39 protein-coding genes, 1 tRNA gene and 1 pseudogene (1 of these 41 running past the window's edge) are annotated in these 57,671 nt (G+C 61.0%); 15 read left to right on the plus strand and 26 right to left on the minus strand.

Translation table 11 applies throughout. The annotated features are described in order from the left end of the window. Nucleotides 1-106 precede the first annotated feature (106 nt). The 15 genes from VGG64_26820 to VGG64_26890 all read right to left on the minus strand — a co-directional run bounded on the left by VGG64_26820 (nt 107) and on the right by VGG64_26890 (nt 27,503). Nucleotides 107-2,188 carry a hypothetical protein gene (locus VGG64_26820; protein ID HEY1603246.1) on the minus strand — a complete coding sequence of 694 codons (2,082 nt, stop codon included), beginning with the start codon at nt 2,186-2,188 and terminating at the stop codon, nt 107-109. Nucleotides 2,189-2,540: 352 nt separating this feature from the next. Further along, nucleotides 2,541-2,858: a hypothetical protein gene (locus VGG64_26825; protein ID HEY1603247.1), complete on the minus strand. Its 318-nt coding sequence runs from the start codon at nt 2,856-2,858 to the stop codon at nt 2,541-2,543. A gap of 48 nt (nt 2,859-2,906) precedes the next feature. Then, nucleotides 2,907-4,979, minus strand: coding sequence for a PDZ domain-containing protein (locus VGG64_26830; protein ID HEY1603248.1), 2,073 nt, complete (start codon nt 4,977-4,979; stop codon nt 2,907-2,909). Nucleotides 4,980-5,071: 92 nt separating this feature from the next. Further along, complete coding sequence (locus tag VGG64_26835; protein HEY1603249.1) at nt 5,072-6,115, minus strand: trypsin-like peptidase domain-containing protein; 1,044 nt, start codon at nt 6,113-6,115, stop codon at nt 5,072-5,074. A 1-nt stretch (nt 6,116) separates the two neighbouring features. Next, nucleotides 6,117-7,976: a trypsin-like peptidase domain-containing protein gene (locus VGG64_26840; GenBank protein ID HEY1603250.1), complete on the minus strand. Its 1,860-nt coding sequence runs from the start codon at nt 7,974-7,976 to the stop codon at nt 6,117-6,119. After that, complete coding sequence (locus VGG64_26845; GenBank protein ID HEY1603251.1) at nt 7,973-9,175, minus strand: NPCBM/NEW2 domain-containing protein; 1,203 nt, start codon at nt 9,173-9,175, stop codon at nt 7,973-7,975. The genes VGG64_26840 and VGG64_26845 overlap by 4 nt, the downstream gene beginning before the upstream one ends. Before the next feature lie 113 nt (nt 9,176-9,288). Further along, a complete protein-coding gene (locus VGG64_26850) occupies nt 9,289-10,344 on the minus strand; it encodes a hypothetical protein (protein HEY1603252.1) in 1,056 nt (351 codons plus the stop codon). Beyond that, nucleotides 10,341-12,269: a hypothetical protein gene (locus tag VGG64_26855; GenBank protein ID HEY1603253.1), complete on the minus strand. Its 1,929-nt coding sequence runs from the start codon at nt 12,267-12,269 to the stop codon at nt 10,341-10,343. The genes VGG64_26850 and VGG64_26855 overlap by 4 nt, the downstream gene beginning before the upstream one ends. Continuing rightward, nucleotides 12,266-14,530, minus strand: coding sequence for a hypothetical protein (locus VGG64_26860; protein HEY1603254.1), 2,265 nt, complete (start codon nt 14,528-14,530; stop codon nt 12,266-12,268). The genes VGG64_26855 and VGG64_26860 overlap by 4 nt, the downstream gene beginning before the upstream one ends. Nucleotides 14,531-14,656: 126 nt before the next feature. After that, nucleotides 14,657-17,098 carry a vWA domain-containing protein gene (locus tag VGG64_26865; GenBank protein ID HEY1603255.1) on the minus strand — a complete coding sequence of 814 codons (2,442 nt, stop codon included), beginning with the start codon at nt 17,096-17,098 and terminating at the stop codon, nt 14,657-14,659. Beyond that, nucleotides 17,098-19,302, minus strand: coding sequence for a BatA domain-containing protein (locus VGG64_26870; protein ID HEY1603256.1), 2,205 nt, complete (start codon nt 19,300-19,302; stop codon nt 17,098-17,100). Before VGG64_26870 ends, VGG64_26865 begins: the two co-directional genes overlap by 1 nt. A gap of 56 nt (nt 19,303-19,358) precedes the next feature. Continuing rightward, nucleotides 19,359-20,264 (minus strand): DUF58 domain-containing protein, encoded by a 906-nt coding sequence (locus VGG64_26875; protein HEY1603257.1) that lies wholly within the window; start codon nt 20,262-20,264, stop codon nt 19,359-19,361. Beyond that, nucleotides 20,230-21,285 (minus strand): MoxR family ATPase, encoded by a 1,056-nt coding sequence (locus VGG64_26880; GenBank protein HEY1603258.1) that lies wholly within the window; start codon nt 21,283-21,285, stop codon nt 20,230-20,232. The genes VGG64_26875 and VGG64_26880 overlap by 35 nt, the downstream gene beginning before the upstream one ends. Before the next feature lie 181 nt (nt 21,286-21,466). Next, nucleotides 21,467-22,426 (minus strand): prenyltransferase/squalene oxidase repeat-containing protein, encoded by a 960-nt coding sequence (locus tag VGG64_26885; protein ID HEY1603259.1) that lies wholly within the window; start codon nt 22,424-22,426, stop codon nt 21,467-21,469. Between the two features lie 70 nt (nt 22,427-22,496). Then, complete coding sequence (locus tag VGG64_26890; GenBank protein HEY1603260.1) at nt 22,497-27,503, minus strand: PQQ-binding-like beta-propeller repeat protein; 5,007 nt, start codon at nt 27,501-27,503, stop codon at nt 22,497-22,499. 705 nt (nt 27,504-28,208) lie between these two features. On the opposite strand from VGG64_26890, the gene VGG64_26895 reads away from it, so the two are divergent. Beyond that, nucleotides 28,209-28,745: an HU family DNA-binding protein gene (locus VGG64_26895; GenBank protein ID HEY1603261.1), complete on the plus strand. Its 537-nt coding sequence runs from the start codon at nt 28,209-28,211 to the stop codon at nt 28,743-28,745. A 220-nt stretch (nt 28,746-28,965) separates the two neighbouring features. Here the strand turns inward: VGG64_26895 and VGG64_26900 are convergent, their stop codons facing one another. The 4 genes from VGG64_26900 to VGG64_26915 form a co-directional block, all read right to left on the minus strand. After that, nucleotides 28,966-29,748 carry an SDR family oxidoreductase gene (locus VGG64_26900; GenBank protein HEY1603262.1) on the minus strand — a complete coding sequence of 261 codons (783 nt, stop codon included), beginning with the start codon at nt 29,746-29,748 and terminating at the stop codon, nt 28,966-28,968. A 33-nt stretch (nt 29,749-29,781) separates the two neighbouring features. Continuing rightward, the gene (gnd, locus tag VGG64_26905; GenBank protein ID HEY1603263.1) at nt 29,782-31,224 is read right to left on the minus strand and encodes a decarboxylating NADP(+)-dependent phosphogluconate dehydrogenase; all 1,443 of its coding nucleotides are present in this window, start codon (nt 31,222-31,224) and stop codon (nt 29,782-29,784) included. Nucleotides 31,225-31,364: 140 nt separating this feature from the next. Continuing rightward, a complete protein-coding gene (locus VGG64_26910) occupies nt 31,365-32,231 on the minus strand; it encodes an HAD hydrolase-like protein (protein ID HEY1603264.1) in 867 nt (288 codons plus the stop codon). A 257-nt stretch (nt 32,232-32,488) separates the two neighbouring features. Further along, a complete protein-coding gene (locus tag VGG64_26915) occupies nt 32,489-33,778 on the minus strand; it encodes a diphosphate--fructose-6-phosphate 1-phosphotransferase (protein ID HEY1603265.1) in 1,290 nt (429 codons plus the stop codon). A gap of 407 nt (nt 33,779-34,185) precedes the next feature. On the opposite strand from VGG64_26915, the gene VGG64_26920 reads away from it, so the two are divergent. After that, nucleotides 34,186-34,722, plus strand: coding sequence for a GNAT family N-acetyltransferase (locus VGG64_26920; GenBank protein ID HEY1603266.1), 537 nt, complete (start codon nt 34,186-34,188; stop codon nt 34,720-34,722). Nucleotides 34,723-34,742: 20 nt separating this feature from the next. Here the strand turns inward: VGG64_26920 and VGG64_26925 are convergent, their stop codons facing one another. Continuing rightward, nucleotides 34,743-35,078, minus strand: coding sequence for a hypothetical protein (locus VGG64_26925; protein HEY1603267.1), 336 nt, complete (start codon nt 35,076-35,078; stop codon nt 34,743-34,745). 662 nt (nt 35,079-35,740) lie between these two features. On the opposite strand from VGG64_26925, the gene VGG64_26930 reads away from it, so the two are divergent. From VGG64_26930 to eno, 10 genes and pseudogenes are all read left to right on the plus strand, one after another. Then, a tRNA-Cys gene (locus VGG64_26930) sits at nt 35,741-35,812 on the plus strand. A 339-nt stretch (nt 35,813-36,151) separates the two neighbouring features. Then, on the plus strand, nt 36,152-36,388 hold the full coding sequence (locus VGG64_26935) for a hypothetical protein (GenBank protein ID HEY1603268.1): 237 nt from the start codon (nt 36,152-36,154) through the stop codon (nt 36,386-36,388). A gap of 80 nt (nt 36,389-36,468) precedes the next feature. Then, the gene (locus tag VGG64_26940) at nt 36,469-37,731 is read left to right on the plus strand and encodes a dockerin type I domain-containing protein (GenBank protein HEY1603269.1); all 1,263 of its coding nucleotides are present in this window, start codon (nt 36,469-36,471) and stop codon (nt 37,729-37,731) included. 5 nt (nt 37,732-37,736) lie between these two features. Then, nucleotides 37,737-37,895 (plus strand): annotated as a pseudogene (locus tag VGG64_26945) (IS3 family transposase). Nucleotides 37,896-37,978: 83 nt separating this feature from the next. Further along, nucleotides 37,979-38,764 (plus strand): alpha/beta fold hydrolase, encoded by a 786-nt coding sequence (locus VGG64_26950; GenBank protein ID HEY1603270.1) that lies wholly within the window; start codon nt 37,979-37,981, stop codon nt 38,762-38,764. Between the two features lie 422 nt (nt 38,765-39,186). Beyond that, nucleotides 39,187-42,303: a DUF1553 domain-containing protein gene (locus VGG64_26955; protein ID HEY1603271.1), complete on the plus strand. Its 3,117-nt coding sequence runs from the start codon at nt 39,187-39,189 to the stop codon at nt 42,301-42,303. A gap of 58 nt (nt 42,304-42,361) precedes the next feature. Beyond that, on the plus strand, nt 42,362-43,792 hold the full coding sequence (locus VGG64_26960) for a DUF1501 domain-containing protein (GenBank protein ID HEY1603272.1): 1,431 nt from the start codon (nt 42,362-42,364) through the stop codon (nt 43,790-43,792). 102 nt (nt 43,793-43,894) lie between these two features. Next, complete coding sequence (locus VGG64_26965) at nt 43,895-44,863, plus strand: D-2-hydroxyacid dehydrogenase (GenBank protein HEY1603273.1); 969 nt, start codon at nt 43,895-43,897, stop codon at nt 44,861-44,863. Beyond that, the gene (locus VGG64_26970; protein HEY1603274.1) at nt 44,863-45,897 is read left to right on the plus strand and encodes a phosphotransferase; all 1,035 of its coding nucleotides are present in this window, start codon (nt 44,863-44,865) and stop codon (nt 45,895-45,897) included. The genes VGG64_26965 and VGG64_26970 overlap by 1 nt, the downstream gene beginning before the upstream one ends. Before the next feature lie 6 nt (nt 45,898-45,903). Continuing rightward, a complete protein-coding gene (eno, locus tag VGG64_26975) occupies nt 45,904-47,163 on the plus strand; it encodes a phosphopyruvate hydratase (protein ID HEY1603275.1) in 1,260 nt (419 codons plus the stop codon). Nucleotides 47,164-47,188: 25 nt separating this feature from the next. Here eno and VGG64_26980 read toward each other — a convergent pair whose 3' ends face one another. The 3 genes from VGG64_26980 to VGG64_26990 form a co-directional block, all read right to left on the minus strand. Continuing rightward, nucleotides 47,189-47,596: a hypothetical protein gene (locus VGG64_26980; protein ID HEY1603276.1), complete on the minus strand. Its 408-nt coding sequence runs from the start codon at nt 47,594-47,596 to the stop codon at nt 47,189-47,191. Nucleotides 47,597-47,735: 139 nt separating this feature from the next. Then, a complete protein-coding gene (locus VGG64_26985) occupies nt 47,736-48,368 on the minus strand; it encodes a hypothetical protein (GenBank protein HEY1603277.1) in 633 nt (210 codons plus the stop codon). A 336-nt stretch (nt 48,369-48,704) separates the two neighbouring features. Then, the gene (locus tag VGG64_26990; GenBank protein HEY1603278.1) at nt 48,705-49,022 is read right to left on the minus strand and encodes a hypothetical protein; all 318 of its coding nucleotides are present in this window, start codon (nt 49,020-49,022) and stop codon (nt 48,705-48,707) included. A 703-nt stretch (nt 49,023-49,725) separates the two neighbouring features. Here VGG64_26990 and VGG64_26995 point away from each other — a divergent pair. Continuing rightward, nucleotides 49,726-50,901, plus strand: coding sequence for a dockerin type I domain-containing protein (locus VGG64_26995; GenBank protein HEY1603279.1), 1,176 nt, complete (start codon nt 49,726-49,728; stop codon nt 50,899-50,901). A gap of 230 nt (nt 50,902-51,131) precedes the next feature. On the opposite strand, the gene VGG64_27000 is transcribed toward VGG64_26995, so the two are convergent. Further along, nucleotides 51,132-53,267: a tetratricopeptide repeat protein gene (locus VGG64_27000; protein ID HEY1603280.1), complete on the minus strand. Its 2,136-nt coding sequence runs from the start codon at nt 53,265-53,267 to the stop codon at nt 51,132-51,134. 76 nt (nt 53,268-53,343) lie between these two features. Continuing rightward, nucleotides 53,344-55,281 (minus strand): tetratricopeptide repeat protein, encoded by a 1,938-nt coding sequence (locus VGG64_27005; protein ID HEY1603281.1) that lies wholly within the window; start codon nt 55,279-55,281, stop codon nt 53,344-53,346. Between the two features lie 251 nt (nt 55,282-55,532). On the opposite strand from VGG64_27005, the gene VGG64_27010 reads away from it, so the two are divergent. Further along, nucleotides 55,533-56,864, plus strand: coding sequence for a DUF1501 domain-containing protein (locus VGG64_27010; protein ID HEY1603282.1), 1,332 nt, complete (start codon nt 55,533-55,535; stop codon nt 56,862-56,864). 65 nt (nt 56,865-56,929) lie between these two features. Here the strand turns inward: VGG64_27010 and VGG64_27015 are convergent, their stop codons facing one another. Further along, nucleotides 56,930-57,196: a hypothetical protein gene (locus VGG64_27015; GenBank protein ID HEY1603283.1), complete on the minus strand. Its 267-nt coding sequence runs from the start codon at nt 57,194-57,196 to the stop codon at nt 56,930-56,932. A gap of 320 nt (nt 57,197-57,516) precedes the next feature. Between VGG64_27015 and VGG64_27020 the strand changes: the two genes are divergently transcribed. Continuing rightward, nucleotides 57,517-57,671, plus strand: partial view of a PhnD/SsuA/transferrin family substrate-binding protein gene (locus VGG64_27020; GenBank protein ID HEY1603284.1) — the beginning only. Its footprint extends 1,057 nt past the window's final position; only the first 155 of its 1,212 coding nucleotides appear in the window; its start codon is at nt 57,517-57,519; its stop codon lies off the right edge, out of view.

Genomic DNA, 57,671 nt, shown 5'->3' on the forward strand with positions numbered 1-57,671 from the left:
AAAAAAAGATCCGGGGATAGCCAAGTCGAACCTGGCCATCCCCGGATTTGAAGCACTCGTTGCCGACGCCTGGTATTCGGTGACGGTCGCTCTGAGAATCACAGAGCTATTTCTTTGCCCGACGACGCGACACGATCGGCAGCAGGAATAGACCTGCGGCCAGCAACAGCCACGTTGATGGTTCCGGCGTCACATACAGCGCTTGGCCGTTGGCCAGTGCTGCACCCGAAGCCGAAAACGTGCCACTGGGCAATGTCAATGCGATCGCCGAGCTGGTCGATGATCCCGTGGGGACCAGCGTCCCGTACACCGCGCCACCTGCCAATGAACCCAACGTCACCGGACCGCTGCCACCGAACGCAGGGTTGTTCGCGAATCCACGTTGCAACAACGACTGTAGAGCCTCGTTGATCGCCATTTGGGGATTTGCAAACGAGTTGGCCGTCAGGTTGAGATAGAGCAGGGCGTCGTAGCCGGCGAAGGCTGGCCCGAGCACCGCGGCGCTGGTATCGAACAGAGCGCCCGCCGCACTTGCCAACGGGACACCATTGATGTCGGTCGCCGGCAAGCTGCCGTAAAGGGCCGCTGACGTAAGGCTCGACAAGCCGTAGATTTCCGCACCCACCGTCGGCAGGTTGGGAATGAACGGCGTCAGCGGATTGCTACCCAAAAACGGGTTGGCATCCTGCGAACCGAGCGTGGTCGGGGTGTTCGCAGCGCCGATGGCCGACACGCTTCCCGAGTTCGAGCCCAGGATGAAGCGACCACCACCGCCGGCGTTGCCACCGGTGCCACCCGAGACGTCCACACTGGCCGATCCACCGATCGTGGTGCCAATCAGGGCGATGGTACCACCGGCACCACCACCACCAACGCCGCCCGTGCCGCCGTTGCCGCCCGTGCCGCCGTTGCCGCCCGTACCGCCGGCGCCGCCTGGTTGCCCAGCGCCGCCGCCATTAGACGCAGTGCCACCAGCGCCTCCCGTGCCGCCGGCTTGGGCCGAACCGCCGCCCGTGCCGGCTGCGCCCGACGCGCCCGCGGCAGCATTGCCGCCCACTGCGGAGATGGTGTTGTTAAGGTTAATCGAACCGAGGGCGTTAATCTCGATGGCGCCACCGCCATTTCCGCCGGCTCCGCCAGTTCCACCGATTCCACCGCTGCCACCAATGGCGCCTTGGCCGCCGCCACCGCCGCCACCACCACCGCCACCGGTACCGAGGAAGCTCTGGCCACCGCCGCCGCCGCCGCCAGCACTACCGCTGGCGCCACCGCCGCCGCCGCCGCCACCACCACCGCCACCGCCGGAGCCACCGCCACCACCGCCTGTCAGGGCAATCGCGTTACCTCCGGTGTTGCTTCCGCCGCCACCGCCTGAACCACCACCAGCAGTCGCGGCGCTGCCGCCGCCGTTTCCTGTCGTGCCGACGTGGCCAGCGCTCGCGCTGCCGCCAACGGCCTGACCACCGCCGCCGGCGCCCCCTACGGTGCCGCCGGTCCCTATGCCACCTGATCCTGTTCCGGTGCCTGCGCCGCCGGCCGCACCCGCACCACCGCCACCAAGGACCGCCGCACCACCGGCCGATCCGACTGCGCCGTTGCCACCACCGCTCCCGACACTGCCGGCCACGCTCGACGAGCCTGTCGCGCCCGCAGAGCCCGCTGTTACAACGCTGCCACTCTTACCGCCGGCGCCCCCCTTCGGGCTAGTGCCACCGCCGTTGTTCGGTGTGCTCGTACTCGAATTTGGACCAGCAGTGCCATTGATCGAGCCGCCGGCGCCACCACCGGCGCCACCGCTGCCGGCTGATCCGCCGGATGCACCGCCGCCAGCGCCCGAACCGCCACCGAGCGTACCGGGCGTAATGCTGATCGTCGCGCCGGTCGCGATGTTGACGTTGTTTCCAACGTTGAACTGCGTGCCGTTTGACCCAATCGCTGTGAGCGTGTCGGTCGACAGCAAATCGAGATCACCGTATACGGTGTAGTTGGCAATGCCGCCAACCGTACCTGAATAGGTAACGGTGACACCGTTGATCGTGGAACTGGCCGATCCATTGATCAGCCCGTTTGTGGTGTCGAGTGTGATGGTCGCAGCGCGCGACCCTTGCGGCAAACTGAATGTGAGCATGCTCGCGCACGCTGCCGCAGTGCCCAAGCGGGCAAAGTATCTACGTATGTTCCGACTCATTAGCGGCTCCCTTTCTGCTGATGCCGATTGTTACCCGTCAGCAAACTCTGGATGCGGAATCTCGATTTTTTGGAGCAACCCAACGCGAAATATCGCGCGTCATCCGACACTAACGGTGTTTCTAACCGTTTGTCGGTAGGGGGTACCCCCCATTTGCTTTATAAACATGCCCGAGTCTAGGGACCGGCAAAATCTTCGTCAACGAATAAATCGGCCTAACTGGGAATTCTCGGAAACGACCCAGTCGTCATCGTGAGACTGGGAAATCTAGGATTTCTGGCCAGACTCTGGGCCTGAGTTTCGGATGGGTCTTGCACGATACGGCTCTCAGAGCTTGAGCCGGTCGGCAAGCCTACCGCGGCGGCCCGACGACGCCCTTCAATCGGGGTCGAAGGATGGCCACGCCCGCCAGGAATACTAACGCCAGCACGATCAGCTGAGGTCGGCGGGCAACCAGAAAGATACCCACCACGACCGCGACCAGGATCCAGCGGCTGAGCGGCCGCGAAACCTCGGGCAGGGCCAGCCACAATACGGCCAAAATAGCCCCCACCCTCAGGCACCCGGCAGCTGCATTCTGCCACGAACTATCGTTGGCGGATTTGCTGAGGAATACTCCTCCCGCGATGAGCAGAACCAGTGCCAGGATGCCGACGGTAGGACGATGCATGGGGTGAAGGGCGACGGTTGTAGCGTTCCAGTATCGACACGTCGCAGCCTAGATCTTATCCAGTGAATCGATCCACCGCAGCAGCTGGGCGAACTCGTCGGGGTTCAGATAGCGGGCCGTTTCTCCTTCGTCAACGACCGTGACGGCGTATTTCATCTTGCGCAATTGCTCGATGCCGGCCGTGATCTGTTCGGCGAAGTTCGCTTTCTTGGCCGTGGTCGTGAAGATCGTCAAACGATAGGGAGGATCGTTCTCGGGAAAGCGCCCCAGGATCGGCGCATCGACCGCGGCTACGCCGCGCGCCAGGTCGCGATCCGCCGCCGCGACGATAAACGCCAGCGAGCCACCGGCCTGATGACCGTGCAAGACAACCCGAGTGGGGTCGATGTTGTAATGGCCGCGCGTCTGGCCGATCGCCTTGGTGATGAATGCAACCTCGGGCGGAGTCCAGCGCGCGGGATCGGCCGACCGCGGCGCCAGCAAGATCAGGTTCAGCTTGTCGCAGGGCTCCTTCCAACGTGCCAGCAACTCGTCGTCCTTTGTCCCGCCGGGCGGGTGAAGCCAAACGACCAGGCCATACGGAATCCGCGGGTCGTAACCATCTGGGACATAAGACAGCGCGTCGTTTTTGAACTCGGGCACCTTGATGACGAACTGTCCCGTCTGCGGACGATCGCCAGCCGCCGCAGGGGGCGCGGCCGGTGGGGCGGCAGCCGCGGCATCGGCCGCGCGATCCGGGGGCAAGGCGGCCGGCACCGCGTCCGGCTCGGTCGAGGGCTTCAACTCGAGGGCAAGAGTTTCTGCACCGCGGCGCGCCTCGAGCTTGGCCGGTACGCCGATTTCCAGTCCGCTGACGCGCTCGATTAATTCGTCGCGCTGGGCCACGGCGTGCCCATCGATCGACAGAACGACGTCGCCGGCCTGCAATCCCGCCTGCGCCGCGGCGCTATCGGGATAAACGTAACGCACGCCGACGCCGGGCACGGACGTGCCATCGCGCAAGGGAAGTAGACCCAGGAAGGGGCGCCGATAAGGTTCCAGCGTGTCTACGAGCGCGACATCGCGCTCGATGCGCTCCTCGCCCCGCAACACCACGATGTGCAAGGTGTCGCCCGCATAGTGCCGGTTGGTATGCTCGCGCAGTTGTGCCAGCCGCTCGATCGGTCGACCGTTGATTTCGATGATCTTGTCGCCCGCCTTGAGACCAGCCTTGTAGGCAGGCGAATTGGGACGGCAGGCGACAATTACCGGGGGCTTGGTGTAAATATCGCGACCGTTGAGGCTCACGCCCATGATGCCGGCCTTCAGATCCGCTCCCTGCATCAGCTTTGGCAGGACGCTGTTTACATGCGCCAGCGGTACGGCGAACCCGATGCCCGAGTCGTACCATTCGACGCCGGCCGTGTTTTCGTTGCTGTCTGGCGACAGTGGAACCAGCACGCCCAACACGCGTCCCTGAATATCGACCAACGGGCCGCCATAGTTATTGGGCGAAATCTTGGCGTCGGTTTGGATGGCCTTACCCCAGATCCGGTTCAGACCGCTGACGATGCCCACCGAAATGTTCGGTTGCGGGGCGTCGAACGTGCGACCCAGGGCGATGGCCCATTGCCCCACGCGCATCTCGCTCTCTGACGCCGCCTCGGGCACCGGAAGCTTCTCCTCGACATTGATTTTCAGCAGCACCAACATCCGCTGATGATCAGTAGCAACAAGCCGCGCGGGCGTGCGCGTACCGTCGGCCAACCCAACGAGGATCGAACTCGGCCGCGAGGCGAAATTGAACTCGCTCGAAATGATGAAGCCGTCGGGCGATACGATCAAGCCGGTGGTAGGACCGGAGCCGACCAATACTTTGCCGATTCGTTCCAGACCGCCAACAGTTTCGATCTTTACGATCGACGGAGCGACGCGTTCGACTGCCGCTTGAATGGCTTGCTGCTCGAGCTGGGCCAAATCCTCCTGACCGTAAACCGGAGCCGAAAATACGGCCAGGCCAACTGACAATGCCATCAACCAAGCGGCGCGAACGATCGACGGCCGGTTGGCAATTGCCAAAACGCAGACATCGGAATAGCCACAGAGGGCGCTGAGATCCCCGAGTGATTCGTTGATACTCATCCTCTCGCAGTTCCTTGTCCTCATATTCGCGCGTTCTTGGTGTTGTCTGTGTGCTCGGTGGCAACTCGAGTGCTTATTATCGGATATGCACGCTAGTCGGTCGGGGCAGAGAGCGTGACTTCGACCAGTTCCTGGCCACGAATGATTGTCAGTTTTACCTTGTCGATGCGATCGATGTACGACAGCTCCGTGGCCAGCGCCTTACACGATTGGACCAGCCGGCCGTTGACGAACAACACCATGTCATCGGGCCGTAGGTCGGCGCTGGCGGCGGGCGACGACGCACGGATCGCGTCAACGAACGGCGGCGTGCGCTCTAAGACATCGGGAATCAACACCAGCCCGAGCAATTCGGCCGAGAGCGACTTCTCAGGCTTGCGGTTCAAATCGTCGGCCGGCTTGCGGACGAATTTGCCGAGTCGAATTTCGTCGATGGTCGAGGACATTTGATCCACGGGGATCGCGTAGTTCAGCCAGGTGTTGGAGAGGGCATTGCGCAGCTCTTTGCCCAACATGCCGAGCAGCCGCCCCTGATAGTCTGTCAACGCGCCGCCGGCCGCGCCGGGATTATTGGTCATGGCGTCCAGAATGTAGACCGGCCCCTTGTACGGCGTATCAAACACTCCGCGACGGGCTTCGAGCTGGGTTTTCGCCGCGACATGGCCGTGCTGCACGCTGACGGGCTCGTTGCCCGTAGCCACGCCGAACAGATTGCTGAAGGCCAGCACTCGGGTGCCCGTCGCTGCGGCTGCGGCGGCCGGCAGGTCGAAGTGAGCAAGTTCGATCGCGTCGATCTTCAGCACCGCCAATTCCAGGCGTGGATCAGCTCCCAACAATTCGGCTTTGAATTTCCTGCCATCATCCAAGGTGACGCCGATCTGATCCGTGTCGAGCACATAGCTCCAGACGGTCAGAATATGTCCCTCGGCTGAGATCAGTATGCCGCTCTGATAGGCTTCGAGACCTTGGAAGCCTCCGGCGCCGTAGATCTTGACGATCTTGGGCTGGGTCTGGGTAATCGCCTCGGTGAGGCCGGCCGCCACCGTGTCGCGCGCGGCGAGACCCATGGCCAGACAGCTTGTCAGAGCCAACAGCCGCAGCGCCGTGGCTGTGTTAGACCGTACACGAGGGGGCATATTATTTGGCCTCCCCGTGGTCGAGTCTTACCTCAGATAATTTGAACGCTGCGAATACCGCGTCGCCGTAGCGGCACTCGATCTGCCGCGGAAAGACACGTCCCTCGATCTCGGCGTAGTCGCTGAAGTGCAACTCGCAGGGGTCGTCCCCGGCGACGCGATACATCTCCAGTGCGGAAAGATTGCCTGTTTTGGGATCAAAAACAAAGCGGCAGTCTACTCCTCCGTAGGTTCCCTCCAAGGCATCGCACAGCCCCTGGCTGGGCGACGAAGCCTGGTCATGATCTTGACCCAGTAGCATGATGGCGCGGCGATCAACGAGGTCCTGCGTTCCCAACGCGGGGACGGTACCCAGATACGAAATCTCGCCGAATCGCTCCGGCCCCAGGATGAGCAAGCGCCGCCACAAGCTGAGCGCGGCCAACATGCCGCCGCTGCCGGGAGGTTCGGCGAGCATGGTCAAATCTTCGCCAATCGCGACCTGCAATCCGGTGGCGACCGTGCCAGGCATGATGCAAACGGCTGCATTGTCGGTTAGCCGCAATTCCGCATCACCGCCGCCTGGCAGTTCCCCTTTCAAAACCCAAGCGCCGTTCATTTCGTGAAAGTCGCCACGCGACACGCAACGATTCCAGGTGCGCGCCCGTTCAACCTTGTTGAAGAAATAGTTGGCATAACCGCGGCGCGCCTCGAAGACGGCCTTGACCTCGGGCGGCATCGGCGCCGAGTGCGCCACATGCGGCGCCGATTGATCAGGCTGATCGTCGGGCTGGTCGCCGTCGGGCATGGGCTGCCGTTCGCGCCGTTCGGGCTTCTCCTGATCCGGGCGGCGCGGACCCGGCTCTGACGGCACACGGCCCTGGACTTTCGATAGTAACTCCTCGGGGTTGTGCAGCCCGGCCAATCTTACGGCAACGTCGAACGTTTTTCCCTCGTGCCGATAGGTGAGCGCGACGCGCCAATCTTTGGGAAAGATTCCCAGCACATTCTTGAAGGCGTTCACCGTGCTGACGGCGCGCCCGCCAAAGCGCACAACTTCGTCCCCTTGCCGCAAACCACGGCGGAAAGCGTCGCTGTCGTCCAGTATGTCGGAAACCGCGATGCGCGCGTCCTGACGCGTGGTGACGCGGGCCCCCAGCGTCGCATGATCGACGACGCGACCGGCCTTCAAATGACCGAGAAAGTTTTTAATCTGGTTGATCGAGATCGCATACCCCACGCCTACATTCACGCGCCCCCGCTTCTCGAAGCTGCCGCGTCCGTTGATGCCGATCAAGCGGCCCTGGCTATCGAAAAGCGGACCGCCCGAATTGCCAGGGTTGATCGAGGCATCCGTTTGCAGGCAATCGGTATACTCGAGCAGCGTACCGGCCGGATATTGATAGCGGTGGACTCCCGAGATGATGCCATAGCTGACCGACGGAGTGAAATCGGTGGCGAGCAAGAACGGGTTGCCGATCGCAAAAGCCCAGTCCCCGACCTGCACCTGATCGCTATCTCCTAATTCGGCGTGCGGAAAATCGTCGCGCCCCAGCAGCTTCAGCAGTGCCACATCACCGACGGGATCGATGCCGACGATGACCGCGTCGTACATGCGTCCGTCGGCCATGCCGCACTTCATGGCATCCCCGGACCCTTTGGTGACGTGGAAATTCGAGAGGGCGTAACCATCGTGCGAAATCACGACCCCCGACCCGCCCCCTTGGCCTCCGGCGGCAAAGATCGCCAGCGCGGCCTCAGAAGCGCGGGCCACGATCAACACGCGGTCGGCCTCGGCCTTGAGCACGGCCTCGTCGGCGGCGGCGCGCACTACGCCCGGCAAGGCAAGCAAGAGCAAACACAAGCTGCTGGCGGTTTTCATTTCAACATCCTGGCTTCGCACAGATCCAGCCAATCGCCTACGTCCATGTCGTCGCCAAAGTCCACGAGGAACTTTAAGCGGTTGATTCCTGTAATATCAAGCTCCACAGGCCGCGGAGCGTCCTTGCCTGAGAGCGTCTGCTCAAACAGTGTGCGCTCGTCGCCAAGAATCACCAATCGCAAGTTGCCGCCCGGACGCAGCCGATCATCGATGCCCAGCACCGCCCGAAAAAGATGAAACTTTTCGGGCAGCCGGTACGAGATCTCGGTGCGGCTGTGCAGGGTCAACCCCTTGGCGTAGTCCTTGCCGCCAACCCGCAACGGCCCGCCGTCGGGCGAGCGGTCGGCCCGCGCGCGAAAGAACTCGGCAGCGGCCAGTGACACGTTGGCGTCGCCCAGGTAAGGAGTCCAATGGGACGACTCGGGCTCCAGGTCGCCAAGATACTTCACGTTGCTCGGCGAAAAGTCGATACGTGCGAGACCTGCCAGCGGCCGCGCGAGAGTTACTCCCCCGGTGGTACGCAGGCGCAACATATCGCCGTCCAGTTCCAGCGACTCGGCCCGCAAGCGCGAGCCGGCCGCGTCCGTGACGACGCCGTGCGAAATCCCAGCCGCGGGTCGGCCGGAATCGTTGTAAAGCAATCCATCGACTTTGGATCGTTTGACGCGCAACGTATCACCGTCGAGTTCAAATTTCACGATGTCGTCGGCAACGTCGCGCAGCATGCCACTGAGAAAATCGAGCGCGTCGTTTTTGCGGACCACGAGCGAATCGGTGCTGCGATCCGATTTGACGATTTCGGCCCATTGATCGGCCAGTGGTCCGGCATGCTCGCGGAAGCGCACGTTGTCGATCGCGCGCGTGGGAATCTCGATGTTGCCTCCGCCGACGAGCGCCAGTCGCGCCTGGGAATCGCTGGCGGTATACGTTTTGGCAAGCAGCAGCGACCCATCGGCCAGGGTCACCCAGGCCGCGGGCTGTTCTGCCGCCGGGGCGCCTGGCGCCGCGGGAGCCGACATGGAGAAACTCATTCCGGCCAACTGCTTCGTCGCGAACTCGCGCGGACCTTCGGCCGTTTCCAATACCACGCTCTCGTTGGCCAGCCGGACCAATTGACCGGCGACCGAGTCTCCGTCGAGCGTTTGCACCTGGGCCGAGGGCGTCGCCGCCAGCAGCGCGGTGAGTATCAGTAGTCCCATGCAAACTACCTCTTCTGTGCCATCCTTGGTCTCAGGCAATCGGCGGTCGAACCGTGTGGATTACGGGGGGCCGACCGAGCCGTTCCATCCCCGAACAATGCGCTTTAGCTATTCTACCGGTCAGCTTCGTCCTCGGTCGCCAACTTTCGGAAATACTGCTCAATAATGTCTCGATAATGCGACGGAAAATCCTTGCCAATCTGCTGTAGGGCCTCCTCGCGCTCCTTGGCAGGCAGGTCACCCCAGCCGGCCGTCTTGCCGAGGTTGCGACGGTCGACCTCGCCTGGCCCATGAGCCCCCGCGATCCGACTGTCGGGCATGGGCTGCGACGGCGGAGGGGCGCCGCCGGCGCCGCTTTGTTGTTGCTGCTGTTGCTGTTGCTGCTCCATCTTTTCGATCATCTTATCGAGCGAGGCGATGACGTCGTCCTCTTCCTTGCGCACCTTTTCGCCGGCGCGTCCCAGGTCAAGCCGACGGCGGATATCGTCCATTCGTCGCGCGATGTGATCGAGCGAATCGTCTTCCAACGACTTCAGATCCTCCTTCATCAAGCCGGCCACCGTGACATAGCGCGGCGGACCCTCCACGACTTCGCTGAGCAGGCGGTCGATCGTTTTCAGTCCGTCCGCCTTGTTGAGCAGCTGATGATGGGCCACGCTTTGAAAGAACAGCAGCGTCGCGGGGTCGACCACGTCGGCCGGTTCGAGCCCGGCTAATTGCTCCAGCGATTCGTCGTATAACCGCTGCTGCGACAACCAGCGTCCGTAGTACAACCGCAAGTTATTGCGGACGAACGCTGGCGTTTCTTTGTCAGCGAGCCATTCCTGTGCCGCCAGCGGCTTCGGATCGCGCGGCTTACCGCACAGGTTGCACAGCGACTTGGCGCGTGGGTCGACCAGGCAGAAAGTCGCCGCCAGGCGATCCAAGCTGGTGGCGGTCGCGTAGGGGCCCGCGTCCGCTTGCCAAATCTCGGCCGCCGCGGATTTGACGTCCGTATCGGTCTGCCGCTGGTCGAGCCAGGCCAGGACGCGCTCGCGCACTTCGGTGAGCGGCGGCGCCTTGAGCACTGGAACGTTGGCCAATGCGTCGGGCTGCGAGCCACGCGCCGGCGAGGATGCAGATAGCGCCAGCACGAGGGCACACAACGTAATGACGATGGGAGCGTTCATCGGTTTTTCCCCGTGACGATGTCGCGCGTTACGCGGAACACGCTTTCCTCACGCTCGGCCAGGCGTTGCAATTGGTCCAACAGCTCGGGCTTGTCGGCCTGCCCAACGTCTCCTTCAACCAGACGCGCCAATCGTTTGGTGCGCATGTTGATGCGCATTTGCAGAGAACGGATCATCTTCAACTCGGCCAATTGATCGATCAGCGGCGGATCAGGCTGCTCCCCTTCGGCAGGGGGTTGCTGTTGCTGCTGCTTCTGTTTCTCCATGTCTTGTTGCGCTTTTTGAAGCGCCTCGATCATCTCTTCCAACGCCGCGATCACGTCCTCTTCGATCCCTTGGGTGATGTCGCCCACGTCCGACTGGCCCAATCGCGCGACGATCTGGTCCATGTCCTCGCGCATCTGTTCGACCGCTTCGGGAAAGGCCACGGCGGACCCCTCTTCGCGAAGCACCGTCAGGGCACTTTCGGCTTCGAGCACGATTTGCGACTCTCTGCGGCTCAGGCGGCCGGCCTCGATCTCGTCATCGCGATCGCGCTCGGCCGACGGCGTGCGATCGACCCGCTTGGTTCCTTCGTAAACCTCGATCTGGGCTTGCAGCATCTTGCGGAAGCGGGCTTCGAGCATGGCCAGCATGCGCTCGAGCTCTTCCTCGCGCAATTGACGCAGGATCTCTTCCAACTCGGCCTTCGCCTGCTCTAGCTCGCGGATGGCGGCCTCTTGCTCTTCGGCGGCTCCCTCGCGCTGGGCCTTTTCCAGTTTTTGTCGGGCGGTATCCATCTTCTCTTGCGCGGCCTGCACGCGCTTGCGCGCCGAGTCGGCCGATTTCTGCTGCGGACTCTGATCCTGTTGGTCCTCGTCCGACTGTTCCCCTTGATTCTGCCCCTGCTGTTGTTCGCCCTGTTGTTTTTGGTCGTTTGGCTTGCCCGACTTGCCTTGCGCTTCGGATGGTTTTTGTTCGTCCGCGCCTTTCTTCTTTTCGTCATTCGCGGACTTGTCATCCGCTTGTTTATCGTCTGGCTTCTTGCCGGACTTGTCTTCGTTGGATTTGTCGCGGTCCGATTTCTTGTCGTCGGGATTGCCCTGTTTCGCGGGTTTCTGGTCGTCGCCTTTGCCAGGAGAGGATTGGCCCTCGCCCTCGGGTTTACTTGACTGGGAATCGTCTTGTTTGTCGGACTGTTTATCCGATGGTTTGTCGGTACCGTTTTGGTCGTTCTTTTTTTGCTGTTTTTGATTTTCGCTGCCGGCATCGCCCTCGGAGTCCGCGGGCTTATTGCCTTCTTGCGGTTTCATGTCCTCGGCCAGCTTGGCCGTGTCCTCGGCGACTTTGCCCTGGCCGCGGGCGAGGTCCTGTAGATCGCCGTTGCCCGAGGTCTGTCCCTGCAATTGCCGCTCTTTATTGATCAGCTCGGTGACGCGGCGGATCTGTTCTTTGACGCGCGCGCGTTCGTCTTTCAAACCCTTGTCGCGTTCCTCGGACATGAGCAGTTCGAGCAACTCGGCCAGGTCCTTGTTGACATCGTTCTGGCCGCTCAGTGCGACCGAGAGCCGATCCTGCGTGAGCAATTCGACCAGCTTGTCCAGCTGCAGGCCGATCAACTGGTGCTTGCTTTCGGCCACGGCCTTGCGCAATAGCGCGGCCCGCTTCGGATCCGAGGGTGCGGTAAGCTCCGCCATGCGCAGCAGCACTTCCTCGAAGCGCTTGTACTTTTCCGAAAGCTCACCCTGCTGGCGGGCTAGATCCGCCGCCGAACCGGCGTCCGGGGCCGTGGACTCTGCCGCATCCCCCGTTGCCGCGGGCGCGTCCGCGGCCCGTGCCGCTGGCATGCTGGCGGCCGGCGACCAGAAGACAATGGCGAGCAGCGCGGGAACGATGCTCAGGACCCAAGAGGTCCGGGCGGTTTTTGCCGAAATTCGGGCCCTCATGGCGAGTCCTCCAACAAGTCGCGCACCTTGCGCTTCTGCCGCTCGCGAATTTGATCCTGCAACGTCTTTTCCGACGTGATGATCGATCGCAACATTTCGATCGCTTCGTTAAAGCTCTCTAGCTCGAGCATTTTATCCCGCACGCGCACCATTTCGACCAGGATCGCATCGGCCTGTTCCACGGCCGCACGGCGGGCCGCCGGCGCGGACTGCGGATCGTGCAATTGGCCCAGTAGGGCCTTCAGGCGGCGATCCCACTCGGGGAACATCTTTTCGGTGATCCCCTTCAGCGGCTCGGCGATATGATCTTTCAGGCGGATTTTCAACTCTTCGGTATCGACCCGATTGTTGATCAACTCCTCGCGGATCTCGTCGAATGCCACGGCGACGCCGAGCGTTTCCTGGGCATTCTTCTCGGCGTTTTGTCGAGCCCGTTCGACGCGCAAATGAGCCAGCGAGGGGGCATCCGCGTCGGCCGAGTCCGAGCTTTTTGTAGCGTCGTTGCCCTTGGCTTGATCGTCGGCCGACGGCGACGCGGGAGATGTCTCGGCCTGATCCGCCGGCAACTCGGCCAGCGAATTGCGGGTCTCCGTCACCTCGTCGATGATTGTTTCGTAGCGCTGACGCAGGTTCAGCTCACGCGACTCCAACATGGCACGCAACGTCTCGGGCGTGACGACATCAAGCTGGAAGCGCTCGCCGAGGGCCGTATGCGGATGATCCCCGTCGACAAGATGGTAGCCGTCGGTGGCCTGGGCTCCGAACAAAACCTTCTGGCCGGCCTTTAGCGCCAGCTCGCGCACTTCGAACGCTTCATCGACGTCAACTTCGTTTTGACCCGCCGGCGCCGTGGCAAAGGCAGGGTGCTGGGCCTCTTGCTCGTCGATCGTGACATTGAACGCGGCCGCCGCCACTCCATAATCGTCGACGATCTGCCCCACCAGGGGTAGCCGCGCTTGGGGCGTGATGGCCGTGCCGATGCCGCGTAATTGCAGCGATATCTGCGGGGACTCGTCCGCCACGGCCGAGAGCGATACCACGAACGGTTTGCGGTTGTGAATGCCGTCCGTGTCGAACAGCGTGAAAGCCAACGTCGCATCCCCCGCGAGTTCCGGCATGGTAAAGCGAATCGTGCGCAGGTCGTCACCGGCGCTGGGCAGCAGCACCGTCTCTGTGTGCAACGTTTTGTCGTCGATCGGATAATCGATCTGCGCGCGAATCAAATCCTTGTTGGCCCTGGCCCGCACGGTGATCCGCGTTCCCAAGGGAATTTGCATCGATCCGGTCACCGGAATTTCGTGCGGGCTGCGATTCATATACGCCGGGTACTCGCAGAGCAGCGTCGTTTCATCCACCGTGGGGCTGTCGACGACGCGAATGCGCAAATCGCGCACGCGGGCGTCGCCGCCGAAGACGTCGAACGAAAGCGAGGAGAGCACACTGCTGAAAGTATGACGAAAATCCTGGTATTCGTCTTGGTCAATCGTCGCATTGCCGACGCGGGTCAGCGTGTCGCGTCCGCGGACACCTTCTTCGGTCGCATAGCGGATTTGCACGATCTCCGGCACATGAGGCATCGACAGGTCGGCGCGCACCAGTACGTCGACGTCGTCCCCTTTGGCCACCACCTTCTCGCCATTCTCGAAGCCGACTATGACCAAGCGCGACGTGCGCGGCCAGGGGTCGTCGGTCGCTCCGGTCAAACGATCGACCCCGAAGCGCATCGTGGCCGGCACCGCCAATGCACCGACGGCCAACGTCGCGACGAGCACGGCCGCCGCCACAACCGAGCGAACCAGCGGGGTACGCCGGAAAATATCGTCCAGCCGCACGCCATGAGCGCGGTGGGCGGCCTGCTCGAGCGTATGGGATAGCATCTCGCGTCCGAATTCCCCCAGGTCGCGATCGGACTGTGTCAGGTCGACCGACGTCAGCAGGCTGTCGTCGAAGGCGCGAAACCGGCGTTCGAGAAGCAACGCCAGGCGGGTGTCAGAAAGGGACGTCGCCAGCCGCAAGATCACCAATCGATAGAAAACCACCACGGTCGCGATTGCGCCCAGGCCCAGCAGGCCGCGCCGCCAGGCGACCGGCGGCTCGAAGAACCAGTCCACTGCCAGGCTGAGCCAGAACGTGGCGCAGAGAGTAGCGATTGTCGCGGCCAAACCTTCGACCACGATATAGCGACGAATTCGCTGTCGCAGCTGCGCCAGAAGCGAGCTGACATGCGGTTCGAGCCGTGGTCGTTCTTCTGCGATGGCCATCGATCTGGTTCTTGCCCGTGCCTGAAGCAGCGTGCGCTTATGGTGCTAAATGCTAGTGGATCGTGCGTTTAACTAAGGCGTTCACGGCGGACTTGCCGTCGTGCGTGACCCGTGTGTGACAATCGCTCATGCCAACTTTACCAACCTGCGAATCAACCATTCGCTGCAAAACAGTGAACATACCGTGCCCATTACCCACCAGTTGTCCCACAGGCGAACGGGTGTATCGAGGACAATCGTCGAGCGGCTTTGATCGCGCAGCTGTTTGACCAAGGGCCCTTCGTCCGTGCCGTTGCCGAATGCGGCGTCCAAGCCGACAAAATAGCTCCCGCCGGTTTTGTTGGCGATTTCGTTCAAAAGCGTGTCGTTGCGTTGCGGTTTCTCCCTTTCCAGGTCGGGCACTTTGACCTGAATACGGCGCGAGAGACGCTCGTCGGCCGATGCCGGTACTGCCAGCTCCAGCCGATAAACCCCTTCCTTTCGGACGGTGAATTGCCCGGCAAAGTTCCCTGGTCGCGCCGGATCGGCCAACAGCGTGACGTTTTGCTGCGTAGTATCTGGCAGATAGACCTGCAGAGTCGCTTGCGGCGCCACCAGCGGTTCGAACTGCGCGCCGTTGAGTTGCGCACGAACGGCCACGGTATTACCCAGCACGTAGCGATCACGTTCTACCAGCAGCACGCCGCGGTTGGATCCGCGCAGTAGTCGGCCTTGCGAGACGAAGCGGATGAGCTTCGTATAAAATCGCTCGAAGTACGCCTCATTCTGGCTACGCAGGCGCCACATCTCGCCGCTGCCCAGATAAAACACGCGGCCGGCTCCAAAAAACTGGCCCGCCAGATAAACAGGCTGCTGGTCTCCCTCGCGCGCGCGGGGATCGGAAAAGCGGCCATATACCGTGGCGGCCGGCTTGGGCCCCTTTACCGAGTAGTAGCCGTACACTCCTTTGAATTCGGACCAGGCCCTGGCACTGGCGGCTGCTGACTCGTCGATCCACAGGAACTCGGCGTCGGTGCCATCGCGGGTAAACTCGATCGGCCAGGGCTCTTTCGAGCCGTAGCGCCCATCGTCGAGGATCGAAAAGCGGCGATTGAACTCGACGGGATACAACGCCCGTATCTTGGCCAGCGATGCATCCTGCGCGAGAGAATCGCTGTAGATCGGGCCGGCCACGACAACCAGGCCCCCCGCCTGATCGGCGATCCAGCGCTCGAGCGCATCGATTTGATCCGACGACAGTGTTCGCCAGTTGGGGTCGAAGGCGATGATGCAGTCGTATTCGTACAGTTTTTCGCGCGTGGCGGGGAACTCGTCGAGAATTTCATGCGCATCCTGCGACATGCCTTCCTCGCCGGTTTCCAGCAGGACGTCGACGATCATGTCCTTGTCCCGGCGGAGTTGATTGCGCAGGAACTGGTATTCGCGTGTGGGGCCACCGGCGAAAAGCAGAATCTTGGTTTTGCGGTCGACGATTTCGATGTCGACTTCTTGTTGATTGTCCCCCGCATAGGCATCCTTGGGCGGAGGTACGACACGCAATAGAAGCGTCTTGCGCCCCATGCTGTCGGGCACCAACTCGAACGGCACCGGCACGACTTCGCCGTCTCCGCCGAGGGTCACCTGCGTTGCCTCGATCTTGCCCCCTTTCTCTCCGCCGGGTCGGGAGCCCGCCGCGGCCTCGTTCGACAGCAGTTCGACGGTGACGCTCTGCCCGGCCATACCCTGCGATTGCAGATAGCCGGTGGCGGTGTACTTGTCGCCCGGATAGGCACGCGCCGGCACCACGAAGTCGCTGACGCGAACGTTGACATTCTGCCGGTCCGATCCGATGCCCACTGTGAAGACAGGAATTCCCGCTTCACGCGCAGTAGCCAACACCGACTGGGGCTCGATACCCGCGTTCTGCTGACCATCGGAAAACAAGATGACGCCCGAGACAGGCTCGCTGCGCTCTTCATTCAGGATTTGCCTCAGCGCCTGACCGAGCCGGGTTTCCACGCCGCGGGGAGCCAGTGATGCGTCCCACGATAATTCGGTGGCGCGCCGGGGTGCGGTCGTCCCCTCGTCCGTCGTGGGCTCTTTCGGCGGCAGCTTTTCCAGCGTCGTTACCCGCACCAGGTCCTGGTCGAAATGTGTGACCACGACATCATGTTTGCGTCGCAAGTCATCCAGAAAGCGCGACTGGGCCAGTGCCGACTGTACCTGTTGCGCCCGGCTCGGTTCGGCCGGTATTGGCGAGGCATCGGCATCGTGCAAACCCATGCTCAGGCTGGTGTCGATCATCAGCACGGCGCGGGAATTGGCCACGACTTCACGTTCGTTCCGCCATTGCGGTTGCAGGTATACGACCAGCAACACGGCCAAGGCGGCCACGCGGAGCGCCGTCAGCAAAGTGGCGACCGCCCGGCTCAGTTCGACGCTGTCCCGGCGATACATGTAAACGGTGAAGGCAACAATTGCGGCGAAGCCCACAAGCGGCAGCAGCCAGCCCGACTCGGACTCGACGCGACCCCATTCAAATGTGGTGCGCATTCCGCCCGCGGCAATTAGCCAAGGAGTATTCGACATCAAGTCGTCCTCCCCTTGGCTTTGGGGTGGTAGCTGGCCGAATAGGCCAGCATCTGCTCGCCCACCAGGATGCCCACCAGCACGTACAACAGCCAATCGCTCAGGTTCGAACCGGCCAACTCGTGGGCCGTTACCTGGAAGTCGTCGGCCGCGCGATACTCGTAGCGCACCCCGGGCAGCCGGGCCGCCAGATGGTCGCGGTCGACGACGGCCAAATCTCCTTCGTCCGGCTCGATGTTGAAGGCAAAGCGCCGACTTTCCTCTTGGTTGTCCGTCGTCGAGAGCTGTACTTCGTAGACGCCGCTGGTCGAGGTATCCGGCAGCGAAGCGCTCAGGCCCGCGCCGGTCATAGCCGCGTCGACAGTCACGGGTGTTGCGTCGCCGTTGCTGGGAGGTAAAAAGCGCACCTGCGGTTGATAGCGGGCCGCATCCAGATTGAGTGCGATCGGCGTCCCCACCAGACGCGATTCTTGTCGCGCTTCGCCGGCGGCCAAATACGATTGCAGTTCCAACAACGCCACGACATAGCTCGGGTTGCGGCCCCAGTTATTCCACACTGGCGCCGCGGTGGTCAGCATCGCTACCACCCGTCCTTTGCCGAGTTTATGCTCGATCGCGAGCGGGTCACCATTGCGCAACCGCGCGATCACTTGTGTACCCGAGTCGGCTGCCGGAGCCCATCCCTTGGGAACTGAAAAATAGCGCTCGACCGTTACGCCGGCCAGATAGCTGTTTCGCTCTCCGGCGAAGATTCGCAGTGCGCCGTGATCGAGCGGTTCGATGTCCGCCCCTTTCTCCAGCCGATCGAGCAACAGTTGCGTTTCGCGCAGCAGGGGCGCCGGAAACAGCCCCTGGCCCTCGCGGTACAGCCGATCGTTGTAAAACTTCGGCTGCGCGTGCTCGCCGAGGAAGAACATCACGCCGCCGCCCGCCTTGACATAATTCTCGAGCGCCGTGACAGCTGGAGGATCCAGCCGATCGACGTCGGTCAGATAGATCGCCTGGAACTTGTCCAGCGAGTGCTTGTTCAAAAAGTCGGGCCGCTCGACCTGCGGCTGCAAGCCGGTCCGCACCGTTCCGCCGGGATAGAAAACCGTATTGAGGAAGCGGGCATTTTTGGCAGTCTGGTCGCCGTCGACGATCAGAATAGGAACGGCTACTGGCAAATCGACGAGGCAATAGCGAACGTTGTCCGCCACCACCGCGTCGCTCGGTAGCTTGGCCGTTACCTGGTGTACTCCGGCGGTAGCGAAGAACACCTCGAAGCGGCGGGTCTCACTTTGACCGGCCCCGATCTGGTCGATCGTAATAGCCGGACGTTCGTGGCCGTCTTCGGCCAGCAGCACGGGTACGTTCTCGACCGGCTCGCTACCAAAATTACGGAGCGTGACTTCGACGGCCACCGGCACGCCCGCGGCTTGCGTGCCGCCCAAAGGAGCAAGCGATGTAATCGCCAAATTGGGTCGCGCCGTGTCGACGCAGTTGATCATGTACAACTGGGCGATCGACGGTGAAAGCCGCGCGAGGCTAGCGGCCACGGCATCGGGCTCTTGCCAATCGCGGGCGCGGAAATCCGAAACGACGTACATCACCGTCTCTTCGCCGCCGGTTTCCGCCAAGGTCTGCTCGACGGCCGCGAGCGCGGGCTCCAATCCCACGGCCTGCTGCGAGGCCTCGATAGGACGCAACTTGCTATCGAGTTGCTCTTCGAAGCTGGTATCGACGCGCTCTTGCAAGAAATCAAACTGCGTGCCGCCGTTGATGCCGGCCTTGCTCAAGCGCAAGACGGTGAACGTCTGCGGCGTGGCCTGCCGCGCGGCCTGCGCCGCCAACCGCCCGACCAGGCGCTTGGCCTCTTCGAAGGCGCTGGTGCTGGCCCAACGGTCGGACATCGAGAAGCTGTCGTCGAGCAATACGACGTGATGGGTTTTCACCTCGCCGAACATCCGTCCCCATTGGTTCTTCAACAGCGGCTGCGCCAAGATCAGCACGACGGCCGCCACGATCGCCAATCGCAATAACAGCAGCAGCAGCTCTTTGAGCTTGATCCAAGTGCTGCTTTTCTTGCGGCTGGCGAGCAGGAATTCCATCGCCGCCCACTGCACGCGGCGCTGCCGCACGAGATTGATCATGTGGATCAATATCGGTACGGCGAGGATCAGCAATCCCCACAGTAGACCTTGATTTACGAATGAGGACGCCATGCTTCGGTCAATCGCGAGGGGGGAGACTTTTTCCGCAGGTTCCGCAGTGCAGGGGGTTAGTTACGATGGTGCATGCCCAGCCGGCTGCTCAGGTACGTTGCCAGAGCCACGTCCAGAGGATGGCTGGTGCGGATCAACGCATAGTCGACGACGTGCTGCGCGCAGCCGCGTCGCAATTCGTCGAGATAGGTGTGCAGCGCCGCCAGGTAGCCTTCGCGCAAGGCCCGCGGATTGCACGTCAGGTGTTCGGGCAGCTCCAAGCCGTCGAAGCGGGTGGGGCCATTGAAATCGAAATCCAGCTCGTCGTCGTCCATCACGTGAAATACCAGCACGTCGTGTCCGCGCTGCTTGAGCAGTCGCAAGCCCTTGAAGAGGCCCGGCCGGTCGACCAGTAGATCCGAGATCAGCACGATCATGCCGCGACGCGGAGACCTTTCGACCACGTCGCGAAGAATCCGGTACAAATCGGTCTTTTCCTCCGGCGCGCTGACGTCCAGTGCCTGAATGATCGATTGCAGGTGCGTGCGCTTGCTGCGCGGCGGCACAGCCACGCGCGTGGTCTGATCGAACGACACGCAACCGACCGAGTCCTGTTGGCGCAACAGCAGATAAGCCAGGCTGGCCGCGATTGTGCAGCCGTAGGCGTACTTGTTCAAGGGGCCTGTGCCGTACTGCATGCTGCCCGATACGTCGACCAGCAGCGTGCAGCGAAGGTTGGTCTCTTCTTCATACTGCTTGACGTAATAGCGGTCCTGCTTGGCCCACACCTTCCAGTCGATATGCCGCGGATCATCTCCGCGCGTGTACTCGCGGTGCTGCAGGAACTCGATCGATTGACCGAAGTAGGGGCTGCGGTGAATGCCGGACAAGAATCCTTCGACGATGTGCCGGGCGCGCATCTCGAGGTGCGCAATCCGTCCGACCGTCTCAGGATGCAAAAATCTTTTGGAATCGGACGTCATTGGTCAACTCGTCTTCTTTCGTGGGGGTCGCTTCGAGCAGTCGGTCGATCACGTCATCGGTGGTTATGCCCTCGCTCTCGGCGGCAAAATTCACCACCAGCCGGTGTCGCAGCACAGGCTTGGCGAGCGCTTGGATATCGTCCGTCGTGACATACGTGCGGCCACGCAACAGGGCGCGGGCCTTGCCCCCCAGCACCAAGAATTGCACAGCCCGGGGTCCAGCGCCCCAGTTCAACTGGTCCTGGATGAACTCCGGCGACCCCACCTCGTGGACGCGCGTCTGACGCACCAGCGACAAGCAATAGCGGATGACGTGGTCCGAAACGGGCACCTCGCGCACCAACCGTTGCAGGGCCAGGATTTCGTCGGCCGTGAGCACCGGGATCACGTGGTCGACCATCGTGGCCGTGGTCCGGCGGGCGATCTCGAATTCCTCGTCGAACGAGGGATACTTTACGAACACCTTGAACATGAAGCGGTCCTGCTGCGCTTCGGGCAGCGGATACGTCCCTTCTTGCTCGATCGGATTTTGCGTGGCCAGCACGAAGAACGGGTCGGGCAGCCGATGGCGCACCCGGCCGGCCGTGATCTGGCGTTCCTGCATCGCTTCGAGCAATGCCGCCTGCGTTTTGGGCGGCGTGCGATTGATTTCGTCGGCCAGGATGATGTTGCCGAACAGCGGGCCCTGCAAGAAACGGAATTCGCGCGCGCCCGTCGAGCGGTTCTCTTCCAGGATCTCGGTGCCGGTGATGTCGGCCGGCATCAAGTCCGGTGTGAATTGGATGCGGCTGAACGACAGGTTGAGCGTGCGGCTAAGCGTGCTGATCAGCAACGTCTTGGCGAGCCCCGGCACACCTTCCAGCAGACAATGCCCGCGGCTGAAGAGCGAGATCAGGAGTTCCTCAATGACCTCGTGCTGACCGACGATCACTTCGGATAGCTGCTGGAGGATCTTTTCTCGCGCCAGGCCGAGCTGGCGAATCGCCGACGACTCGTTCAGGCTGTTGTTCTCCGCGGTCATGCACGACTCCCGGTGTTCTAGTTGCAGCTCGACCATGATCGGCCGGGCCATGATGTCAAAAAGGGCGGCGGTCGTTGCGCGACGTCTTGCCGGCGGTCCGCTGTGGTGCTGGTTCTGGGTGTTGATGGTCAGGGGGCGAAGTGATTTTCGACTTGTCGAATCCGTCGCGCACGGAGCGGATCTAACGCTGGTAGATCGGCAGCATGGCGTCTTCCAATTGCAGGATGGTCAGGTTGATCGCGGTCGTGTAAATCGCGCCGATGTAGCCCTGTCCCCACGACCCGTTGGGACTCGCCTCGGAAACGATGCGGTTGTAAATCTTGTCACGGTATTCAGACCAGGTTTGCTCTCCCTCGCGGTATTTGACCTGGGCGTAGTAGTAGTGCGCGTAGTGCCAGTGGCCGAATCCCTCGTTGCCGATATTGGCCAGGTTCCGGTTGGCGTATTCCAGCAGCTTGGGGACGTAGTCGCTGTCGTAGTCCCCCGCATTGAAGAGACACGCGATCGCCGCCGCGGTAATCGCCGGGCGTCCCCCGCCGCCCTTGGAACTGTACTGCACTCCCCCGTCCGGCAGGGTGCACTGGCTGATGTATTTAATGGCTTTGTCGATTATCTCTTTGGGAACAGGAATGCCGGCGTTGCGGCAGCCGCGCAACCCTTGCACCTGGGTAATCGTGGTCGAGCCCTCGTCGAAATCGTGTCCGTCCTTAGCACTGACATAGCCCCAGCCGCCGGCCTGCGTTTGGGCCTCGCCGGTAAATTGCACGGCCTTGGTTAGGACCTCGATGAGGGTCTCGCGGCGGTCGAGGTCTTCTTCTTCGCCCAACACCTGAGACAAAAACAGCATCGAATAGCCATGGCCGTAGGTGTATCGATCGTCCCGTGCCTCGCCGATCAGGCCATTGGCGCGCGAGCGGCTGACCAGGTAATCGACCGCGCGGCGGATATTTGCCGCGTAACGGCCCTGTGTCGTCGTCGACCCTTCGGCCAACAGCGACATGCCAGCCAATGCCGTCATGGCCGTCGCATAGCGCCCGTCGGTCGCTGTCCAATGGCCAAGGCGCGATTGCGAATTGGCCACCCACTCCAGCCCACGATGCACAGCAGCGCGAACCTTCGGATCTTGGATCGACTTGGCCATCGCCCTCTCGGGCAGGGCCAATGCGATGACCGCAGCGATCAACACGAAAAGTTGTTGGCGTTTGTTCATATCACTCATCCCTCGGATTGAGCGGTGTCTGCAGAGGCGTGACAGATTCAAACCAATTCTGCAGCCCGCGCAATACGGCCCTGCCGGCTTTTCGTGCGTCGGAGTCCGTGCTCGTATTTTCGGGATTTGGTTCCTCGGGGACAGGCTTGCCGGTAAACGTGAGCCGGATCGTCGCGCCCTGGGTTTTCAGGAAGACCTGGTGATGTTCCGGATCCCCTTCAATGTCGAGTCCTTGCTGTATCGGCTGGGGGAGAACCTCTTGATGGACGACCTTGCCGGTTCGTTTGTCGAGGAACACCAACTCGGCCTCGGTGGGTTGCTGACGATTCTTGCGCGCGTTGTCGGTAACGAGTGTCGCGAACGTCAGCACCGGCAGCGCCGACGGCTGGCTGAGGAGCAGACCACGCCTGTCGACGGCGAGCGAGCCGATCTTTTTGCCAGACTGACGATCGAATACATAGACATGTCCGGAGATGAGCGGGTTACCGATACCCGCGGTCAGCGATTGCCGATTGATATTCGCGCGGCCAGGCAAAATCGGATGGCTGGCGGCTACGATGTACCGGTCGGGCGATCTTAGGACGTAAATCTCGCTTAAATTCGGCTCGGGCGACAGCTTCTCCTCGATCAATGGTTTGCCGTCGGCGAGCGACAAGAGCACGAAACTTCCATTGGGCGTCATCACACCAATCGCCTCGGTGCCGACGACCCAGGCCCGCGCATTAGTGGTGAACTCGCGTCGCCAGATTTCTTTCTCTTCCCAGGGGTCGGAGAATCTTACGATGGACTTGCCGTTTTCGATTGCCCAACTAGCGATCCGGCGTCCGAGCGTGACCATTCGGCCGCTCGACGCGGGGACTTTGCGCCGGCCGAGTTCTTTGCCGTCGAGCGGTCGGACGACGAGTGCGTCCTCGCTGTTGGGCGGCACGATGAACAACATCTCGTCGTCGCCAAAGAGGTCGCTGCCAGGTTCCGTGTCGCTACGCACCCAGAGGGATTCGCCGGTCAGTGGGCGCACGGCGATTACGGACCGCATCCGCTGGTAACAGGCCATGTCCGAAGTTACCGGTCCGATACCTCCTAGCGGTCGCCCCAAATGATCGGCGACGACCAGCCGGGGTACGGCCCACGGCACTTGCACGATGAGCGGTTGCGCCTGGAAAGCCATCGTCGGACTGCGATCGATCAGATCGTGACGCCACAGCACCCGAGCGCCGTCGTTGTTACCAGACCCCAGCGAGTCGATGGCCAGAATCTGATTTCCCATCGAAACCAGCACCACGTGGCCGTTGACCCGGGCCGGGTTCATCTGACCATTGCCGAAAAACGTGGCGTTCATGCCGGCCTGGTTGGGGTCGCGCAATGGCACCCGCCAACGCTCGTGCCCCAATCCGTCCACGCCCACCAGGGACTGTTGCTGCTGGTCGATACACAGGTTCGAAAACTCGTAGAAGGGCCCCAACGGCCCGCTGAGCTCCAGCGCAAAATGTCGCGTCAGGACTCCTGGCGCTGCCTTGCCGTCTTCGCGCTCGACAACGCCGATGGGCCAGGGATCGCCCGGTTCGAGGAAGCGGCAGACGTCGGCCGTCTCGGCAATTTCACTCACCAGTTGGCGGCCGGTCTTGCCGTCCAGGCATTCGACATCTGCAAATCGATCGGCGAGCCGACGATAGTACAACGCGGCATCGTCCGGACGTTTGACCGTGGTCAGCAGGGCGGCATAGCGGGCCGTAGCGGCCGCCGCGCGCGGGATATCGGTCGACAATTCCAGTTGACGCAACAATTGCTCGGCTTCGGCATACGCTTCCTCTTCGATCAGCCGATTGGCCAGTTTCTCGCGGGCGATGTCAGCATTCGGCAAGGCGCCGTAGAAAGCCAGGAAGTTACGCAAAGGCGCCGATCCGGCGGCCTGCACGGCCCGTTCGAGCCGCGCGGCGACCTCGCGGTCCATCTCGTTACGTTCGCTCGCCGTGGCCGTCTCGCTCAATTCTCTCAGCCGTGCCTGAACCCAGCGATCGCGGCGGACAGACAATGCATGGTCGACCCGTTCCAGGTCGTCAGCGCCTCCTTCGAGTTGCGCCATCCGGGAGTAGGCGGCAAACGCTTCGGGCACGTTTCCGCAGGCCTGCCAACCGAGGGCCGCCAGGCGGAGAAACGCGTTACGCTGAGCGGTTTGATCGATCAGTCTTTCGATATCGGCCAGTTGCTGGCGATCTTGCGGGAAATCAACACGCATACCCTCGAGCAAGGCATCGACCAATAAATCCCGTGTGCGCGGATCGGGGTTCACGGCAAATGACAGCCGCAAGCTGTCGGTCGCACCGCGAAAATCTCCGTCGTCCAGCAGCAACTCGCCGCGCCGTGCCAGCGCGCTGGCATCATTCGGGTTGGCGGCCACGGCGGCCGTGATCTGCTGCCACAAATCATCACGCTGATCGAACCGCTCGATCACGTCGATGTTTTGCGAAATCACGGCCCCGCGGTGGCAGATCAAGTTGCCCGGTATGGTGCCGCTCCGCGATTTGGCGCGGGCCACGATCCGGCCCGCATCGACATCGATCGCGGCGACCTCGGCCGTGGTCAGCGGCAAATGGTAGCGACGGCCATTGAAGAACCCTCGCCCACTCGGCACGCTCCCCGTGGGCAGCGGCAAGTTCTGCTCGGGCCAGGCGGACAACCCATCGCTGAGCGACAGATCGCGCACGCTGTTGCGACCAATCACCAGCACCCGATCGTCGTGTACGCAGCCGATGTACAAGCCGTCCTCGCGAGGTTTCTGCCAGATGGGCTTGCCGTCTAGCAGGTTCAAGCAATGCAGTTGGTTCGACTCCGGCGGCGTGAGCAGCACTTTGCCGCCGGCGATCGTGACGCTGGCGTCCATCCAACGACCGTTGCCGTTGGGATTGTGCGGACCGATCGCCGGATTGCGAATCATTCCCAGTCGCGCGACGTCGGGCGAGTTCATGTCGGTACGCGTGTACTGGTATCCCCACAACAACGAGCGTGTCGTCAGGTCCAGTGCCACGACTGCTCCCGATGAAGTCGGGCAGACCAGCACGCCATCCGAATACGACGGCGAAAGGCCTGTCGTGCGGCGCAGTTGTTCGGCGCCCCAATTCTCGATGACCGCCAACTGTTGCGACCACTCGAGCTTGCCTGTTTTGGCGTCGATGGCAGCCAGGCGAATTTCGCCTTTCAGCTCGGTCAGGGCGAATACCTTGTCCCCGAGCGGCAAGGGAGCGCCGAGAAAGAACGCGCCGGCCAGTTCCGATTGCGCCTCGCCCTGGGGGCCGCCAGCCTCCCAGGTCAGCTTGCCTTCGGTGGCGATGTCGTAGGCCGCCAGGCGGTTGAAGGATCGCGGACCCATCGGCTGGGGAACTTTGCGACCATTGGGCAGCACGACTAACCGCTGCTCGGGCAGGTTCATGCCGGCGTCGAGATCTTCGACACAAAACACGCGCTGGCCATCGCTGCTGATGGCTCCAAACGTCGAGTCTTCCCACAGCCGATGTCCCAGCCAGCGTGGGCCGACCGAGATCGCGGCGTTGACGATCATGCGGCCATTTCCCAAACGGCCGATCTGGTTCATGTTGGTATTCGTAGCTGCCCCGGGGTCAAGTAGCTGGCGGATCGAAGGATCGACCGGGCCGCGCCAAACACGTTTACCCGTGGCAAAGTTGATCGCTACCAGCCCGCCAATCGAGCGCATGAAGACATAATCCTTCACGGCGATGGGCTGCAGGCTGCACAGCAGCGTTCCCCCCTGATCCTGGGACGACTCGCGCACCTGGCTGACCATGCCTTCGATGGCGCCGCCATTTTCGTCGGCAGTGGGTACTCCCCAACGACGGCTGAGCAGCGGGCTGCTGCCATTGCTGATCGTGTTACGGCTGGCACTGCCGCGGAACATGGCCCACTGTTCGCCGTCGTCGACCTGCGTCGACAACCGCGCGCCGGCCACTTGCGCAAGCCAGGACAGCGCCTCGTCGTCGCGATGAAACAATGGGATCGCCTTACCGCCGACCATGACCTTAGCTGTGCGGACTTGTGCGGGTAGGTTTCGTAACGTTTCCTGGGCCTTGTCGTTCATACCGGCCTGCAGCCAACAGGCCGCCAACTGGATCGACAGTGTGGGCTCGAACTGGGCGGCGCCCGGCGTTCCGTACAGTCGTTTCAACGATAGCGCCGCGGTCATGGGGTGCCCGCGATCGAGCTGTTGCAGCGCCAGCACGTACGTTGCCTCGTAGCCGGCCTTGGTATGGAAGAACCTTCTCGATACTTCGGCCAGCGCGGCGGGATCTCCTTTGGCGACTGCGGCGTCGAGTTGTTGGCGCGCCGTGGCCCCGTAGAGTAGCTCGTAACTGGTGCGACCCTCACTGGGTAATTCGCCAATCAGCCGTTGCGCTTCGGCCTTCAGACTGCGATGGATCGGTTCGTCGCGCTTCGGCTGAAAGAAAAAGTCTTCCGGTCCTTCCAGGATGTCTCCCAACAAGCGGGCGGCTTCGCCGAAGCGCTTTTCCTCGAGCAGCTCTTGCGCCTTGGAAAGGCGTTGCAAGGTGGCGCGATCAGCGGGAAAGAAAACTGGCTCGTCCTCGCCGGCTTCGGCGGTGCGATTGATTCCCACCCGCACGCGTCCGTTGAATTGCAGGCCGCGCATCTGAAGTTGACCCGGCAGCGGGCGCGCCTGGGGCGGTGGGGCGGCCTTTTGTTGGGCCTCTTCCTGCTGTCTTTTGCGTAGCGCTTCGCGCGCTTTTTCGAGCGCCCCGGCGCCATTATCTTCTGCCTCGGGATCGGCCGCGGGAGTTGGCGCCGCGGGCTTGGTGGGCGCAGGCTTCGAATCGGCAGGCTTAGCATCGCCTGGCTTGGGTGTTTCGGCCGCGGGTTTTTCAGCGGCAGGCTGAGGAGCGTCCTCGCCCCAGGCACTCGCAAGGTTGCCGGCCCATAGTGCCGAGGCAGCCAGCAGCGCCGCGCAGGCCGTCCGCAAGCTCATGCATCCACCCTGATCCATGGCGTCTTTCCTTTATTGCCGATCTACTAGCCGAAACCTTCTGCCGGTTAGCGCACCGCCAAACGACCCATCAGATTTCGGAAACTCCGTTCGACCGCGGCGGTTTCGATCAGCAAAGCCAATGCCAAGGGAAGCAATCTGCGATTGCCAAGATTCCCGCGCGGGCAAAAACACGTTCCCCAATTGATTCAATGCCAGCAAAGTCTGCCCCGATTAACAAGTTCAACCGTTCGACCCACCGGCTACCGGTTCAGACCAAAGTTAGGTGATTTGACCTAATGCCTGACAACCATACCTCCCGCCGTACATCCCTTTACGCAGGTCACTGGCCGCGCGGAGGACTTGGCCACAAGTTTGCTCTAAGTGGCCGCTGCGACGTAAGATAAGCCTTAGCAATATCTTACATGACGGTCCGCGGAGCGGCAAGTTTCTGGCGGCCGTACGACGCCCCGGCGACGGGTCGGCAAAGTGATAATCGGCCCGTCGAAGCAGACAATACGGGTGGGATGTTACCCGAGTGGTTCGCGGCAGATGGCCAACAATCGCTCGGTCGCTGCGGGCCCGGTTTGCATCGTGGCCGTGATCGCACATGAATGGCGAAACGTCGTCCAAATGTCATGGAACGTCCATCTCTGAAACGCCCCGCGGCGGCCGACTGTGCCCAATTTGCGCGCTTCCGAAAGTGCATGTTGCATGGGTTGCGCCATGCTCCGACCATGTCTGCGGGGGCCGGGTTGGGGCAGTTTTGCATGGCAAAACGTGGTATTTCCCGGGAATATTGCCACCTTTCTGAAAATTTCCCGGGTTTTTTGGGTTGCTTTTTTGTTTTGGTCTATTTTTAATCATCCGATCGCCACCGCGGCGGTCAAAGTTCCAGTCACCATTTGCAAGGAGGTTCACCCCGTCATGGCGAAAGCCACTGCAACCGCTGCCAAGAAAGCGCCCAGCAAGAGCGAGACCCTGAACAACATTTCCGCCGCCACCGGTGTCAGCCGGAAGGACGTGTCGGCCGTTCTGGAGACCCTCGCCGGCGAAGTGCGCAAGGCTCTCGGAAACCGTGGACCGGGCGTGTTCGCCGTTCCCGGACTGGTCAAGATCACCAAGAAGAAGGTGCCGGCTCGCTCGGCCAAGAAGAACGTCCCGAACCCGTTCAAGCCGGGAGAGACGATGGACGTCAAGGCGCGTCCGGCCTACAACAAGGTCGCCATTCGCGCTCTGAAAAACCTCAAGGACATGGTCTAAGTCGACCCGATCTCAACCGATCGGTCCGCAACGATCACGCCCTAGGCGGAATCGCACTTGCGACCGCTCGTCCGTGGGCTCGCCGTTGGTGTTCTCCTTAATCGGAGCTCGCTAGGCAGCATACGGTCGAGCGGTCGCTTTTTTTTCGCGCTGCCCGTGCGACGCAGGTCGAGGTAGGGGTGGGCGTCGCCTTCGATTTTCGGCACGAGTCGATAGCTCGTCAAAAACGCATGGCCGTGAAGCCGCCGTCCACGTAATAGGCCGCACCGGTAATGAAGCTACCTGCGGTGCGCGAGAGCAGCAAAAGCGCTGTACCGACCAACTCTTCCGGCTTGCCGAAACGGGCCATCGGAGTCTGCTGCATGATACTCGTCGTGCGCTCGGCGTCGAGGATCTTGCGGTTCTGCTCAGCGGGAAAAAAACCGGGGCAGAGAGCGTTCACCCGCACGCCATGTGGCGCAAACTCGCGGGCCACATTGCGGGTAAGGTTCACCACAGCCGCCTTCGAGGCCGAGTAGGCGAACACCTTCGATAACGGACGGTCGGCCGTTACGCTGGCGATATTCAGAATCGCTCCGCCTCCGGTTGCGGTCATATGGCCGCCAAAAATTTGGCAGCCGAGGTGAACCGCGGTGAGATTGTTCGCCAACACGAAGTTCCAATCCTCGTCGCGGACGTCAGCATAACTGCTGGCCGAGTTGACGCCGGCGCCATTGATCAGCATGTCGACGCGGCCCTGTTGTGAGAGGGCCGCGTCCAATAACGCCTCGACAGAGGACCGCTCGCTCACTTCCACCGGCAGGAATGAAGCCTTGCCCCCCGCCTCATGAATCAGCCGCACGCGCTCTTCACCACGCTCGCGATTACGGCCGGCCACAACGATCGTGGCCCCCGCCTGGGCAAGCCCTTGGCACAACGCGCCCCCCAACACGCCCGTACCGCCGGTGACGACGGCCACCTGGCCTGCGAGACTGAACAGCTCTTCCAGAAACGGATTGGCCATGGTCGTAGTCGATGCCGGGTAAGAAATGTTCAATCAATCTTTCGGAGGTCGGCGCAGGCTGAGCCAATCCGTGTGGAACATGCCTGGCTTATCGACGCGGGCGTAGGTATGCGCGCCGAAGTAGTCACGCTGCGCTTGCAATAGGTTGGCCGGCAATCGTTCGCTGCGGTAACCATCGTAATAGGTCAACGCGGTCGTCAGTGCAGGGACCGGCACGCCCAACTCCATCGACGTGGCCGCCACGTGCCGCCAGGCTTCCTGCGCGTGACCGACGACTTCAGTGAAATAGGGTGCCAACAGCAGGTTTTCGAGATGAGCGTTCGCGTCGAAGGCTTCCTTGATACGGTCCAAAAACCGTGCCCTGATGATGCACCCCCCCCGCCATAGCAAGGCGATGTTGCCGCAGTTGAGCGACCAATCGTGCTCTTTGGCCGCCGCTTGCATCTGCACAAAGCCTTGTGCGTAGCTGCAAATCTTCGACGCGTACAAGGCCCGACGCACTTGCTCGACGAACTTCTCACGGTCGCCAGTGTACTTCGTCTTCGGTGCGGGCAAGACCTTGCTGGCCCGCACACGCTGCTCCCTGAGGGCCGACAGACTGCGGGCGTAGACGGCCTCGGTAACCAAAGTACTTGGCACGCCCAGGTCGAGCGCCAGCTGGCTCATCCACTTGCCGGTTCCTTTGGCCCCGGCGGTATCCAGAATCATGTCGACCAGGAATTTGCCGGTGAGTTCGTCTTTGACGCTGAAGATGTCGCGGCTGATCTCGATCAAATAGCTGTCGAGATCGCCGCGGTTCCACTCGGCAAAGACGTCGTAGAGCTTGTCGTTCGACAAACCCAACACGTTGGCCAACAGCGAATAGGCCTCGCAAATCAACTGCATGTCGCCATATTCGATGCCGTTATGGACCATCTTCACATAGTGACCTGCGCCGCGCGGGCCGACCCACTCGCAGCAGGGAATGTCGTGGTTCGGACCCACCTTGGCGGCAATAGCCTGGAAGATCGGCTTCACCAGCGGCCACGCGGCCGGACTACCACCGGGCATCATGCTGGGGCCCTTGAGCGCACCTTCCTCACCGCCCGAGACGCCGGTGCCGATGAACAGCAGGCCCTTGGACTCGACGTACTTAGTGCGCCGCTCGGTGTCGGCATAGTGCGTGTTGCCGCCGTCGATGATGACATCGCCGGGCGAGAGTAATGGAATCAATTGCTCGATCACGGTGTCGACGGCCGGACCGGCCTTGATCATCAGCATCACTTTGCGCGGCTGCGCGAGGCTGGACACCAACTCTTCCACCGTATGGCAACCGACGACCTGCTTGCCTACGGCACGCTTGGCGACAAAGTCATCGACAACGCTGGTCGTACGGTTGAAGACGGCAATTCGGTAGCCCCGGCTTTCGATGTTCAGCGCCAGGTTCTCGCCCATCACGGCCAAGCCGATCAGGCCAATATCACACGGTTTGCTCATGGCAGTAGTCGATATTCAGTATTTGGTATTTAGGAGCGGACGCTGATCGCTGATTGTTGCGCGAAAAAGGAAACACAAGAAACTCGCGCAACGCAGGATGTGATACATACCCTCTCGTTGCATGAATAGCGCTCGTCATTTCAGTTGTTCACAGGCCACGGCGGCTTTTCCGGCAGGCATTTGTCGAACGCGGCCAGCAGTTTGGCTTGATACGCGCCAGCAAAGGTCTTGGCGAAGAAACGATCGATTCCTTCTTCGAAGAGCTGCCGCCAACTGGCTTCCTCGGCCCCCGGATTGATCGGAAAGAAAAGGGCGTGATTGGCGACCGCGGCTTTGTAGTCGCCCGGCGCGTCACCGACCATTAGTGTGTGATGTGCCGCGTACTTGGCCGCTGCGCCCAGGGTTTCTTTTTTGGTGCCGATTTCCTGCCCACAGATGGCGGCCACGTAAGAGTCGAGTCCGTGTTCTTCCCATTCGCGGTGCAATGCTTCGTTGGGTGTGGCCGAGATCACCAGCACATCGGCCTTGCCGCGCAACTTTTCCAGACACTCGCGTACAAAAGGAAAAGGCGGCACACCGCGCACCATGCCGGCGATCGTCTCATTGACGGCTTTCGACCAAGCCAACGCTTGCCGTAGATCGGCATCGCCCGTCTTTTCCACGGCCGCGGCCAGCGCCGGGTTGGCTTGCTTGGTCTCGACTTTCAGCCACTCGACCAGCCCGGCGGGAATGCGAATGCCGATTCCGCGCGCGGCCACCTCGGGCCGTTTGGCCAACCATTCGAGCGCCTCGATCAAAGCCGGAAAGCGATTGATGCCACGGCTCTTGGAATACAAGTTGACGAACTCGGCCGCCTCGCGCGCGTACTTGCTGACACCCTGCAGCTCATAACTGTTGATGATGTTCGGAATGAAGCACTCCTTGTGCTTCAGCTCCATTGTGTCGAACGCGCAGCCGTCGGAGTCGATGCCGACCAGAAACTCGTGCTTCTTGGTGATTTCAAACATGGAATATCTGCAAATCGTGTTTAAGCGTCACGTGATTAAAAAAATTGCTAGGGTCGAAATCACGCGCTCTGGTCCGACGAACAATCACGAGACAGGCCGCATATTTTCAAAAACAATTTAAACTGCGAATAACAGGAATAGAGGACAGAAGAACGGAAGGAATGACCGCGTCTTAGTGCTTTCACCGGTCTTTTGTTTTTATTCGTGTGATCCGTGGATCTCAATATTTGTCTTTGTGCGTTCCAGCACGCAGGCAATTATTTTCGATCCGCCTCGGGCACGTATTTCGGTAGCTTTTGTTCGGCGTAAATCGGCTCGAAACGGGTCAGCCGCTGACGACCAGCGATCATCGGCAGCGAGACCATGTCTTCGCCCACCAGCGGCCGCGCGTAACGCACGAAGTCGTCGGTAACGTCGCAGCCGTCGGCCGTGATCCATTGCTGTGGGAAGGTTCGCTCGCTGTTGGCCACCTCGGCGAGCGACACTTTGTCGTAGCGGGCCGAATAGATAGGCCCCGGCTCGCGCAGGATCGTCGCCATGAAGCCACTCTCGCCGCGCGCCGCCAGCAGGGCCGCCATCTGGCCGCTGCGATAGGCTTCTTCGAGGTCGACGGTCGAGGCATAAGCCATCGAGTGACGTTGGTCCGTGCCCGAGACGTTGCCGCGCGCCGCCCCCTTGGCTGCCAACCCGACGCGATTGAGATGATTGACGACCGTCTGCGCGACCGTCGTCTGGCTCGAGCTGAACATCACGTGGCCGAACGAGTCTTTGACTTCGCCCAGCTTTCCGACGTCGAAGCCTTCGCTTACGACAACCAGGCACCGCGCGGTTGCGCGCAATTGATCGTTCACCTGGTCGGTCAATTTCTCGAGCGTGCAAGAGCTTTCAGCCAGGTAGATTTTCAGCGGCATCTGCCGATCGGGGTCAGCCAATCGCGCCGCCGCCGGGATGAAACCGATCTTTCGGCCCATCGCTTGCATCACCAGGACGGGATCGGCCGGGCAGGAGCCGGCGTTTTCCTCGTTGGCGTTCTGGATCGAGTGCATCCAATATTTTGCTACCGAGCCGAAGCCCGGCGTGTGGTCGATCAGTTTGAATTCGCTGTCTCCCACGTCGTTGTCGATGGTCTTGGGCACCCCGACCGCGACCAGGTCGAGGCCGCGCTCATGGGCGAGCGCCGCGATCTTGTTGGCGGTGTCCATCGAATCGTTGCCGCCGATGTACAGGAAATAGCCCACGTGATGGGCGCGGAGCACATCGATGACGCGCTCGAAATCTTCCTTTTGACTGGCACGCAGCTTGTAACGACAGGTGCCGATCGAACCTGCCGCCGGCGTGCAACGCAACAGGGCCACTTCGTCGGCGGGCTGCGCCGAGAGATCCAGCAGTTCTTCCTTGAGGACCCCTTCGATCCCGTGCCTGCCGCCATAGACGGTGGCAATCTCGTTCAACTCGCGGGCCGTCTCGATGATGCCGCGCAGACTGTTGTTGATCACCGGGCTTGGCCCGCCGCTCTGCGCGACGACCATATTGCGGGGGCGACTCATGGTGTCGTATTACGATCCGTGGGTTTCGTGGATGAGCAGGGCAGCGGGGGGCGCGCCGGTTGCGGAGCCCGCATCGCCGCTGGCGGGCCGCTGAGGCCCGTATCAAAGCCCGCGATTGTAACGCGGGGCGCATCGGCAGACAACGATGGCAGGCTGTTTTACGCGACTACTGCCACCGCAGGCCCACAATAAGTATTGGTCCATCGGGCCACACGATTCGTGACCGTGTCGCGGTAAGAAAATGAACAGGCGAACCGCAGCGGGGACTTTGCCACAGCCTCGGGCTGCTTTGTCGGCTGGGGCGCGTATACTAACCGCTTGCGTGCCGCACTGGTGCATGTCCGCTGTCGACGGGCAGGAGTACCGTGCGTGCGACGGTCCCTAGTTCCTACGAGGCGAAATCGACAATGCTCACTGAAGTCACCACCTACTACCTGGAGCTTTCCGAACCTGCGGGTTTGCGTCCGGCGCGTGCGCCGGACGTGCCGCTGGAAATTCATCAGGTGCAGATTCCCCTGCCCGAGTTGAATCGATTCTTTTACGTTGCAGTCGGCCGCGACTGGCACTGGCGGGCAAGATTGAAATGGTCTCGCGAGCGTTGGTTGGAATACATGGGGCGCCCCGAACTGGAAACCTGGCTCGTCTTGGTTGCCGGCACGCCGGCCGGCTATTACGAACAGGAATTGCAGCCCGACGGCAATGCCGAAATCGTTAATTTCGGCATGCTGCCGGCCTTCGTCGGTCGCGGGCTTGGGGGCCATCTGCTCACGCATGCCGTCGAGCGCGGATGGGAGCGCGGCGCGAAACGCGTGTGGTTGCACACCTGCACGCTCGATCATCCTCGCGCGCTCGAGCATTACCTGGCACGCGGCTTTCGCCTATACGACGAGAAGACAATCGAGCGCGAAATCGACGCCGGACCGCAATCCTGGCCCGAGGTGTAATTCGGGCTTGGGCCGATCGCTCAGGCGGCGCGACGACGATTCGCATGTTGGGCCCGCTCGCGCATCAGGTCGCTGAGCACGCTCCGCACCACACGATCGTGAGCCCGTTCGCTTAGGGTGGATAACGCCAAACGGCCCAGATCTGGATGCGCTTGGGCGGCCACCGTGACTTGCGCCAACACGATCGGCCGCGCCTTGGCCCAGACGTAACCGCGAGCCTCGGCGTGCGTCATCAAGGCGACGCGTGGCTGGCAAATGTCGTGCAGCAGGCCATACGTTTGACGGCTAAGTTGCTGGGCCAGTTCGTCGATGAGTTGCGTGGCGCGCAGATCGGCCACGAAGCTGAAGAGTCCCATGGGGCCGGAATCCTTTCCAAAAAACGCCTTTGTCCTGCACACCCCCGAACGGCCGCCACGCGGTCTTGCGCGGGAGGTATTCGGTGGCTATGACACTCGATCCGACGCGACGGAGGATTCGCGACGGCAGGGCAGCGGCAATATTCTCTGCTGTTTCGATCCGTCGTTTCGGCGTCCTTGCCGGGACACGCCCGCGTCGCTGCGGGGAGCCCAAGACGATCCTTCTTTTCAACCAATCGATTCGGCGTGCGCGAATCTTCACTTCTTCTGCTAGCGTCAGCAGAGTCGTACCAAAAAGTGCGCGGAAAGGCTCAAGTGCGAGCAGCGCGACTAAAGAGTGACGACGGAACCGACGGGCAGGAAACGTGTCGACTAGTCTGGCTGGCGAGCCAATTCAACCGGAGGGCTTTGACTATGAGATCACCACGTACTCCTCGCGGCCATGGTGCGCAGAGTGTCCTGGTTCATCTAGCCAGCGCGATGCGGTGCGTGCACAAAAACGAACGTGTGCGCAGCGGCCACGGCACACTTAACTGATATGCAGAAGGCCCCGCCGCAGATCAGCGTCGGATCCGGCAAGTAGTCGTAAGTAGTCGTAAGTAGCGGCGCCAGCTACCCTTGACCCACCCGAGCAGTTCCCCTAAGTTACCGAAGACTTTTTGGGCGCTGTAGCCAAGTGGCTAAGGCAGCGGATTGCAAATCCGCCACCGTGGGTTCGACTCCCACCAGCGCCTCTCATGAAAAAACGCCGGAATCCTCGGTAAATGTAAGGGTTCTGGCGTTTTTCGTGCGCTCGGCGGCCGATTGCCTAACTTACCAAGGTGGTCAGCAGTGGTCGCATTAGGCCTCCAAGTGCGCACAGGGTGATGGTCTGGCGATGGCGATCATGGGGACGATCTCCTTCAGTAGGTAGAGACCGCCCCAGCACGGAAGCGGTCGTGCTAAGGAATCACAACCGCTCCGCGACAGGCGAGAGCAGCGAGAGAGTGGGCAACTTGCTGGTCAGCTACGCGGGAACGGCACCACGCTAGGTGTTGGCGACGGGCAGCTGGGCGACTTCACGTCGACCGGACATGCTCGATCCATCAGCCAACCGCCGCGTGACGAACCGGACACACCGCAGTCGCACGGACCCCGAGGCCACGTTAGCCCAAAAGCGCGGCACTGCCCTCCAATTCAAGTATAAGGTGCATCAGACGATCGACGCCGAAAGCCGCGTCATACTCGACGCTGAAGTCACTATAGGCGGGCGGCACGACAACCAGCCGTATCTTGCCAACCCGCCGGTGGCCAAAAAGCGGTCGGCATAGCTTGAAACTGGCTTAGGGGAGTGTGAGAATACCAACGGTCAAAGTGGTTACTGTATCGCTGGATGTCACGGGGGTGGACCATGGATACCGATCTCGTCGACGCGCGCAGTGTGCCAATGAGCGAGAGTCGCTCGCGCGCTGCAACAGTGACGGGAACCAAAAGGCGCTTAATCGGCTGCGATGCGGTGGTGTGGCGCGCATTGCCCTGGCATCCGCGCGCTTGCATTTTGATCCTCACGGCCGGACTAAGTCTCGCGGAACTGGCCGCGACCTCAAGCGGGCAGATCTTCATATCCAACAACGACTTCGGAATACAAGGAGTGGGACCGCGGATCGGTGAGTACACGTTTACGGGAGCGACCGTCAACCCGCAACTTGTCGGCGGATATGCATCGGGTCTGAACGATCCCGAGGGGCTTGCCGAATCGGGCGGAGACGTGTTTGTCGCCAACTACACGGCCGGCACAATCGGGGAATATACGACGTTGGGCGCCACTGTGAACCCGGCGCTCGTTTCAGGACTCGTTGGTCCCCTGAACATCGCGGTCGACGGCGGTTACATCTATGTCATCAATGCGTTAGGAAATGTCGGCGAATACACGACCTCGGGTGCCGTAGTAAATCCGACGCTGCTCAAATTCGCCGGGAACGACCCGGTAGGAATTGCCGCGTATGGCGGCAATCTGTATACCAACGACTTGCTCAATCATACGGTCAGCGAGTACACATCAGCAGGTGTGCCTGTCAATACGTCGCTGATAACGGGAATCTTTGGGTACGCGATTGCTGTGGCGAACGGAAATATTTTCGTCGCGAACTCGGCCACGACAGTCGGTGAATACACATTGTCCGGGGCAGTTGTGAACGCGTCGCTGATCAGCGGCGTTCTTACTCCGCCGTCTATCGCAGTGCTCGGCAACGACGTTTTTGTCATGAGCGACACAAACAACTATTACGGCATTGTCGGCGAATACACCACCGCTGGCGCGACGGTGAACGCCTCGTTGATCTCGAATTTTTATTTGGGTCATGGTGCAGGGATGACCGTGGTGGCGCCGTTTGCCGGCGACGTTAATTACGACGGAATCGTCAACGGACTGGATATCAATTCGATTGCCAACCACTGGCTGCAAACCGGCCCTAATACGGCCGACGCCAACTTTGACGGCATCGTTAACGGGCTGGACGTGGCGCTCGTCGCCGGCAACTGGCTGAGCACGATCGCCGGTGGAGTTAGCGGCGGGACCGCCGTTCCCGAGCCGTCAACTCTCATACTGAGTGCGCTCGGCGGCCTCGCATTGGCAGCGCGCCGACGACACCTCGCTTGGCGTATGGCCCCCTAAAGCGCCTATCAACCCAGTACGGTCGGTACGGCTATCGGCGTATTACTGCGCTGCTTCAGCGGGAACGGTGGCGTGTGAACCACAAGCGTGTCGAGCGACTGTGGCGACTGGAGGGCCTTAACGTGCCCAAACGGCAGCCGAAACGACGACAGGCAGTATGGGTGGGGCCGACCGGCGACGAAGCGCTCGGCAACATGGATCTTGCTGCAACGGCGGAGTCATGACAGAGCCCTCCCGCGAAATCACCATGCTCACGACGCGAAGCGGCATCCGCTTTGGTATCCTAGGTGAGAAGCGCACTGCTCCTGCTCCGACATTACTTATCCTGGCAAACTCGACGGCCGGGACGTTGGGCGATCCCTATTTTCTGCAGGCCGGCAGGCTGCTCTCTCCGCAAGGCTACTTGTGCGTTTCCCTGGATCTGCCGTGTCATGGTGAGCAGCAACGCGACGGAGAGCCAGAGGGCCTGCGAGGCTGGCGTCATCGGTTCGACGTTGGCGAGCCGTTCCTCGCCGAGTTCGTCGCCCGCGCAAGCGAAGTGCTCGAACATCTGGTGCAGGAGCACTACACCCAACCGGCAAAAATCGCTGTGACGGCCACATCACGCGGAGGTTTTGCGGCCTTGCACCTGATGGCGTCCAACGCGCGCATCAAGTGCGCCGCACTCATATGCCCAGTGACCAATCTGGCGGCGCTGGAAGAGTTTCACACCGTCCGGGAGTCTAAGCAAGCTGCGGCGCTATCAATGCTTAACGCCATGAATCTGGCCGATACATTGGCAGGCCGCCCGCTGTGGATCGTCATTGGCGATCGGGACGAGCGTGTTGATACGGACCAGACGATAGCGCTCGCGCGCAAACTGTCCGCCAGTGCACACACGCAGCAGCGCGCATCGCAGGTCGAGTTGCACGTACTATCCGAACCCCGCGGTCACACCACACCTGCTGGGGCCGTAGAAGCGAGCGCCACGTGGATCGAGCAACAGATGAACGTCGACGATCACCATACCCCAATGCCCCGGCAGACCAACTAGGTTACCCCCATCCGGGCGAAAGTGACCGTTGCGCGCTGCGTTTTAGCTTCACTCCCCAGGCGATTGGCTCGCGGATTCGCGCGGCTTAAATGATGACCTCTCATGGCGAGGGTATACTACCCTCTATGCCTAATGATGTCTGCACACGACTCCGGAACGTTCGGCGAGTTGAAAAACTGCCGATGGGGCGTGGCAATCGCATGGGATCGAGATTCATAAATAGCTCCCGATTGCCATGCAGCGCGAAGAACGTAACCGTCATGGGAACGAGAGCCGCTGCGCGGTGGCCGACCGTCGATGCGCAACAAGCCGACTGCCTATCCGCGATGAACCCAAAATCGGCTCGCCAGCGGCCACACTCCTGCTTTGCGCGAGCTTGTTTGCTTGCGTCTACTCTCACCGTTGTGCTGACAGCGGGCGCCATGTTCGCTGCCGACAGTGCGCCTGTTCCGCAAATACAGTTCAACCGAGATGTCCGGCCAATCCTTTCTGACAAATGCTTTCACTGTCACGGTCCAGACGCCAAAAAGCGCGAAGCCGACCTTCGGCTCGACGTGCGCGATGTGGCCGTAACAGCCGGCGCAATTGTTCCACACAAGCCGGATGAAAGTGCGCTCTTGCGACGCATTACAAGCAGTGACGACGACGAGCGCATGCCTCCCAACGCGGCCAAGCTCGAACGGCTCACGGAGCCCGAGGTGCAAACCCTACGTCGTTGGATCGAACAAGGGGCAGAATATGAAAACCATTGGAGCTTTATTCCGCTACAAGCTGTCGCTGTGCCAGGCACAGGCGAGGCAAGCCCGATCGATTCTCTGATCAACGTTAGCCTCGCGAAGCGCGGCGTTGCACAGCAACCGGAAGCCGACCGCCACACACTCATTCGGCGTTTGAGCTTCGATCTGACGGGACTGCCCCCTTCGCCGCAGGAGATCATAGCCTTTGTCAACGACAAGGAGCCCGCTGCCTACGAGCGATTGGTAGACCGACTGCTCGCCTCTGAGCATTACGGCGAGCGCATGGCGGTCGATTGGCTAGACACGGCCCGTTACGCCGATAGCTACGGCTTCCAAGTCGATCGCGAGCGCGAAGTGTGGCCGTGGCGCGACTGGGTCGTGCGTGCCTTCAACGCCAACATGCCACTGGATCAGTTCATCGTCTGGCAACTTGCCGGCGACCTGTTGCCCGCGGCTACCGACGAGCAGATTCTTGCCACGGCCTTCAACCGATTGCACCAGCAAGAGTCGGAGGGGGGGAGCGTCGAAGAGGAGTATCGCGTCGAGTACGTCTGCGACCGCGTGCAAACATTTGCCACGACGTTTCTCGGGCTCACCTTCGAATGCGCGCGCTGCCACGATCACAAGTATGACCCGATAACACAGCGCGAGTACTATCAGTTTTTCTCGCTGTTTCAGAACATCGACGAAGCGGGCGTCTACTCCTATTTCACGCCATCGATTCCAACGCCGACGCTCTTGCTGTCAGACGCCACGGCCAAGGAACGTCTGGCATCCCTCGAGGCTCAGGTCGCCGAGCAAGTTTCAAAATTGCGCACCCTGCGCGATTCGCGCCGTGAGTTCTTCGCCCACTGGCTGGCGGATTCTGGCCGACAAATCGGCGACCCCGTCAAACCAAACTCGGCCGATACTTCTTCGGCGACCTTTGCTTGGGGAGAGATTGCACGGTTCGACTTCGAGATGCTCGACAAGGACAAACTCGCCAACACGGTCGAGGCTGGCAAACCGGCCGTGCTGAAGGGGGATAACAAGCTCGTTCCTGGCCGGCATGGGCAGGCGGCGCAGTTCACAGGGGATGATCCGATCGATCTCCCCTCGGGGAATTTCGCACGCCACGAACCATTTTCAGTGTCGCTGTGGATGCAGACTCCGGATTTTAAGGACCGGGCCGTGGTATTTCACCGCTCGCGCGCCTGGACCGATTCCGGTAGCCGTGGCTACGAATTACTGATCGAAGCCGGCCGCTTGAAATGGTCGCTGATCCACTTCTGGCCTGGCAATGCTATCTCGATTGTCGCCGTCGATCCCTTGCCGCTCAAAGAGTGGGTACACGTTACGGTCGTGTCGGATGGCAGCAGTCGCGCTGCGGGATTGCGGATGTTCGTCAATGGCATCCCCGCCAAGGTCGTGATCGTCAAAGACAATTTGCACAAAGAAATCACCGGCGGGGGGGGCGATAACATCGCGCTCGGCGAGCGTTTCCGCGATCGCGGATTCAAGGGTGGACTCATCGACGAGTTCCGCGTCTTCTCGCGCGAGCTGTCTGCGCTCGAGGCACTCGAGCCGTTCGACGCAGCGGCCGGGAAAGCCATCTTGGTCAAGCCCAGCGCGATGCTCACCGAGGACGAGCGAGAACTCCTATTTGACTACTACCTCGCATCCCGCGATGAACCGTGGCGAGGTCAGCTAGACGCACTACGGGCGGCGCGCGGTGAGCTAACGAAGTTCGCCGACGGCATCAAAGAAATTATGGTGATGCGAGAGTTGCCGGAACCGAAGAGCGCATATGTGCTATTTCGTGGCGAGTATGCCGAACGACGCGATGAAGTAGCAGCCGGCACGCCGGCCGCGCTGCTGCCCCTGCTGCCCGAGGCGCCGCGCAATCGGCTGGGGCTCGCCCAGTGGTTGACCGATCGACGTCACCCGCTCACGGCGCGCGTCGTGGTCAATCGCGTCTGGCAGTCACTGTTTGGCAGAGGACTAGTGGCAACAGCCGAGAATTTCGGCAGCCAGGGATCGCGGGCTCTTTATCCGGAAGTGCTGGACTTGTTATCGCTGCGGCTAATCGATGGCGGCTGGAATATGAAGGAACTAATAAAGTCGATCGTCACAAGTCACACATATCGGCAACAGAGTTTTGCTGATGCAAGGTTGATGGCGGACGATCCCGACAATGAGCTGCTAGGGCGCGGCCCGCGGCTCCGCTTGCCAGCCGAAATGATTCGCGACAATGCGCTGGCAGCCGCCGGCCTGCTCAAACGTCAGCTCGGCGGAGCGCCAGTAAATCCGTATGAGATGAGCGAGTCGTTCAAGCCCGTGCAGGCGAGCGAAGGCGACGGCGTTTACCGACGCAGCCTCTATACAAACTGGCGCCGCACCGGCCCGCCGCCCGCCTTGGTCGCCTTCGACGCGCCCCGGCGTGCGGTGTGCATCGCCAAGCGCGACAGGACCGATACACCGCTGCAAGCTTTGATTCTGCTAAATGGCGTGCAATTCGTAGAGGCGGCCCACGTGCTGGGGGAATCGCTCTATCGCGATTCCCAGGGGAACGTACCGCTGATGATCGAACAAGGTTTTCTGCGCTGCTTGAGCCGCCTACCCGACGAACGTGAAGTCCAAATCCTGGTCCGGCTCTATCAAGAACAGCTCGAACACTTCACGGCGCATCAGGCCGACGCCGAGCAACTGCTCAAGATCGGCAAGGCTCCGCATGACGCTATGATCCCGGTTGCCGCTGCCGCGGCCGCCACTGTACTTTCGCAGACGTTGCTTAACCATGATGAATGCGTTGTGAAGCGATAAAAGTGCTCCACAAACGTTTTGGTATTGGCTTCCATCACACTCGCTCCTCGAAAAGAATATGACCGCGACGCCTGCTACCGTGATCAATCGCCGTGAGCTGCTCAAAGGGGGACTCGGTTTAGGGGGGATTGCCCTGGCTGACCTGCTGACGCAGGGCAAGGCACAGGCCGGTCCGCTCGATCGCGGTGCGCTAGGAGAACCGCATTTCCCTCCCAAGGTTCGCCGGATCATTTATCTGTTCATGTCCGGCGCGCCGTCGCAACTCGACCTCCTGGATTACAAGCCACTCTTGAACCAGCGACAAGGCGAGCAGCTCCCCGATTCGGTGCGCGGCGGACAACGGCTGACCGGCATGTCGGGCAATCAATCCTCGATACCGCTGGTAGGCTCGCCGTTCAAGTTTCAACAGCATGGCGCAGGGGGCGCCTGGTTCAGCGAGTTGCTGCCGCACACGGCTTCGATCGCCGACGATTTGTGCATCGTGCGCTCGATGTTCACCGAAGCGATCAACCACGGCCCCGGCGTCACCTTCCTGCAGACCGGATCACAAATCGCCGGTCGACCAAGTATGGGCGCCTGGCTGAGCTACGGACTGGGACAAGAGAACGCCAATTTGCCGTCGTTCGTCGTGCTGGTCACCAAAGACAAAGGGGGACAGGCGCTAGGAACTCACCTGTGGGGGAGTGGGTTTCTGCCGACACGGCATCAGGGTGTCTTGTTCCGTGCCGCCAAGGATCCGGTGCTATATCTCGACAATCCGGCCGGCGTTAATACCGACAGCCGGCGTTTGATGCTCGATCGACTGCGCGAACTGCATCAGCACCAACTCGAAACGACCCCTGATACCGAAATTCAGAATCGGATCGACCACTACGAGATGGCATTCGCGATGCAATCAAGTATTCCCGAAGTGGTCGACATCGCAGCCGAGCCGCAGGCGGTGCTCGACTCGTATGGGCCCGACGTAAAGACTCCCGGCACATTCGCCGCCAATTGTTTATTGGCCCGTCGCATGGCGGAGCGCGGAGTGCGGTTTATCCAGCTTTATCACCAGGACTGGGATCATCATGGTGGACTGCCGGAGGCGCTGCCGAAACTGTGCAAAGAGACAGACCAGCCGGCCGCCGCCCTGGTGCAGGACCTAAAACGCTGCGGTCTATTGGAAGACACGCTTGTGATCTGGGGTGGCGAGTTTGGTCGGACAAACTATTGCCAGGGGAAGATCCAAACGAATTTCGGCCGCGACCATCACCCGCGCTGTTTCAGCATGTGGCTGGCCGGCGGAGGCATCAAGCGCGGAACGGTCTACGGAGAAACCTGCGAGTTCGGCTACAACGTCGCGTCAGGCGGCCTGCATATTCACGATTTGCAGGCCACGGTCCTGCACTTGCTCGGCATCGACCATGAACGCTTGACTTACAAATTCCAAGGACGTCGCTATCGACTGACAGACGTCCACGGCAACGTCGTCCCCGGTATTCTGGCGTAGCAATTTGGTCGTAAAACCAGGATCGCGGCACCGGTTCGACAGCATCCAGATAGGCATGCAGGCTTGCGCACAATCCAACAAAAGGCACGGGGAGAATGACGCTTGAGTCGTCCCATTATCGTTGTTCTGGACGGTGCGACGTTGAACCCGGGCGACAATCCGTGGACCAAGTTGGAAGCAATTGGACAAGTGGTCGTCTACGACCGCTCGCCGCCATCGACGATTGCCATGCGGGCACGTGACGCGTCCGTGGTGGTGGTTAACAAGGTCAAGCTGTCGCGCGAGTTTTTTGAGCAGGCGCCCACAGTGCGCTTCGTCGCAGTCACTGCCACGGGCACGGATTGCGTCGACAGTGTCGCGGCACGAGAACGCGGGGTGCCGGTGGCGAACGTCCCCATTTATGGCACGGATTCCGTGGCGCAGTTCGTTTTCGCCCTGCTACTGAATGCTTGCCATCATGTCGACTTGCATAACCAGGCCGTTCACGACGGCGAATGGGGCCGCGCGGCGGATTTCTGCTTTTGGAAGACGCCGCTGCTGGAGTTAGCCGGACGGACGATCGGAATCGTTGGTTTCGGCCGCATCGGCCGGCGTGTGGGGGATCTGGCCCATGCATTTGGCATGTCGGTCCTGGCCCACAATCCACATCGCGGACCAGTCCCGAGCTACGAGCCGTTTGCCTGGGTTGAGCTGGAAGAACTCTTCGTGCGCTCGGATGTTATCAGTTTGCACTGTCCTGCGACGCCGCAGACCAGAGGCATCGTGAATCGCCAACTGCTCGGGCATGTGCGACCGCATGCTGTGTTGATTAACACGTCACGTGGCGATTTGATCGTCGAGGCCGATTTGGCTACCGCGCTCGATCGCGGCCAACTTGCAGCAGCCGCCGTCGATGTTGCATCGGCAGAGCCGATTCGGCCGGACAATCCCTTGCTCAAGGCCAAAAATTGCGTCATCACGCCCCACATTGCCTGGGCCACGCTTGCGGCTCGGCAGCGTTTAATGGCGGCCACCGTGCAGAACGTCGCCAACTTCCTGGCCGGCAATCCTACTAACGTGGTGAATCCGTGATGGCGGAATACGCCAGCGCCAACGCGCTAGACATCGAGCAGCCCGGCCAGTTGGAGATCTATTTGCGGTCTACAGGCCGTGTGCCGGCAAAAGACCACATTACCGTTCAGCGCCTTGCGGGGGGCGTTTCCAATCGTACGATGCTCGTCGCGTGCAATAGCGGACCGCGGTGGGTTATCAAGCAAGCGCTCGCTAAGCTGCGCGTTGCGGTCGATTGGTTTGCCGATCCGGTGCGCGTGCATCGCGAGGCGCTCGCCATGCGATGGTTGAATCAGGTTCTCCCAGCCGGCAGCGTGCCGGCGCTTGTCTTCGAAGACCCGGAGCAACATCTGCTGGCGATGGAGTGTGTGCCAGAACCCCACGATAACTGGAAGACGCTCCTGCTCGCGCAACCTATCGACAGCGAACACGTGCGTCAATTCGGCGCGTTGTTGGGCAATATCCATCGCCAAGGGTGTGTGGAGGGCGCCGCCGTGCCGTCTGAGTTGTCCGACAAATCGCTGTTCGAGGCACTCCGGCTGGAGCCTTACTACCGTTACACGGCTGAGCAAGTTCCCGAGGCCGGGAGCTTTCTCCGCGCGCTCGTCGAGCGCACGCGATCGAGGCATGACACATTCGTTCACGGTGATTTCAGCCCGAAGAATATCTTGGTCCATCACGGGCGGCTGGTTCTGCTCGACCACGAAGTAGCGCACGTGGGGGATCCTGCGTTTGACGTTGGCTTTGCGCTGGCGCACTTATTGAGTAAGGCACATTACCGCGTAGATCAGCGCGACGAGTTTGCGGTCGCCGCAGACTATTTCTGGCGCATTTATTGGCAAACGCGGGGAACGGTTCCTTGGCAGGAAGATTTGGCAGGCAGAGTTGTGCAGCATACCTTGGCCTGCCTACTATCGCGTGTTGAGGGGCGGTCGCCGCTGGAATATTTTCAAGACTCGCATCGGGCCCGACAGCGGCAGGCCGTTTTGGCACTGTTGACCAGACCGCCGCAGACCGTGTCGGACCTAATTCCTGCATTCTTAGAAAGGATATAAGTCCGGGTGACAATCCGACGCTTAACCGGTCTGGAGATTCTTGATAGCCGTGGTTGCCCCACGGTGCGCGCCACCTGCGAGCTTGCCGGCGGAGCCATTGGCATCGCCTCGGTTCCCAGCGGCGCATCGACCGGGGCAGCCGAGGCGGTCGAGTTGCGCGATGGCGACCCCGCGCGATACCGTGGCAAGGGCTGCCTGAAGGCAGTCGCGCACATCAATCGCGAATTAAATAGTGTCCTAGCCGGTCGAGACGGCCTGGCGACACAAGCCGACGTCGATCGCCTGCTTATCGACACCGACGGCACGCCCAACAAGGCGCGCCTAGGAGCAAATGCGATTCTGGCGGTTTCCGTAGCGTTTGCCCGGGCCAGCGCTGCGGAGAAGCGTCTGCCCCTTTATCAATACTTCGCGGACCTGGTGGGACAACCGCTCGCCAGAGCCCCCATTCTTACCATCAATCTGTTTAGCGGCGGCAAGCACGCGGGTTGGCAAGTGCCGATTCAGGACGTGCTCATCGTGCCGCGCTCGGCACAAACTATTGGCGAAGCATTGGTGATGTCCAGCGCCGTTTATCACGAGGCCGTCGAGCTGATTCGCCGCAAGTACGACATGCGCTGGCTCACGGCCGACGAAGGGGGATTGGCCCCTCCGGTCACAAGCGCGGAACAGTTGCTTGCCGATGCGGTCGAGTGCATTCGCTCTGCCGGCTTCGAGCCAGGGAAGGAGGTTGCCTTGGCGGTGGACGTCGCGTCCAGCCATTTTTATCGCGAGGGTAACTATCACCTGGGAACGCAGCCGTTTACGGCCGACGAGATGATCTCGCACCTGGTCGGTTGGGTTGACCAATTTCCCATCATCAGTATCGAAGACGGTTTGGCAGAAGAGGACTGGCAACATTGGCCGCAACTTGCCGCCGCCCTCGCAGGCAAGGCCCTCGTAATGGGCGACGATCTACTCTGCACCAATCCGCAACGAATCCGCCGGGCCATCGATACGCGCGCCTGTAATGCGCTATTGTTAAAGGTCAATCAGATCGGCACGCTCACCGAGGCTCTACAAGCCCACCAATTGGCCCGCTCAGCGGACTGGAGCGTAACACTTTCGGTACGTAGCGGCGACACCGAAGACGATTGGTTCGCGGACCTCGCCGTCGGTTTGTCGGCCGACTACAGCAAAGCCGGCTCGCTCACTCAATCCGAACGGCTGGCGAAATACAACAGACTACTAGCGATCGAAGCCGAGCGGACGGCGGGAAGCTTCGAGTAGTCCGCGAAATTTGACATCAACGCGGCTATGGGGCCTTTGGCGGCAGCTTGATGTTCTGGAATACAAAAGCCTCCGGGAATCGTGCCTTGATTTTGCTGACCTCACTCTCCGACCACGTTCCGGGTACAGCAATCAGGCCAAATGGTTCGTCTCCGAGCCATTTTCTCCAGAATGGAATGGTTGGTGTCGGTCTTGGCTCTCGCCACTCCGGCAAATGATCCGGTCCGTTCGGGACCTCGCTTTCAGGATAGGGCAGCGCCCATCCGCTTGAGCGGTCCTTACCTGCTTCTTTAATGAGTGCCACGTACGTTTTGCGGTCCCGCACAAACTTCACCTCTAGGCCGAGCACAAGGCAAATCGTTGTCACAACGACGAACATTGTCCCCAGACCGAACTGGAACCAGTGGCGGCGGGTGGGAGATGCTTCGCTCATGCTGCGATTGCACGCAGCGACGACGGCGATAGGCCAGCAATGCGCGGGCCACTTGCTTTGGCGGTTCGCGTAACTCATCTGGCGACGTGAACCCGCCCAACGATTCCCGCAAAAGTAAATCGCGGATACGTCTAGATTGTCAATCGCTATTGCTTGCCACAGACATTCCCCATCCCACCAGTGCACCGACAACCGTGCACAATGCCAAGAGCGATAGCCAAAGCAGCGGCATATCCGCGTCGATCGACTCGGGCTTAATCGGCTGTCCAGGCAGTCCGTCGGCAAGAAAGCGAACAATCGCTGAGCGAGCTTCGTGCCATCGAGCGAAAATGCCAAGGGCAGCTAGGGACCAGAACGTAACGGACGCAAAGAGAATCGCTGACGACCACGGCACCGGTAGCCGCGCCACGAACGCAGCCGTGCCCACCAGCAACAGCATATTGCCGAGTATCCCCGCGATCACGCTCAATCCGTCCGTACTATTGATGACGACAGACAGCGTTAACAAGTCGCACAGCAGGAACGCTGTCGATAAAACTGCTGCCCTTGGTCCCAATTGCCACCAGCTGATCGCGGCAACAATAGTGACGACAAGAATGATCGGCCCGATCACCCAACTTAGGAAGCCGATGAACTCTCCTGCATCCCCCACGCGCCGCACGGTCGCAGCGACCAAGGCAGCCAAAGTGACCACGGCAAACATCAGCCGAAGTGAAAATTGCAATCGCACCTTCCGCTGAAGTGAGGGAGGAAGGTGCGGGTGGGTGCTCATTGTTGCGCCTGCAGGATGCGCGCGAGGTTTGAGGCTTGCGCCATCGCATCACTTTTAGCCCGATTCGCGTGCTTCGCTCGTTAAACGCAAAGTGCATCGGCGGCTAGGCTGCACATCGCTCATGCCGCGATTGCACACAGCGGCGACGGCGATAGGCCAGCAATGCGAGTCCGCCGAGCGCGGCAAGGATGAGTGTCGACGGCTCGGGTACCGCGTGTAACGCAAACGCCATGTCCATGCCGAAGGCGCCAATACCCGCTGGGCCATCAGCGCCTGCCGTGTAGCTTAGTGCCACGGGTGGGCTTACCGGAAGCGTGCGAATCGGCAATCGTGTAGTTACGAGGCTGCCATGCCCATTGGTAATCTTGTTCCTGGAGAATAACACTCTGTGTGAAGCGGCGTGAGAAGTGGCGTACCCCACCACGTGATCGATGTCACGGTCGTAGGCGCCGAGAGCTCGAAGTCATCTGCCGCAATCGTGCTATTAGGTGTGCCAACCGATATGGAATCGCTCAGTGCACCTTGCCCAATATAGGGCGCGCCTGCCGGCGGATTATCCATCAGCGGTAACTGCTCGAATACGGGAACGTCACCTGAGGCCGACCGGAGCAATATCGTGCTGAGAAGTACCAGCGCTATGACAATTGGTCTCATGAGATGCTCCCTTCAGAAGAATCTGAGTCGCCGTGGATCGTTCGACCGCCCCCCGCATCCACATCAAGGGCGCCAGCGCGCGCCACCGACTCTCTGCCACATTATCGAGAAAGGATTGCGCGTTGAGTCTAGTGCCGCTAGCGAGGGTTAGCAACGAAAACTCGTTGGGATACGGGAATCGTCTATAGCCTGCAATTCCTGGACATTTTGCGAGGCCGGTTTGCGACTGAATAGTGACGAACCGCCGGCAAAGGCAGACACGGCGGGCGATCCGGGCCGGCGGCTATCGTCTCATAGCCGGCCACTAGCATCCGCACGGTTGGCTCCGTCTGCGTCATATGCGGCGTCAGAACCTCTCGAATGACCTCAGGCAACGTCATGTCGTCGAAGGCCATGGGCGCTTCGAAGACCTGCTGATCAGGGCGGGAGAATTAGCGCGTCCCTGTCCCAAGGTGCGCCGGTCGAACAGGAACGATTGCCGGCACGAGAGGGCAAGCACTCGCCCATGCCTACGCGGATAAGCTAGCTAGCGCGTCGGCGATACCCAGCCATAGCCCGCATCCGATTAGGAAAATCACGAAAAAAGAAAAAAACGCTTGTCAGGGCCGGCGTCGCACACTAAAAGTAGCATCAATACCGTCGTTGGTGCGGTGCTGGCGATATGGTGTGGGGAATCGTCTAAAAAGGGGCCTTGGCCAAGGGAATGAAAATGAAGATCAGACAGGCAAACTTCGGGCGTGGATTCGTTGCTTCGTTGGCGTTGGCTCTCATCATGGGCACTACGGCGCGGGCTGATGTTAACTGGGTGCTGCAACCCAGTAGCTCGCTCACCTTTGCCGCGCAGATTGGCACGTATACCAATAACCAGTTTTACGAACTCTACAACGCTGTCCCGCAAACGGACAATGGGACGCAACTGTTCAACGGGTTTACAAACGGCCTATCGACCACAATGGCCGGGACTTTGACTTCGGTTACTGACCCCGTAGTTGGCAATAACTTTCTGGCGTCGCTGAACTTTGGCGCTGCGGGAAACAAAAACGCCATCACCGCGGCCAATGCGCACGTCGTTGCCCAGAACAATGGCCTTTGGTTACCGAATCCCGTGACAGGTTCGACCATTCCGGGTACTTACGGGACACCGTCTCCTGCCAATCTCGGTGCCACTCTGCAGGCGAGCGGGATTTATCCGGGCGAAGTCCCAGATGCTGGACGTTTAGCAATCTCGAATCTTTACGGAACCTATGATTCGGCGGGCACGGCCATGCCGGTGGATGCGACCGGACACTTCAACGGAGCTTCTTTGGAAACGGTCGGCTCTTTGACCATCAGCTTGAATTACAACACTAATTACGTACAAGGTGCACTTTCGTTGCCGGACCCTGGTAGCGTCGGCAACGATCCTACGCTTGGTACCGTTGATAGCTTTATAGGTCGCGGCACAGGTGCCAATTCCTGGCAATACGTGCTGCACGTGTCGATCGCGGCCCAAGATAATTTGATTTCGGATCCATTCTGGGCTCAGCTTAGTATCAATGAGAACCTCACCGCGACAGCCAATCTCGCCAAGGGCGATGCCAATTTCGATGGGGTCGTGAACGGTCTGGATGTCAACATAATCGCCTCGCATTGGTTGCAGACCAACGCCAATAAGATTGGACCGGGCGACGTTACCGGTGATGGTGTCGTCAATGGCTTGGATATCAACGCTATTGCTGGCAACTGGCTGTCTACGACGCCGGCTCTGCCATCATCGGTGCTACCGCCCGTTTCCGCAGGCGGGGGATCAGGATCCAATGTCCCAGAGCCCAGCACCTGGGTTCTGATGGGTCTGGGCAGCGTTGGCATGTGGGTGTTGCGCCGTCGCGCGGCCCGGTAGCAAACCGTTCGCCAACTTCAACAGATAACCTCTCCAGGGGGCTTTTCCCCTGGAGAGGTTTTTTTATTTGGCGCATACGGGGTAACGCGCGCTCGTCGAAGACACAAGTTCAGCGTTTGGCAAACGCTCCCGCTCTCGGCCGTCCACCGCTCAAATCCGTCATGCCAACGATGTTCAGCACGGCCGCGGCGCGATTTTGGTAATCGCCGCCGACCATAATCTGACCGCATTCATTGTGCCGGGAGGCGATTGCGATAGGACGTCAACCAGCCGTCGATTTGCCCCGCCACATCCTGCGCACCTGCCGAGCGGGCCATTTTCATGGCTTCCTCGGCGGTTGCCACGGCATCCTTCGGCCGACCCGCTTTCGCGTAGGCCAGTGCCATGTTGAAGCGAATGCCGACATTGTTGGGCTCGAGCTGTGATGCCTGACCGAAGCAGGCGATTGCGTCTTCTAAGCGGTTGTCATTCAGGAGGGCGGCGCCCAGATTATCACGGGTGCCGGCGTCATTCGGTTGCCGAAGTACGGCCTTCTGCAGATACTCGATGGCGTCGCTCGTTTGCCCGGCGTTGAGCGAATTGACGCCCAGCAGGCGTTCCACGCCAGGCGCGTCCGGGTCAATTTGCAGCGCGATCTGCAATTGCTCGATCGCCTCTTGCGTTCGGCCCAGGGCAGATAGCGCCGCGCCCCATTGCTTATGGATACCGAGCGTCGCCGAGTCGGATTGCAGGTCGGCGGCGTGCTGCAAGGCTTGGATCGCCTCCTCATGCCGGCCGGCGCCTGTCAGGGCCGCGCCCAGGCTGGTCAGCACGAGCGCGTTGTCGGGCTGATGCATGGCGGTATCTTGCCAAAGTGTCACCAGATCGCGATAGGCAGACAGCCGACGCATGCTAACTACCCCAAACACGGCCGCCAGGACGCAAGCAGAAACAACGGTCAGGCGCGTCGTAGACCAAGTGTGCGCTGGTTGGTTGCCCTCGGTCGGATGGGCGTCCGGGGAAATCGCGTCAGTCACCTGGTCATCAACCAGGGTCTCGTCCGCCGGCGCCGTGTCTTCTGGCGCCTTGTCTTCCGGCACCGTGTCGTCCGGCACTGTGTCGTCCGGCACTGTGTCGGTGGGCCCCACTGCGCCCAGCCCGATTGCCCGCAGCCAATCGAGCAAGACGTATCCGCCTATGATTGCCAGGCATACCAGCCCGGCCAGCGGCAAGTACATCCGTCGTTCGGCCGCCATTTCGCTGGGGAGCGGAACCAGCAGGGTCGGCGATAGGATCAGCAATACCCAAGCGCCCAAAAAACCGGCAGCCATGTGCCGCCACAACAGCAGCGCCGTACCGCCCAGCATGAGCACCCCCAGCAAAACCCACGGCCAGGCCATGGCGAGGGTTCCGAGATAGGGCATCTCGTAATGAATCACCAGGGGCCACGGCCAGACGGCCAGCTTCAGATACATCCATAGAATCTTGGCCTGGGTAAGCCACCACACATAAGGGCCAAAGCCGACGTGGAATCCGGCCGAGGCCGAGCGAGGGCCTCCATAGTTGAGCGCGAGCAACAAGACCCAGCCGAGGCCGAGGCCAAGATACAAGGGCCAAGACCGGCGCAGCGCGTCTTTGAACGTCCCCGCGATAAAAGTGCGCTCGAACAAGAGCACGACCACCGGCGCCGTAACCATCACCTCTTTGCAAGCCATGCCAAGCGTGCAGGCGACTGTCGCAATTACAAGCCAACCGCGCTGTGTCCCCGCCGACGGCGCCAACCAATAGCGCAGGCTGGCATACAGAGTCGCCAGGTAGAAAAAGCCCATCATCAGTTCCGTGCGCTGCGAGACATACTCGACGGCGTCCGTCTGCAGAGGGTGAAGCTCCCACACCAGCGCCACCATCAACGACAAAGGACCCGCCGACTGTGCGAATCGACCTCCGAAAAAGTCCAATCGCAAGGCACGCCCGACGATCCCACACAGCAACAGCGCTGACAGGACATGCACCGCCAGATTAAAGGCGTGATAACCGCTTGGGTTGAGTCGTCCGACATAGTAATTGAGGGCCAACGACAGATTGACCAGCGGGCGACCGGCAGTGACCGAATCCTTCAACGGCGCCAGCGGCCCATTTGCGCCGTCCTCGCCCCATAACGGCCACAGCTGCGTGATCGAGGGATTTTGCACGACCGAGATTCGATCGTCGAAGACAAATGGCGCGCCCAGGGCCGTTCCATAGACGACCAATGCCGCGCCGCTGAGCAGCAATACCGTCGTTACGACAGCCTGCCGACTCGGTGCCATGCGGGGTGGGGTAGGCGTTTTTACCGTCGGACCCGCGGCCGGCTCAGCGTTTTGCCGATCATCCTCTGGGCTAACCATCAACGTGCTCCATTCGCATCGCGTTGGTGAATGAGTCGCCATTGCTGCGTGGCAGCGGTCGCGGACTATCGCAACGTTAGCGCCCTGGCTGCGCGGCTTTGTACTTGTTCAACCAGTTAGCGATATTGTGGGCCTGCTCGTCCAGCTTCTGCCGGCGCGAGAGTGCCAAGGCATGCTCTGCGATGGCGATGGCCTCGCCGCGTCGATTTGTCTGGGCGTAGGCCAGCGCCAGGTGTACGGCGTACTCGGCATTGTTATTGTCCAACCGCGTGGCCTGTTCGAAATGTTCGACTGCCTCGACCTGCCTATTAGACTTTGCCAATGCAACGCCTAGGTCGTTTTGATAACCCGCGTTGTCGGCAGCCAATTGCACTGCCAATTGATACTGCTTGATGGCCTCTGGCACGCGGCCGGCGATCATCAGCCCGTAGCCGAGCCGCTCGTGGACAGTCGCCAGAGTCGGTCCCATCTCGACGGCTTTCTCCAGGTGCTTTAGCGCCTCTTCAAGCTGGCCGGAGCCGAATCCGTCGCGCACGCCCAATTTCAAGTAGACGTGCCCCACATTGCACTGCATCAGTGGGTCGTTGGGATGCAGCTCGGCCGCCGTTTTATACAGTGTGTAGCTCTCATCGAACTTCGACTGCGCCTCGAGAAACGCCGCCAGATTGGAATAAGCCATCCAGGCCGTAGGATTCTGGGCGATCGTGTCCCTGTTGAGTGTTTCCTCGTCGAAAAATACCGTTGCCCGACTCATCGTAAGTAGCGACATAACCACCAGCAGCAATCCGCAAGCTGCTTGGCCTGCCGAGCGCAAATCCGGTCGCAGTCGCTTCCAGAAAATCGCTGCGCCGGCGGCCGTCAACGCCAGCAGGGCAATGCCCGCATGGTATTGAAAATGGTCGGCCACAAACGAGAAGCGAAAAGGATAGACGTTGACGAAGCCCAGCGCCGGCACCAGCACGCCGCCAAAGATCAGCGCAGCCGCGAGCGGCCCTCGCCCCAGCCGAGCGCGTGCCAGCCAGAGCATCACTAGCAGCGCTACGGCTCCTACCGGAAACAAATATTGCCACCAGCTGCCGGCGTCGATCGTCCACCGCGGATAGAAGAAGATCAATGGAGAGGGCCAGGCCAGCTTGCCGGCATAAAACCAGCAAATTCGACCGGCCATCAGTATTCTTTCCAGGAAGGAGAAATCCCAGTCCGCTCCCTGGGCGCCGACATGGGTCGCCTCCATGTGCATGGTCACATATCCCAGCCCTACTCCCAAGGCGAACATCGGCAGCAGCGGCAGAACGTCTCGCCAACGGATTAATTCGTTCTTCCACCACAGGATGACCAGCACTACGGCGGGCAACGTGCAAACCACGGTCTTGCTCAACAGCGCGGCGACAAACAGCCCGAAGGCCGCTATGTACCAGCGCCGTCGCACGGAATCCGTCAGCGGCGGGTCACTTGGTTCTTCGAGCGGCGCGAAGCGAAAGTAGCAACAGAGCGATGCGAGCGCCAGCGTCAGGCTGAGTACGTTCTTCCGCTCGGTGACCCAGGCTACGGATTCCACTTCGATCGGATGGACGCCGAACAGGGCCGCCGCCAACCACGCTCCGGGCACACGCAAGCGTACCAGCAGCCGCCACAACAGCACGGAACTGGCGGCGTGCAACAGCATGTTCTCCAGGTGATAACCCTTGGGCGAATCGCCCCATAGGTGATAGTCGACCCAAAACGTGCTGTGGACGAAAGGGTAGTACTGCGGCACGGCTCCAAATTCAAACCAGATCCGTCGCAGCCCGTCGAGACTGCTTAGCGTCGTATTGGCCGTGACATGGTAGTCGTCGTCCCAAATAAAGCGGTTGCCCAAGGTCGGGGCGTAGGCGACCACGACCATTGCCACGAGCGCCGCGCCAGCCCACAGCGAGGGTCCCTGCCACGCCGTTCCGCGCGACGCTATGTCCTGCCGCGGACGACGGGCGCGCCCTGCGGGCTGTGGGGATTGCGATTCGCTCCGAGAGGTCATAGGCCGCCTGAAAGTTGCGGCACTGCCGCGCAGAGAAAGTCGAGGATATATCGGAAACGGGGCTCGATGCCTCTTCGGCCGAAGTTTTCCACAGGCAGCGTCTGGAACCGGCCCAGGCTGGCGATAGGCGCAATTGTAACACGGACCCGGCTCGAATTGTCCCGTCGCAACCACCCGGCTACAATGCGTGGCGCTCTTGCCAAGCGCTGGTTTTTGATGCGTCAATCGTTCCCTCGCCCAGGATGCGTTGCATGCTCTTTACGGGGATGTCCAGGGCTGAAATCGGCCGGCCCATTTCGCGCCGCACCATGTTGCGGGTGGGCTCATTGGCGCTTGGCGGTTTCTCGCTGGCGGACTTGCTGCGCTGCCGGTCGCAAGCGCAGGAGACCAACCCCGTGCCTCACGACACGGCAGTGATCCAGGTTTTCATGGGGGGCGGTCCGAGCCATATCGATCTCTACGATCTGAAGCCGCACGCGCCAGCCGAGATTCGCGGCGAGTTCCGCCCGATTTCGACCAGCGTTCCAGGCATTCAAATCGGCGAGCACCTGCCGCACCTGGCCAGGGCTTTGCAGTACATTGCCCTGGTGCGTTCGGTCAGCCACAGCACGGCCAACCATCTGCCGGCGTCGCACTGGATGATGACCGGCCATCAGCCCCCCGACTCGACGACGGCCAACGTCAATCCTGCGCTCGGCGCCGTGGTGAGCAAGACGCGCGGCGAGAACGTGCGAGGCATGCCGGCCTATGTCAGCATTCCCCGTCGCCAACTGCTCGGCGGGGCGGCGTACCTGGGTCCGGCCTATAACCCCTTTACCAGTGGCATCGACCGGAACTCGGACAAAGCCGCCGTGCAGAACCTGGCGCTGCCGACAGGCATCGACGTCGATCGTCTGCACGACCGTCAGGGATTGCTTCGGCAATTCGATCGCCTCAGGGCCGAGGTCGACGCTGGTGGTGATTTTGCTGGTCTCGACAAGTTCTCGCGCGAAGCGATCGGCATGATCGCCAGCGGCCGCGCACGAGCAGCGTTCGATACCAGTCGCGAAAGCGAGTCGACGGTCGAGCGCTACGGGCGCAACTCGGCAGGGCAGGGGTGTCTGCTCGCGCGGCGGCTGGTCGAAGCGGGCGTGACATTCGTGACGGTTCTTTCTGGCGGCGAATGGGACACACACGTCGATAACTTTGGGACCCTTCGAGACAAATCGTTGCCCCCCGTGGATCGTGCCTTGGCGGCGCTCGTCAGCGACCTGGCCGAACGGGGGTTGGATCGCCGCGTGATGGTGCTCATAACCGGCGAATTCGGCCGCACCCCCGCGATCAACGTCCAAGCTGGCCGGGACCATTGGCCGGGCGCCTTTTCGGTGCTGTTTGCCGGCGGCGGGCTCCGTGTCGGCCAGGTCGTCGGCGCCACCGATAGCCGCGGCATGTACCCCATCACGCGTCCGTATTCGCCGGGCGACGTGCTGTCGACTGTGTACTCATTCCTGGGAATCGACACGAGTCAGGAATTCGTTGATCGCAGCGGCAGGCCGATTCGCATCTTGGGCGAAGGTCGGCCCATTGCCGAATTGTTGGCCTGATCGAGCACTGGGTTGCGTCGCGGCCGTTCGTCACCGTCCTCAATTCTCTGATTGCGACCAACAGACTACAGCCCGAGCAAGACGACGACAAACGCGAGCCCGAAAAGAGTCAGAGCCGCTACGAATCCGCACCAGCTCGCGAAGGCCAGCAAGGCTCCTCGCCAGTCCCCGAGCAAATTGCCGAAACCTGCCATAGCGAACCCAGGCGCCGCCAGCCACCATAACGCGCGAAGGTTGGATTCTGGCGGCAAGCTGAGCGGTACGGCCGCCAGGGCGAACCAGCCCGTCGAACTCAACATTTGCCGAAGATTGAAATGCAGCATCGCGTACATGGAGAGGTAACCGCGGACACGCGACTGTCGTTAACAATCGATTGTTCGGTACGAGCCGGTCCGACCGAAAACTGGGCAACGGATTGGTCGTCAGGTCGATATTGCATTTCCGTCTCGGCGTGCCCGCTTGATCATTTCCGCCGCGTCGCTCACAAAATCCTAATAGGGCGGTATTAGAATCCCCGGTTTGCCATGTTTCGCGACATCCGACTGCCTGCCCGGCGGCCTGCCGAACTCGACTCCCGCGCAGCAAAACCTGGCATCGCAGACAGATGTTTGCTTTCAGCGTTCCCAGAGATTCTTGCAGGAAAGTGCGGACTATGAATGACGCTTCCCGGTCGACGCAACAGTCACCCTTCCCGGACGATAATAGCGCCGCCGTGGGCATGCTTCCGACGGTCTTAAGAACGATTTTGTACGCGGCGCTTTTCTGTGCCATTGCCACGGCCGGATATGCCACGTTTCGCGCAACACA

This window comes from Pirellulales bacterium (assembly GCA_036490175.1).
Taxonomy (GTDB): Bacteria; Planctomycetota; Planctomycetia; order Pirellulales; family JACPPG01; genus JACPPG01.

Coding starts and splice junctions, on each gene's coding strand:
- VGG64_26820 (HEY1603246.1), bottom strand. CDS start 2,188: ATGAGTCGGAACATACGTAGATACTTTGCCCGCTTGGGCACTGCGGCA.
- VGG64_26825 (HEY1603247.1), bottom strand. CDS start 2,858: ATGCATCGTCCTACCGTCGGCATCCTGGCACTGGTTCTGCTCATCGCG.
- VGG64_26830 (HEY1603248.1), bottom strand. CDS start 4,979: ATGAGTATCAACGAATCACTCGGGGATCTCAGCGCCCTCTGTGGCTAT.
- VGG64_26835 (HEY1603249.1), bottom strand. CDS start 6,115: ATGCCCCCTCGTGTACGGTCTAACACAGCCACGGCGCTGCGGCTGTTG.
- VGG64_26840 (HEY1603250.1), bottom strand. CDS start 7,976: ATGAAAACCGCCAGCAGCTTGTGTTTGCTCTTGCTTGCCTTGCCGGGC.
- VGG64_26845 (HEY1603251.1), bottom strand. CDS start 9,175: ATGGGACTACTGATACTCACCGCGCTGCTGGCGGCGACGCCCTCGGCC.
- VGG64_26850 (HEY1603252.1), bottom strand. CDS start 10,344: ATGAACGCTCCCATCGTCATTACGTTGTGTGCCCTCGTGCTGGCGCTA.
- VGG64_26855 (HEY1603253.1), bottom strand. CDS start 12,269: ATGAGGGCCCGAATTTCGGCAAAAACCGCCCGGACCTCTTGGGTCCTG.
- VGG64_26860 (HEY1603254.1), bottom strand. CDS start 14,530: ATGGCCATCGCAGAAGAACGACCACGGCTCGAACCGCATGTCAGCTCG.
- VGG64_26865 (HEY1603255.1), bottom strand. CDS start 17,098: ATGTCGAATACTCCTTGGCTAATTGCCGCGGGCGGAATGCGCACCACA.
- VGG64_26870 (HEY1603256.1), bottom strand. CDS start 19,302: ATGGCGTCCTCATTCGTAAATCAAGGTCTACTGTGGGGATTGCTGATC.
- VGG64_26875 (HEY1603257.1), bottom strand. CDS start 20,264: ATGACGTCCGATTCCAAAAGATTTTTGCATCCTGAGACGGTCGGACGG.
- VGG64_26880 (HEY1603258.1), bottom strand. CDS start 21,285: ATGACCGCGGAGAACAACAGCCTGAACGAGTCGTCGGCGATTCGCCAG.
- VGG64_26885 (HEY1603259.1), bottom strand. CDS start 22,426: ATGGCCAAGTCGATCCAAGATCCGAAGGTTCGCGCTGCTGTGCATCGT.
- VGG64_26890 (HEY1603260.1), bottom strand. CDS start 27,503: ATGGATCAGGGTGGATGCATGAGCTTGCGGACGGCCTGCGCGGCGCTG.
- VGG64_26895 (HEY1603261.1), top strand. CDS start 28,209: ATGCTCCGACCATGTCTGCGGGGGCCGGGTTGGGGCAGTTTTGCATGG.
- VGG64_26900 (HEY1603262.1), bottom strand. CDS start 29,748: ATGGCCAATCCGTTTCTGGAAGAGCTGTTCAGTCTCGCAGGCCAGGTG.
- gnd (HEY1603263.1), bottom strand. CDS start 31,224: ATGAGCAAACCGTGTGATATTGGCCTGATCGGCTTGGCCGTGATGGGC.
- VGG64_26910 (HEY1603264.1), bottom strand. CDS start 32,231: ATGTTTGAAATCACCAAGAAGCACGAGTTTCTGGTCGGCATCGACTCC.
- VGG64_26915 (HEY1603265.1), bottom strand. CDS start 33,778: ATGAGTCGCCCCCGCAATATGGTCGTCGCGCAGAGCGGCGGGCCAAGC.
- VGG64_26920 (HEY1603266.1), top strand. CDS start 34,186: ATGCTCACTGAAGTCACCACCTACTACCTGGAGCTTTCCGAACCTGCG.
- VGG64_26925 (HEY1603267.1), bottom strand. CDS start 35,078: ATGGGACTCTTCAGCTTCGTGGCCGATCTGCGCGCCACGCAACTCATC.
- VGG64_26935 (HEY1603268.1), top strand. CDS start 36,152: ATGCTCGATCCATCAGCCAACCGCCGCGTGACGAACCGGACACACCGC.
- VGG64_26940 (HEY1603269.1), top strand. CDS start 36,469: ATGGATACCGATCTCGTCGACGCGCGCAGTGTGCCAATGAGCGAGAGT.
- VGG64_26950 (HEY1603270.1), top strand. CDS start 37,979: ATGCTCACGACGCGAAGCGGCATCCGCTTTGGTATCCTAGGTGAGAAG.
- VGG64_26955 (HEY1603271.1), top strand. CDS start 39,187: ATGTTCGCTGCCGACAGTGCGCCTGTTCCGCAAATACAGTTCAACCGA.
- VGG64_26960 (HEY1603272.1), top strand. CDS start 42,362: ATGACCGCGACGCCTGCTACCGTGATCAATCGCCGTGAGCTGCTCAAA.
- VGG64_26970 (HEY1603274.1), top strand. CDS start 44,863: ATGGCGGAATACGCCAGCGCCAACGCGCTAGACATCGAGCAGCCCGGC.
- VGG64_26980 (HEY1603276.1), bottom strand. CDS start 47,596: ATGAGCGAAGCATCTCCCACCCGCCGCCACTGGTTCCAGTTCGGTCTG.
- VGG64_26985 (HEY1603277.1), bottom strand. CDS start 48,368: ATGAGCACCCACCCGCACCTTCCTCCCTCACTTCAGCGGAAGGTGCGA.
- VGG64_26990 (HEY1603278.1), bottom strand. CDS start 49,022: ATGAGACCAATTGTCATAGCGCTGGTACTTCTCAGCACGATATTGCTC.
- VGG64_26995 (HEY1603279.1), top strand. CDS start 49,726: ATGAAAATGAAGATCAGACAGGCAAACTTCGGGCGTGGATTCGTTGCT.
- VGG64_27000 (HEY1603280.1), bottom strand. CDS start 53,267: ATGGTTAGCCCAGAGGATGATCGGCAAAACGCTGAGCCGGCCGCGGGT.
- VGG64_27005 (HEY1603281.1), bottom strand. CDS start 55,281: ATGACCTCTCGGAGCGAATCGCAATCCCCACAGCCCGCAGGGCGCGCC.
- VGG64_27010 (HEY1603282.1), top strand. CDS start 55,533: ATGCTCTTTACGGGGATGTCCAGGGCTGAAATCGGCCGGCCCATTTCG.
- VGG64_27015 (HEY1603283.1), bottom strand. CDS start 57,196: ATGTACGCGATGCTGCATTTCAATCTTCGGCAAATGTTGAGTTCGACG.